The following is a 53,851-nucleotide window of genomic DNA, read 5'->3' on the forward strand; positions in this document are numbered from 1 at the left end:
GTTGCCAACAACCTGGTGCTGGCCGTGTACCGCCAGATCACCAACCCGGAAAGCCGCCAGTACATCCTGCGCCAGGCGTTCGAAGAGGCGATCCACACCCACGCCTACCAGTACTGCATCGAATCGCTGGCCATGGATGAAGGCGAGATCTTCAACATGTACCACGAGATCCCGTCGGTCGCCAAAAAGGCAGCCTGGGGCCTGAAATACACCCGTTCGATCTCCGATCCGAAGTTCGAAACCGGCACCCCGGACACCGACAAAGAACTGCTGCGCAACTTGATCGCCTACTACTGCGTGCTGGAAGGCATCTTCTTCTACTGCGGCTTCACCCAGATCCTCTCCATGGGCCGCCGCAACAAAATGACCGGCGTCGCCGAGCAGTTCCAATACATCCTGCGCGACGAATCCATGCACCTGAACTTCGGCATCGACGTGATCAACCAGATCAAAATCGAAAACCCACACCTGTGGGATGCCGAAATGAAGGAAGAAGCGACCCAGATGATCCTGCAGGGTACGCAACTGGAAATCGAATACGCCCGCGACACCATGCCTCGCGGCGTACTGGGCATGAACGCCGCGATGATGGAGGACTACCTGAAGTTCATCGCTAACCGTCGTCTGTCGCAGATTGGTTTGAAGGAAGAGTACCCAGGGACGACTAACCCGTTCCCTTGGATGAGCGAGATTATGGACTTGAAGAAAGAGAAGAATTTCTTTGAGACTCGCGTGATCGAATACCAAACTGGTGGTGCGTTGAGCTGGGACTAATGGTCTCGATCGCCACGATTTGACGATTGCTGCTTGAGTCGCCAAGTCGAGAAAGCAAAAAGCCCCGATCTGATCGGGGCTTTTTTGTGGGCGATCACTAATCCTTTTTTACGCCTACGTCACAGCGCTCAATCTCCTACAACACTTACAGCCGCGTCCCATTGAAGCCTGCTACAAGCACTACTAAGCTCTATCGCAGGTGCCTAAGAAACACCCAACGTAGAAGCTTGGTCAGTGACACAGACGTGTAATTCGTCAGTGCAACTGCTCTGCTCGTTGGGATTTCTTAAGTCCGCTCTACGTTGGGTCAGGTCCTCCCAAAATCTAACGTAGAGGTCTAGATATGTCTGATCCGCTCCCGGTAATGGTGTTCTCTCGCCACAACCTTTCTCTCCATGCCCTTCTATTAGAAAACCAGCCTTGGTTCTGCGCCCGTGATATCGGCCGTTTGATGGGTTTCCATCTGAATGATCGGGTGGTCAACAAGCTGGATAACGATCAGCGCCGCGTCTTATGGATTGAGTACTTTCGAGAGCCAGAACAACAGCTGATGCTTAGTGAATCCGGGGTGTACGCGCTGTTGGTCTATCACTACGTTCCGGGTAACCGGTTGTTGCGTGAGTGGTTGACCAACGAGGTCGTGCCAACCTTGCGCGATGCTGCGGATTCAGGAGATTCGAATCGGCCAATGTTGAGCTTGTTGGATTGGCCGGAGATGTCATTGAGTTTGCTGCATTGGCAGGATGAGGGCTGGATTCGGCTTCGGGATATGCCTTACCTGTTAAATGATCAGCCGCGACGACGAACGATCGAAGCTAATCCTTGGTGGCGGCGGGTCGTAAATACGTTGCAGTTATCTGCACATTCACTTAGGGCAAATCATCGAAAACCCAGCGACCGTTGAGAAGCCCTTTCAATTGCTCAACACTCAGTAATTGCTGAGGCTTTCTATGAACAATTGCGTGGCAATTTGCACAGAGAGGAACAAGGTCAGTCACTGGATCGACAACCTGTTCCTCTCCAAATTCGGAAATGGGCTTCACGTGATGTACATGAATAAAGCCCTTCGCGTGCTCCCCATAGGCTTTCTCAAAGTCGAAATCACATGCTTTGCATAGAAGGCCATGAATAGCGATAGCCTGACGTCTAAGCTTGGGACAACGCTCGTATCTCACACCGTAATAAGTGGATTTTTTACCTTCAGTACCAACGATTACGGTTTCAAAATCCTCTGTACCGTCAACCTGGCTGAAGTCATCTGCCTGCGATGGCGTCAGCACAGCATTGGATGAGATCCGGTCGAACACGGTTTTATCAATGGGCCGAACACCGTTACGCCAGTAATTGTTCTTTAGATTTGAGGGAATTTGCTCAAGGTACTCCCCCTCGAGCTTTATTGGGATTGCCGCCTCAAACTGACGAAAATCCTCAATGGAGGCAAACAGGTCTCCTCGCTTACTGTTCTTGTCTGCATACACCCTCCCTATCCGAGCCAAACCAAAATAATGAGGTGCAGAGCTCAAACGTAATGCTGCAAAAGCCTTATTTTTCAGTTTCCCCTTGTAGTAGAGAACTTCTGTTCCCGGGACAAGGATTTCCTTGTACCGCTTCGGGAAGTGGTAGAGAACCCCAGTTTGATCGGCCCATTTTGACAAATCATTCTCGGCAATTACGGCTGGCATCAACTCATCCTCTTATCAGATGCTAGAGATTACCAAATCTAGAGAAAAGTCCTACACGACTTACGGAAGGCTCTCACAACTGAATCAAGCCAAGTTTTCAGCCTTTCGGTGAGACATGTGTTCCACCTCTCGCTCTTAAATTGCTTTGACGGAGCCTAGAAAATGACCGCAACACTGCACCAAAAAAGAATTAGTAGGTGCACCACCACGCCCCTCCCGCTATTAATACCCCTCCCCCACTCAAGGATCCGAGCCCTGTCATGAAATTCGATCTCGCCTACTGCCTCAGCCTCGACGACAAGTTGTCGATCTATGACGTTCGCGATCTCAATTTTGATGAGACGGTGGCGTTCGATTCTGCGAAGGAGCACTTCCAGTGCCCCAACGATGCCTGTCGTTTGGCGTTTGATGCCTCCAACGAGCTGGGCACGTTCAACGCCAAGAACGTGAATTACGTGCGCACGCCGCACTTCAAGAACTTGCCCGGTACGCAGCATGTAGCGGGTTGTCCGTATGTGAGTTTGAAGGCGTCAGGGTCGGGGATTGAGGCGGCGGATGGTGAGGTGGATGACGCGCGGGAGGAGCATTTTCCGTCGGAGTTGTTGCTGACGCGACGTGAGTATGTGCGCAAACCTGCTGCGCCGGCGGGGGCGGCGGATGTGTTGCGCGATGATCCGGTGCGGGTGGCGCAGGTGAGTTCCAGAGAGTCGCAGGGGCGTGAGACGGCGCCGGACAAGACCAGTGTGTTTGCGCATCCGGTGGAGTGTTTTGTGTCGAACTTCGCCGACAAGGAGTTGCTCAAGCGCATGCCGTTGAAGATCGGCGAGCACACGGCGCCTTATGGCTCGTTCTTCAAGAAGATTGAGTATCTGACGGACAACAAGGGGCTGATTTACTGGGGCAAGATCAAGGAGATCAAGGATTACACCCAGAGTTTTCGTATCGATTTCGAGCAGAAGGTCTGGTTCAAGCAGGCGGATGAGGCGAAGAAGAAGCCGTATTCGGTGAACGTGTACTTGAGCAAGAAGTTGATCGACAACTACCGCAAGCGCAAGGCGTTTCTGGAAGAGATCAAGCACGCGATCGACAGCGACAAGGAGTTGTTCTGTTTCTTCTATGGGGTGACGCCGGAGTTGAAGCAGGTGCCGAGCAAGAAGACCCCCGAACAGACGTTCGGGGTGTTCAGTGCCAACATCGAGAACCTGGATCACTTTATTGTGCGGGAGGCGCCGGGGTTGGCGTGATGGTTAGCCTTTGGGCAATTGCAGTTTGGCTGCGCCACGGTGCTGGTTGACCAGCGAGTACGGCAGCACTGACCAATCAGGATTGTCGCAGTTACGTTGGTAACGGGCGAAGTAAGCGCCCAGGTAAATTCCCTTCGATGTGAAGTGCCAGTTGGAATAGCCCCAGACACTTTCATCGGTGTAATCGCAGTTGCCATCGTCTTCGGCGGGCTTCTTCATCTCTTCGGGATAGAGCGTGGTGAACTGTTTGACCAGCCACGGCGCCATGACTTTCATCTGATCGTATTCGGTGGCCTCGCTATTCGGTTCACCAATCCACACTACATCTTTTAGTTTCAACAATTCGCCGGTGTGGACGTCGAGGTTGATCGGCGAACTGCCGAAGTCCGGGTGAGCGCCGCCGCAGCTGTAACCGGTGGAGATGTCCAGGCTGACCACGTCGGGCGAGAGAAACTCAGGGGCAGCACCTTGATCGAATTCGGCGTATTCCCCGCCACCCATCATGCAGCGGTGATAGTCGATGACTTCAGTCCAGAGCCTTCCGAGCAAGTGGTTGTTGATCCGCTGCTGCTCTTCCTTCGTATAGCCAGACTCGACACTGAACAGCGAAATCTTCGACTCAGGCTCCGTCCACCATTGCAGGTCGTAGCCCATGAAGTTTTCTTTCCTCTCCGGTTTGAGCTTGAGTCCCTGTAAGCGCAAATACTCGTAGGGATCGCTCTTCGGCAACGTGGCAATAAAGGGCAACGTCGTTGCAGTTGGCGCGGGAAGTTTGGCTTCGGTCAGTTGTACCGGCAGCTTCTTGCCCTTGGGGTTTTGCCATTCGCCCTGCCAGCCATTGGCGGTGGATTTCAACTTCAGGGTGGGCAGCGGTTTGTCGTCGCCATAGCGGTTGTTGCCTTCAACAAGGTTCAATGTGCTGTCTTGCAGCGAGCCACTGAGCTCCAGGTCGCGGTGATACTTCTCATAGAAGTAGCGGCCGGTAACTTCGTCCTGCTGCGTGGTGTTGAGCTCCACCACAATCGGCATCTTGCCCAACGTACCGGTGAACACGCGTCGGCCATCTTCGGCATGGGCGGTGGAAATCAGTGTGAACAGCGCCGCAGCGTATGGCGCCAGGCGCAGCAGTCCCTTGAGCATGGATCGATCCCTGATTTAGTCTGAGGTTGCGCCGTAATGTTCAGATCGACGCGAGTAAATTTAGCGGCGAATCATGACGAGGTCTGTCACAGAAATCGAGTGCGCCCGCAGGTTTCAACTCTCTAGTGTCGCTTCGAAAGCACGAATCTCTTGTTGCGCCTTCCTGCGCCGTTTCAGAGCGCCGTGAATATCTGTTTCATCCGCTGCGCAGTATTGACGTAACCAGTGAGCGATCATTTCTTCATCCGGCCAGAAATATTCCTTTTGGCCTTTGCTTCTGGGCCTGTCGTTCACCTGTGCATCGAAGCCAATAGCAGCCCGTTCGCCCTGCGGCAAACATCCCCACTCCGCTGCGCAATCTTGAAAAAACCAGGCAATTTCATCGATGTGCTTTTGCGCACTGCGATGGCTGCGTCGATAAAACCTGTACTCCAGACAGGCCTCTTCCATTCGCTGCGGCATGATGCCGGCATCGACCCAGTTCATGAGATCGTGGTTGATCGCATCGCGCATTAACCCTTCACGCCAACGATCCGCAAACCAGGCAATAAAGCCTTCTGTGCCAGCCTTCTTGGCATCGGCGAAGATCATGCAATAACGAGTTTCCACATGAATGACGAACAGTACATGCTTACGCTGCACGGTGATGGCGTGCACCAGCCACTGCTCGACGAAAGGGGCACACTCATCGTCCTCAATAACCGACGACGGCAGTTTTGGGTCTACCGGCGTGAGTTTTTTGCCCTTATGCACACGGCTAAAGAACTTACTGGCGGCCTCGGTACAATTGAAGATCAACATCTGTTTTCTCTACTAATACGGGTCAATGACGCTCATTCGTCATATTTGCTTTCTTCGGCCCACTCAATCTCATAAGGCTGGCGAACGGCATCTGAGATTCTCTCTCGCATATCTTCACTGAGCGCTGACAATTCCTCGTCGGTGAGCAAGTCGTGCGCGATCATCAACATCAAAGGCAGCACTACGTTTGAGCGATTCATCCGCCCATCGAAAACCGCCGCCATATCCTTGTCTCGACTTCGCATCATGCGATAAAGCGTCAGGTAGCGAGCATGCGCTGACAGCGTACTGTTTTGAGTGATGATCTGGGTCTCGGCCAGTACGCCTTGGCAAAATCGATCCAGCGCTAACTTGCGCAGTTCTTTGAATGTCTTCCAGTCACTTTCCAAGATCGCCATATTGTCTCCGCGAAGCAATTTTGAGTTGAGCCGGGAAGGCCTCATCTTATAGACATGCCCAGCAAAACAAGAATCAGCAATCCAATATAGACCCAGGCATGCACCCGATCCGGTATCCGCCCGATCCACGGCGTGGCCAAGCGAATCCCGACCAACGACCCCAGCGTCAGCACCGCAAACGCCAGCAAATCCACATACCCGACAAACCACGCGCCCAGGTCCGTCTCGCTGAAACCGGCCAGCGCCATGTAGGTCAGTGTTCCGGCCACGGCCACCGGCACGCTCAGCGGGTTCGCCATGGACGTTGATTGGGACATGCTCAACCCGCAGCGACGCAACAGCGGCACGGTCATGACGCTTCCTCCTACGCCGAGGAACGTGGCGATGGCGCCGATGCCTACACCGCCGGCGGATGTTTCCTTGCGATCCAGCCGGCGTGGGATGACGCCGTCGCTGCGGGAGAGGAAGCCGCGTCTGAGCAGGCAGTCGATGATGGTCACGCCGAGGTAGGCGATGAAGGCGTAGCGAATGACTTCGCCTCTGACCCACACCGCAGCGATCGCGCCGATGATTGCGCCCAAGGCGATGAAGCCGCCGAGGGGCCACAGGTAATGGCGGATCAGGTTGCCGGCGCGGCGGTGTTTATGGGTGGCGATCAGGGCGTTGACGATCATCACGCAGGTCGAGGTGGCGACGGCGATGTGCATGGCCGATTGGCCGATGGGGTCGTCGGCGCCGTGGCTGGCGCTGAGCATGCGGTAGAGCAGCGGCACGACGACGAAGCCGCCGCCGAAACCGAAGAGCACGGCGGTGGTGCCGGTCAGGCAGCCGAAGAGGGTCAGCAGGAGGTAGAACATGGCGCGTCTTCCGGTAATGGGGAGCGCTCGACCATAGAGCGACGCGGATTGGCCTGCTTCAGCAAATCAGCCAATAATGTTTGCGTTTACGCCAATTACCCGGAAACGCCCGATGCGTAATGTTTCGATCAACCTGCTGGATGACACGCCGCGCCCGGTGGTGGCGATCGGTACGGATTATTCCCACGGCCATCTGTTGCCGTTTCATACACACCGGCGGGCGCAATTGTTGTACGGCGCGACCGGGGTGATGCAGGTCCGCACCCATGACGGCAACTGGGTGGTGCCGCCACAACGGGCGGTGTGGATTCCGCCGGGAGTGGCGCATGAGGTGCTGATGCTTGGGGTGAGCACGCGCAGTCTGTACATCGAGCCGGGGGCGGTGGACTTGGGCCAGCGCTGCCAGGTGATCAGCGTTTCGCCGTTGATGCGGCACTTGTTGATGGAAGCGGTGGAAGTGCCGCTGACTTATGACCTCGAAGGACGCGACGGCGTATTGGTTGACTTGCTGCTGCATGAACTGGCGCGCAGTGCGCCCCTGCCCTTGCACATTCCGCTGCCGACTGACGGAAAGCTCTTGGCTTTGTGTCAGAACTTTCTGGATCAACCCAACGCCCACCAGTCGCCACAACACTGGGCCGGGCAGTTGCACATAAGCTTGCGCACCTTCAACAGATTGTTTCGGCAGCAGACCGGGTTGAGCTTCAGCCAGTGGCGGCAACAGGCCTGCGTGGTGCTGGCGCTGGCGCGGTTGGCCGCCGGTGAGGCGGTGACGCGGATCGCCCTGGATTTCGGTTATGAGAGCCCGGCGGCGTTCTCGACGATGTTCCGGCGCATCCTCGGACAGGCACCGTCCGTCTGGTTGGAGGCGGCGAACTAGGGCAAATCAAAAAATGCGTTTGATCCCGGCCGAAAACAACTGTACAAAAACACAGTACATTTTCAATCAGCACTCTTGAGCCCGGAGCACACCATGGCCTCTCTTGCGATGAACCACATCCTCGAACGCATTGCCCTTTTCCAGTTCACCCCGACGCACTGCGTCCAGGCCCGAGCGATGCTGGGCTGGAGCGTGGAACAGCTGTCGCGCGAAGCGGAGGTTGCGGTGGACGACATTCAGCGGTTTGAAGCGCAGCAGGACGTGGCGGATGCGGCGCGGCTGGCGTTGGCTTACCGGTTTGAGGCACAAGGGTTGGTGTTCTTTCCCGGGTTTGCGCCGGGTCGCAAATTGAATCCCCAGGCCATGCAGCAGAACGTTGTAGAGCGTGGGGATTTTGCTTAGGTGCAATGATTACTTGAACGCAGGGTGCCGCAGCTCGGCAGAGGCTTGTTCATAGCTGTAGGCCATGGCGAACAGTTGCGGCTCGCTCCATGGTTCGCCGAAAAAGAACACAGACGTGGGTATGCCGTTAGCGCCCATGCCCGATGGCAGGGTTATCGCCGGGTAACCCGCCACTGCGGCAGAAAATTGCGAGTAACCATCCGCTTCGGCAACCATGGCGTCGAGGTTGTGTTCCCGCAGTTGCTCGTCGATGGCGTCCTTGAAGTTTTTACTGATGGCCAAGATCAAAGCGCTGGCCTGTTCGTGAGTCATGTCCAGCGCATGCATCGCTTCGAGCGTGGCCTGCCCATAGCCCTCCTTGCCGGGATTGAGCTGATTGAAGTCGATCAGGTCCTGCAGCGACTGGATCGGCAGGCCGGAACGGCTGACGAGATATTCAGGCAATTCGTATTTCATCGCACCCATCAGACCGGGTACGAAATTATCGATATCAGGTAAACGAACGGTCACTGGCACGAGCGTCGCACCTTGTTTCTCGAGTGTGGCCATTGCCTTTTGAAACTCCACTCCAGGAGTCAGGACCACGCCGCCCGTCCCCTCGTAAGCGGCGGGATAACCGATACGCTTGCCTTGCAGGGCATCGTTTGCCAGTAACGCCGTGTAGTCGATTCCTGTCGGGGCGGCCGATGTCGCGGAGTCCGCAGCATCCATGCCTTGCAACACGTTGAACATCATTGCCGCATCGCGGACAGTACGTGTCAAAGTGCCTGGGGTGTCTTGCAGACGGGTGATCGGCACTACCCCGCTTCGACTGAACAGACCCAAGGTGGGCTTGACGCCAACCACACCATTGGCCGATGCCGGGCAAGTGATCGAACCGTTGGTTTCCGTGCCCAAGGAGATCGGCGCGAAACCGGCAGACACGGCAGCGGCCGACCCCGAACTGGAACCGCAGATTTCCTCGCTCAATGCGTGTGGATTTTTCCCTTGCCCACCACGTCCGCTCCAACCATGGGGCAACCCCATCTCCCGCACATAAGCCCATTCGCTCATGTTGGCTTTACCCAGAATAATCGCGCCGGCATCCCGCAGTTGTTTAACCACAAAGGCATCGTTGGCTGCCGGCTGACCGACCATGGCCAAGGAGCCGGCACTGGTTTGCAGGCTGTCGGCGGTATCAAAATTGTCTTTGAGCAGTACCGGAATACCATGCAACGGACCACGCGACTGTCCCTCGTTACGCTCGTTATCCAGCGCGGTAGCCATTTCGATGGCTTGTGAATTCAGTTCGATGATGGCGTGGATAGCAGGGCCTTGCTTGTCCAGCTCGGCAATTCGCTGGTGGAAGTGTTCAACCAGTTCAACAGCAGTGAGCTTATTGTCGGCCATCATTTTGCTGAGTTCACTGACGCTGGCGTAATGAAGATCGGCTGCCGAATGGGCGGTGGCAGCGGCACCTGTCGCTGCCAGTGCGACCAATATGGATTTCGTCAGCGTATTCACGCGACGTTTAAAGAAGTTTTTCATGTACATCGTCCTTGTTTAGGCTCATCACGAGTGACTCATTCACTCGCGACCAAGCCTACCGAGGACATAGGAAAGAGCTGTCAGCTAGCTGGACTACCGACAGTAGGAAAAGTCATCCTGACTTGTAGCCGCTACCAGCAATTGGGGCGTTTTCCGACACATCTTGCTCCATATTCAGCCACCACGTGTGCCCCCGCTGCGGCTGCATCAGGTTAAACGCCTCGCCCATTCGTGGCGTGGTGATCGAAACACTGCGTTCCCACGCCAGCGCCAGAATCCGGTCAAACGGTTCATGCCAGGCGTGCATCGCCAGGTCGAAGGTGCCGTTGTGGATCGGAAACAGCCAGCGGCCCTTGAGGTCGATGTGCGCTTGCAGGGTTTCTTCGGGTTGCATGTGCACGTGTGGCCATTCGACGTTGTAGGCACCGGTTTCCATCAGGGTCAGGTCGAACGGGCCGTATTGTTCGCCGATGCGTTTAAAGCCGTCGAAGTAGCCGCTGTCACCGCTGAAGAAGATTCGCGTATCGCCATCGATCATCACCCACGAAGCCCACAACGTGCTGTTGCCGTCGAACAGGCCACGCCCGGAGAAGTGCTGCGACGGGGTGGCGACGAAGCGGATGCCGGCGATTTCGGTGCCCTGCCACCAGTCGTACTGGCGGACTTTGCTGGCGTCGATGCCCCACTTGATCAGGGTGTCGCCGACGCCCAGCGGGGTCAGGAAGTAGTTGGTCTTGGCCGCGAGTTTCAGCACTGCCTGGTAATCGAGGTGGTCGTAGTGGTTGTGCGACAGGATCACCGCTTCGATCGGCGGCAATTGGTCGATGCTGATCGGCGGCTGGTGAAAGCGTTTCGGGCCGGCCCATTGCACCGGCGAGGCGCGCTCGGCGAAGACCGGGTCGGTGATCCAGAATTTGTCGCGCATTTTCAGCAGCAGGGTCGAGTGGCCGAGGCGATAGACGCTGTGGTTGGGCGCCGCCAGCAGGTCTTCACGGGTCAGCGCTTGCACCGGGATCGCGGCGGCCGGGCGGGTATTGCGCGGCTTGTGGAAGATCATGTTCCACATGATCCGCAGCATCTTGCGCAGGCCTTCGCGTTGCACCGGCGCATGGTTGCGAAATAGCCCTTGATCCTGGCGAGAGGCTTCAGGCGTGGAAGTTTGATCCGCAGAAAAATCTGGATTGGCCATGACTGAGAGACTCCAGAAAAACCGCGCAATTCACGGTTTTTCACGGTGGGACGATAAATGGCCAAGGCACGCACGCATCAGCCGAACTTTCTGGTTTTTAGGTTGCGCGGATTAACGCAACATTACACTGGGTGGTGTAGTTTCTAGGTTGCATGAAACTGGATGACAAGTAAACTGCCAAGTGTAATTCCACCCCTTTTCTGCCGAAGCGTACTTATGACAGCAACAAAGCGCCTCACCGACCGCAAACGCGAAGCCATTATTCAGGCGGCGATTGCCGAATTCCGCGCCAACGGATTCGAGATCACCAGCATGGACAAGATCGCAGCTACCGCCGGGGTGTCGAAGCGCACGGTGTACAACCACTTCCCCAGCAAGGAAGAGCTGTTCGCCGAAATTCTCAACCAACTCTGGGCACGCATCAGCGCCGAACAGACCGTGGTCTACCGCGCCGATCAGCCGCTGCGCGAGCAACTGCTGCCCCTGTTGCTGGCTAAACTGCAGCTGATGGCCGATGACAACTTTCTCGGACTGGCCCGGGTGGCAATTGCTGCCACCATCCATTCCCCGGAACGCGCGCAAGACATGGTGGCGCGCATGGGAGAGCGCGAAGAAGGCCTGACGGTGTGGATTCGCGCCGCTCAGGCGGATGGTCGACTGAAAACCGTGGAGGCGGAATTCGCCGCGCAACAGATGCAGGGTCTGTTGAAATCGTTCGGGTTCTGGCCGCAGATTTCCATGGGCCTGCCACCACTGGATGCGGACACGCAGAAAGCTGTGGCCGAGTCGGCACTGGAGATGTTCCTGGCGCGATACCAGCTCTAGACCGCTCCTCTCCTGTGCCCACCACGATTAAATGGCTCGAAAGGACACTGATTATCCCCGGTGGAATAAATGACAATGTCCGACAATTGACCGACGAACGGTCAACCTGAATAAACACTTCAAAGTATTTCAGGATGAATCTGGCGCAGGACATCATGGAAAACCAACGCGGCAAGGGCCTGTCATTCGCCAGACGCATTTATCTGCCAAGGACCATCGGTCTGGGCGTCGGCTTTTTCAGCGTCGCGGCCGCGCTGTATCCGTTGCACATGCCGACCTGGCTCTGGGCGCTGCTGGTGTTCAACGGTTTTATCTGGCCGCATCTGGCCTATCAGGTTTCGACCCGCTCGACCTTCCCCTACCACGCCGAACGCCGCAACCTGTTGTACGACTCGTTGTGCGGCGGTTTCTGGACCGCGTGTTTTCAGTTCAACCCGCTGACCACCGTGACCATTCTGTCGATGATGACCATGAACAATGTCGCCGCCGGTGGACGACGTCTGTTCCTGCTGGGTGCTCTGGCCCAAATCGCCGGCGTGTTGCTGGGCTGGTTACTGTTCGGCTTCAAGTTCAGCCTGACGATGACGCAGATCCAAGTCTGGGCCTGTCTGCCGATGCTGACCTTGTACCCCTTGGCCCTGGGCATGGTCTGTTACCAACTGGCGATCAAACTTGCACGACACAAACGTGCGCTCAGGGACCTGAGCCGCACCGACAGCCTCACCGGGTTGCTCAATCACGGCGCCTGGAAGGATCTGCTGCACACGCATTTCATGCTGTGCCGGCAACACCACACCCAGGACATTCTGGCGCTGATCGATATCGATCACTTCAAGACCATCAACGATAACTACGGGCACATCGTTGGCGACGCCGTGTTGCGTGAGCTGAGCCAGGCACTCAACGGGCTGCTGGCCGAAGGTGAACGGGCCGGACGTTATGGCGGCGACGAGTTTTGCCTGATCCTGCCCGACCAGCCACTCAATAAAGCCGAGGCGCAAATGGAACGATTGCGTCAGGCGCTGGACCAATATCGGCACCCGGATGTGCCAGCGCTGCGCGTCAGCCTGAGTATCGGTCTGGCCCGGTTTCAGCCGTCGTATAGCGACGCGGTTGCCTGGCTGGATGACGCCGATAAAGCGCTGTATACCGCTAAACACACGGGGCGCAACACCATCAGTGTGGCGCTGAGCAGTCCGGGCTAAGAAGACGCCCCCCTCTCAGTCTTGAAAAAACTGCAAACATGTTGATTCGCAATTTCTTGTACAACTTAAATCAGTTTGTATAAGATCTGCTCGTCAGCCTGGATGCTGGCACTTTGCAGTCAATGACCAATGCCGACCCGGCATTGCTCTGCCAGCGCGGAAACAGGGACACAAACCTCGTCTTTCCCTACTTCCAGGTACTGCCCCTATGTTTTTCAAACGCCACCAGTCCGAACTCAACGACCTTCAACACACCATCACCGAACAGAACGGCCTGCTTGAAGCGATCAATCGCTCCATGGCGGTGATCGAGTTCGACCTTGAAGGCGTAGTGTTAAAGGCCAATGACAACTTCCTCAAAACCATGGGTTACCGCGCCGAACAGGTGATCGGCCAGCCGCATCGCTTGTTCTGCACCCCGGAGTTTGGCCGCAGCGCGCAATACACCGAACTGTGGTCGCGCCTGAAAAACGGCCAGTTCCAGTCCGGCACCTTCGAGCGGATCAACAGCCAGGGCCAGCCGGTCTGGCTGGAAGCCAATTACAACCCGATCAAGGATGCGTCGGGACGCGTGGTCAAAGTGGTCAAGTTCGCCATGGACGTGACGACCAAGGTCCAGCAGGAAAGCGAGGCCAACGCCAAGCTGCAGGCGATCGACCGGGCAATGGCGGTGATCGAATTCGACCTCAACGGCGGCATTCTCACCGCCAACCAGAATTTTCTGACGCGCATGGGTTACACGCTCGCTGAACTCAAGGGTAAACATCACCGTTTGTTCTGCCGCGCTGAACTGGTCAACAGCAGCGCCTATGAGGATTTCTGGCGCCGGTTGAATCAGGGTGAACTGTTCCAGGGCCAGTTCGAACGTGTCGACAAGCGCGGCCAGAGTGTGTGGCTGGAGGCCAACTACAACCCGGTGTATGACGCCGCCGGGCGTTTGTGCAAAGTAGTGAAATTTGCCACGGACGTCACCGCCCGTGTCGAGCAGCACGAGCACGATGCACGCAGCGCCAGCGCCGCTTATCACATCTCGGTGGAAACCCGGAAAGTCGCCGAGCAAGGCACTCAGGTGATCCAGCAGGCGGCCAGTGAGATGCGCGAAATCGCTGACGATATCGCGCAGTCATCAACGCTGATCGCGCAACTTGGCGAGCGTTCGGAGCAGATCACAGCGATCGTCAACACCATCCGTGCGATTGCCGACCAGACCAATCTGCTGGCGCTCAACGCGGCGATTGAAGCGGCGCGCGCCGGGGATCAGGGGCGCGGGTTTGCGGTGGTGGCGGACGAAGTGCGGCAACTGGCGGCGCGTACCAGCGGCTCAACGGCAGAGATTTCCAACATGATCGGTTTGATCCAGAGCGAAACCCGGCAGGCGATCAAGAGCATGGAAGGCACCCGCGGGCGGGCGGCGCAAGGCGTTGAACTGGCGGATCAGGCCGGCAGCGTGATTCTGCAGATCCGCGATGGCGCCAGTGAAGCGGTGCAGGCGGTGAGCATGTTTGCCAATGAACGGGCGCCGGGCTGAGAGACCGCGTCGCGGCTTTCGCTGGCAAGCCCGCTCCCACAAGGATCGAGTCGATCATCTAACCTGTGATCAACCCAGAACCTGTGGGAGCGGGCTTGCCCGCGAAGGGGCCGTCAGCCTCAGCACAAGGCTATAGTGACCCAAAGCCCCTGAAGCCTGCCGAGCCCATCATGACCACAGAAAAACCCGAAACGCCCTCCACCGCCCCCGTCGACCACCTGCGCTTCCACCGCCCCCACGCCCACCTCAACACCACCTTCGGCAACGACACGTTCGCCTTGCGCGCTGAGGCCTTCGCGCGGTTCTTCGGCACGCCGACCTTTCTTGGCGCACAAACCCTGATCGTGCTGTTGTGGGTGTGCCTCAATGCGACAGGCATCACCACTTTCGACGTGTACCCGTTCATCTTGTTGAACCTCGCGTTCAGCCTGCAATCGGCCTACGCCGCGCCGCTGATCCTGCTGGCACAAACCCGCCAGGCCGCACGGGACAAGGCGCAATCGGACGCCGACGCGCAACACCGTGAAGCGCTGGCCGTGGCCAACACCGAGCGTCAGGCGCAAGCGGCGCACACCACCGCGCAATTGCTGGAGCTGCTGGAGCAGAACACCCAGCTCACCGAAATGACCAAGAGCCTGACTGAACGCATCGAAGGCCTGACCCGCGAACTGCATGCGCACATCTGCCAGAACCCGCAACGCTGATCACGGCAACCGCAGCGCCCGCCCAAGCTCATCGAACAGCGTGACCACCGAGCGCAACGCCCGGCAGTCCGGGCGGGTCAGCAGCCACAGCGCGGTGTCGTAGCCGTGCAACGGTTCGCTGAGGGCGTGCAAATCTTCAGTGATCAGAAAGTCCGGCAACGCTGCCACACCGAGTCCGCCGCGCACCAGTTCGGTCACCGACAGCATGCTGTTGCAGCGATAACTCGGGGTCACGCCGGGCAACTGTTGACGCCGCCAGGTGACGGTCGGGTGATCCGGCAGAAACTCGTCCGGAGCGATCCAGGTCAGCGCCGCCAAATCCGATGCATCGACGTTTTGCAGATAACGCGCGCTGGCGCAGACCCGGTAGGAAATCTTCGCCAGTTGCCGTCCGACCAGATGCTCCGGCGGTGTACGCGTCAGGCGCAGGGCGATGTCGGCGTCGCGGCGGCTGAGGTTGGCGAAATCGTTGGAGGTGCTCAGTTCGATTGTCAGCGCCGGATAGTTCGGCATGAACTGCACCAGCGCCGGCAACAGCAGACCTTGCAGCACCGAATCGGTACAGGTCAGGCGCACTGTGCCGCTGACTACTTCCCCGCCCTGTTCGACACCGATCCGCGCCGCTTCCAGTGCCTGCTCGGCGCGTTCGGCCTGCTCGGCCAGGGTCTGCGCGAGGGTGGTGGGCAGGTAACCGGCGCGGCTCTTTTCGAACAATTGCTGGCCCAGCGCTGACTCCAGACGCCGTACCGCGCGAAACACCGTCGACACGTCTACTCTGAGCAGCTGCGAAGCCCGAGCCAGAGAGCCGCCGCGCACCAACGCGAGGATCAGCGCCAGATCCGGGTAGTCGAGCCGATAGTGCATCGCTGCATTGATCACTTGGGAAAACGCCAATATTGAGTGCGTGAACGCCAATCTATAGTGAGCCCCGGTGATCGACAACTGCACACTCTCACGGTGGTGAGGGGATTCATCCCCGATGGACTGCGCAGCAGGCCTTGTTTGAAGGCCACTTCGCGCCCCGTCGGGGATAAATCCCCTCACCACAGAGGTTCACTCACTCAGATCAAGGAAATCCCATGGACGCCATTTCCATCGCCCTGATCGGCGACTACGACCCGCAAGTCACCGCCCACCAGGCGATTCCCCTCGCACTCGGGATTATCGCCGAGCAGTCCGGGCGCAATGTGCAATTTCAGTGGCTGCCCACCGAGCAGATTCTCGCCGACACTGCGCTGGATCACTTCGACGGTTTCTGGTGCGTGCCGGCCAGCCCCTACAACAGTGAGGCCGGGGCACTCAGGGCCATCCGTTTTGCCCGCGAACAACAGCGCCCGTTCCTCGGCACCTGTGGTGGTTTTCAGCATGCCGTGCTGGAGTTTTCCCGCAACGTGCTGGGCTGGGCCGATGCCGAGCATGGCGAAACATCACCGGATTCACCGCGAGCCGTGCTCGCGCCACTGACCTGTTCACTGGTGGAGGCGGTGGACAGCATTCATCTGGTCGCAGGCTCGTTGATCGCCAAAGCGTACGAAACGTCCGAGATTCATGAAGGCTATCGCTGCCGATTCGGGGTGAATCCGCAGTTCGAACAAGAATTGCTGACTCATCAGCTACGCGCCGTGGGGCACGATTCGGCGGGCGACTTGCGCGCCATCGAGTTGACCGACCATGTGTTTTTTGTCGCCACGCTGTTCCAGCCAGAACGTGCGGCGCTCAAAGGCCAGGTTCCGCCGCTGGTGCGAGCATTTGTCGAAGCGTGTGCGGAGCAACGTCCATGAAGCCGAACGAGCCTTGCTTTGCGGTGATTTTCACTTCGACCCGCACCGAGGGCGACAACGGTTATGCCGCAGCCTCCGAGCGCATGATGGAGCTGGTCAGCCAGCAACCGGGGTTTCTCGGCATTGATTCGATTCGTGGAGAAGACGGGGTCGGGATCACCATTTCGTACTGGCAGAGCGAGGCGGCGATTCTGGCCTGGCGCGAGCATCCCGAACACCGGGTGATTCAAGCGCGCGGGCGGGCGCAGTGGTATTCGAAGTTTCAGACGCGGGTGTGTCGGGTGGAGCGGGAGTATCGGTTTGGGCAGTGAGCTTGATGGCGTTCCCACTGGCCTCATCGCTGGCAAGCCAGCTCCCACAGGTACAGCGTGATCTTCAGAACAACGCAAAACCTGTGGGAGCGTGGCTTGCCCGCGAAGAGGCCAGTAGCGTCAATACAAAAACTTCAGCCCTTCACCAGACTGCGCACCGCCACAATCTCCGGCACCTCAACCTTGCTCATGTACACCCGCAACGGCTCGGTGATGTTGATCCGCTCATCGATGTTCTGATCCAGCAGCAACTGAATCAACTCGCGTTTAAGCGTCATGGTCTGCGACGTCGCTGGCGCCCAGACAAATTCGCTGGTGGGAATAATGCCGTCATCGGCCACGTCCATGCCGAACGAATCTTCGCTGAATCGCACGATGTACTGGCCGGTCTTGCGGTTGAGGCCGACAAAACCCTTGAGGTCATCGGCGGCCTGACAGATGAGTTGGGAAGTGATGCGCATGGTAAACCTCACGAAAAATCATCGATGGTTTACACGCAGGGCAACAGAATCGGCGCGCCCTCTGCCGGGGCGTCTGCCACGGGCAAGCGTACTGCAAACCGTGCCACAAAAGTGCAGGAAAAATCGCTTTTAATACGTTTATGTCGGTCTGGCGATAGCACGCAATCGATTCAGTTGTTAAAAGGTACGTCTTTGAAAATGCCCTGCGAAAGGAACTCGAACATGCCCGCCACTTTCACCAGAAGCGCCCTCATGCTGAGCCTGCTGCTCGGTCTCGGCCAGGCCCACGCAGCCCAGACGGACATCGACGCGCTGGCCGCCGCCCACGGCATCCCGCACCCGGCCGTGATCGCTCACCGTGGCGCGTCCTTCGATGCACCGGAGTCCACCGCCGCCTCCTACAAACTGGCCCGCGACCTCGGCGCCGACTACCTGGAAATGGATTTGCAGCGCAGCAAGGACGGCGTGCTGTTTGCCCTGCACGACAACAACCTGCAACGTACCACCGACGTCGCGACAAAATTCCCGGAGCGCAAGGACAGCCCGGCCACCGCCTTCACCATGGCCGAACTGAAAACCCTCGACGCCGGCAGTTGGTACAACAAGGCTTATCCGGATCGCGCGCGTCCATCCTACGCCGGGCTGAAAATCCTCACCCTCGACGAAATCATCGACATCGCCCAGGCCAATCCGAAACACAAGCCGGGCCTGTACATCGAAACCAAGGAACCGCAGCTGTTTCCGGGCATCGAGCATGACCTCAAAGCGAAGCTGCAGGATCGCGGCTGGCTGAGCCCGGCGGGTTCGAAACTGGCCAAAAGCGAGCTGGGCGTCGGCCAGGGCAAAGGCAAGGTGATCCTGCAGACCTTCGAGAAAAACAGCCTCGAACTGCTGCAGAAGGAAATGCCGCAAGTGCCGAAGATCCTGTTGCTGTGGGTCGGCGAAGGCAGCATCGAGCCGAAATCGAAGGTGACCTTTGCCGAATCCGGCGAGAAGGACAAAAACGTGTTCTACGGCAAGCAGGAGCCGAAGTCCGACGCCGAGTTCAAACAGTGGGTTGATTTCGCCAACGCTCACGGCGCCATCGGCACCGGCCCTTCGGCGAAGCTGACCAAGGGTGGCGACCAGAGCTATTCGGATCTGGTGCAACCGTGGATGAACCAGTACACCCACGATCAGGGCATGCTGGTGCACGTGTACACCGTCGATGAGCCGGTGGACTTCGAGAAAGTCATGGCGGCTGGCGTTGATGGCATCTTCACCAACCGCGCCAGCGAGCTGTTGAAGTTCTACAAGCGTCCGGCCAGTGCCAGTGTTGATCAGGTGTTGAAGAACAACGGGTTCTGATCAGCAAAACCGAGGCGCCTTCATCGCGGGCAAGCCACGCTCCCACAGGTTTTGTGTCAGGCATGGTTTGCCCGTTTTGTATTCGGGGGTTTTAAGGGTGAATTAAGTTGCGGTGGTTAACCTGAGCCCACTTCAACGAACAACCCAAGGAATGACCCGATGAAAACTTTGACTGCCCTGTTTACCGCTGCTGCCCTGACCCTCACCGCTGGCCTGGCCCAGGCCGATGTACGCGTCGACCAGATCCCGCAACTGGTGAAGGAAGGCAAGATCAAGTCGCTGGAGTCGATGAACGCCGAGGCACTGAAACTGCACCCCGGCGCAACCATCACCGACACCGACCTGGACAACCACTTCAACGGTTACGAGTACGAAGTCGAACTGAAAACCGCCGATGGCAAAGAGTTCGACGTCGATTTCGACGCCACCACCGGCAAAGTCCTGAGCAACAAGCAAGACACCTGATACACCGCCAAAGCAAAGCCGCACGATCAGCGATCGTGCGGCTTTTTTGCGTCCGTTGGCCGGCGAATCACGCGGATGCAGCCTGAAGGGATGCCAAAACCGCCATCAGACCGCTAGTATGGCGACCATCAGATAACGATTGCAGCCGAGAGCGATGGGCATGGGGCAGACAGCGGCAGCAGACATCGCGACAATCGGACGGATCAGCGCGGTTCCGGCGATCCTTCAGGTGATCCGCGAACTGACCGGCCTGCGCTTTGCCGCCGTGGCGCGGGTCACCGAGGATTCGTGGACCACCTGCGCGGTGCTCGATCAACTGGAGTTCGGTCTGCAGGTTGGCGACGAACTGGATCTGGTGACCACCCTGTGCCACGAAATCCGCCAGTCGCATGTCTCGGTGGTGATCGACAAGGCCAGCGAAGACCCGCTCTATTGCGAGCATCACACGCCGCGGATGTATCACTTCGAAAGCTACATTTCGGTGCCGGTGTTCCGTACCGATGGGCGTTTTTTCGGCACCATCTGCGCCCTCGATCCAGTCCCGGCGCAACTGAAGTCCAGCAGCATCCAGAGCACCATGGAATCGTTCGCACGGATGCTCGCGTTGCAGATCGAAGCCGAGGAAAACGCGCAGCTCACCGAAACCGCGCTGTTGCAGGAACGCGAAACCGCCGAGTTGCGCGAGCAGTTCATCGCCGTGCTCGGCCACGATTTGCGCAACCCGTTGTTCGCCATCAGCGCCGGCACCGAAATGCTCCTGCGCAAGCATCCGGATCCAGCCATCGAGGTGCGGCTGCGCAATATCCTTGGCAGTGCGCAACGGGCGACACGGCTGGTGGACGACGTACTCGATTTCGCTCGCGGGCGCCTGGGCAATGGTATTCCGGTCGCGATCCAGCCCTGCGCCGACTTGACCGACGCGGTGCAACAGGTGGTGACGGAGATCCGCAATGTGCATCCGCAGCGCACCATCCACGCTTGCATCGGCGACTTGCAGGGCGTGGCCTGCGACCGTGGCCGGATTGCCCAGTTGCTGTCGAACCTGCTGGCCAATGCCGTGACTCATGGCGACCCGGAGGGGGATATCGAAGTCATCGCCCAGGTCGAACACGGTGCGTTGATGCTGGCGGTGAAAAACCAGGGGCATATTGGCGAGGCGATCCTGCCGCACCTGTTCCAGCCCTATTCCCGCCCGATCGGCAGCACGCCCCAGGCCGGGCTCGGTCTGGGGCTGTACATCGCCAGCCAGATCGCCAAGTCCCACGGCGGACGTTTGCACGTCGAGTCCACTGCCGAGAGCGGCACGCTGTTCACCTTCAGCCTGCCCACAATCTGAGACACACCACAAATCTCCTGTGGGAGCGAGCCTGCTCGCGATAGCGGTATGTCTGACATATTCATGGTGACTGACACATCGCTATCGCGAGCAGGCTCACTCCTACAGGGGGATTGTGGGGATGTTTAGGCCGAAGTGCTGACCAACGACCCCGAGCTGCTCGACCCGGACTCCTGCAACGCCTGCAACAACGCCGCCGTCGCGGTCTGCAACGAAGCCGAAGTGCTGGAGATTTGCGACTCGGCGGAGGCCACGTCAGCCGCTTTGGCATCAGCGTCTTCCTGCTTGGCCTGAGCCGCTTGCAATGCCTGCTGTTGTTCCTGCAATTGCTTTTGCAACTCGGCGATCTGCTTGCGCAGTTCTTTCACCGAATCCGATTCATCGCTGCTGCTGGAACTGCTGTCACCCGCCGGCGCTGCGCCACCGCCGGCCGCCACTTTGCTGGTGTCGGCGCTGACGCCCGCACTGCTGGTTGCAGTGGTCGAGGTATCGTCACTGGCGTCGCTGATTTTGGTTTTGCTGGTGGTGGTGCTGACGGTCTGGTTGATCGAAACAGAGGTGATGCTGACCATGGGATGGCTCCAATGCCGGTTTTAGATAACCGGCCATCGGCGGCACTCGCACGGATTTGAGATCGACTGTGTACCGACTCGGTAACCGAACCGGTACACGTCGGCGGACGTCAGGCGCTCAGGCGCGCGGTGACTTCGTTGAGTTGCCCGGACAGGCCATGCAGGTTCTGGCTGGCGCTTTCGGTGCGCTGCACGCTGTTGAGGTTGGTACTGGCGATCGAGGTGATCTCGGTCAGGTTGCGCGAGATGTCTTCGGCCACCGAGGTCTGCTCTTCGGCGGCGGTGGCGATCTGGCGGTTCATGTCGCGGATCGCTTCCACCGCGTGGGTGATGCGCTCCAGCATCGCACCGGCCTGGGTCACTTGCTCGACGCTTTCATCGCTGCGCGCCTGACCGCTTTCGATCGCTTGCGCGGCGTCCACGGCACCGGTCTGCACGTTCTGAATGATCTGGTTGATCTCGATGATCGACTCGGCCGTACGCTGCGCAAGGTTGCGCACCTCGTCGGCGACCACCGCGAAACCGCGCCCGGCTTCACCAGCCCGCGCCGCTTCAATCGCCGCGTTGAGCGCCAGCAGGTTGGTCTGTTCGGCGATGCCGCGGATCACTTCCAGCACTTTGCCGATGCGGCCGCTGTCGCTTTCCAGACGACGAATCACTTCAGCGGTGTTGGCAATTTCGCCACGCATCTTGGTGATGGTGTGGATGGTGCCCTGCATGACCTTTTCACCCTGCTGGGCAGACTGGTCGGCATCGTCGGCAGCCCGCGCCGCATCCGCCGCATGCCGGGCGACTTCCTGGGCGGTGGCGGACATTTCGTTCATTGCCGTGGCCACCTGATCGGTGCGGTTGAACTGCTCGTTGGTGCCGCCGGCCATGGTCGTGGCGATCGCATTCAGCTCGCCGCTGGCGCTGTCCAGATCACTGGCGCTGCGTTGCAGATGAGTGAAGGTTTCGGCGAGGAAATCACGCAGGGTATTGGCCGCGGCGGCAAGGTTGCCCAACTCGTCCTGACGGTCGTTGGCGACGCGCTCGGCGAGGCGCCCACGGCTCAACTGGGTGACGTAGTCGATCAGCTTGCGGATCGGATCGATCAGGTTGCGGTTGACCAGCCACAGGCTCAGCAAACCGATCAGCAGACCGGAACCGAGCATCACCACAATCCCCAGCAGCACGGTGCTGTCAGCACTGGCGCTGATCTGCGCCGACTGTTCGGTGCCCTGCTTGCGCAGCTCGGCGACCAGTTCGCTCATCTGATCGCTGGTGGCACGGTCCACGCCTTTGACGGCGTTGTCGCCAGCGGTTGGATCACCACCGGCCGCCACGTAGGCATCGCGCCCTTTCTGGTATGCGGCGCCGAGTTGACGATGTTCGTCACGCAGGCGTTCGATGCGGCTTTTCAGCGCGGGTTCAAGGCCTTTCTGCCCGGCCAGTTCACCGAGGATGTTCTGCACATCGCGCTGACGGTCTTCGAACTGGCTCCAGTATTTGCCCAGGTCCGCCGGTTGCTTGCCGCGCAGCAAGACGTTTTTCCACTCCTGCACCTGCACCTTGAATTGCAGGTTGGCCTCGTCGATCAGTTGTGAGGTGTGCAACGGGCCGGCGATCAACTGGCTGTAGTTCTGCACGCCGTTGGACAGGTAGTGAAAGCAGGCCAGTGCGATCAACAGCATCGCCAGCAGGCTGCCGCTCAGCAGGGCGAGAATTTGCGCTCTCAGGGATTTTTGCAGCATCGCAAGATACTCAAGGACAGGGATGAGGCACGCCCGGTAAGGCGTGAAATTTTGCCGGACATCCGTGTCGGCGCGCCTTGGCTCATGGCCAAGCGCGCGCAACGTAACCTAAGCGTGATCGGCGTACCAGAGCGCTTCTTGAAGAAAATCCGACCGCCGGTAAGCCGCTGATTTGACGTCATTTTGCTGTCACACAAACGTCATGTGACATTGCGATGATCCGGCTCAGGTGAATCTGAAAACTCCGCGCCAGACGCCCTCCTCGCAGCGAGCCTCCATGAACCACAGCCTCGACCTCAGTCATCGCGATCCTGATTTGTTCGGTCTGCTTTACGGCTTCCGTTTTCGTCCCGGTGAACGTGGCCGCGAAGTCGATTCGGCGACTGCCCTGCGTTGTCTGCAAGATGACAGCGACACTGATGAGTTCCTCTGGCTGCACCTGAACCTGGCGCACGCCGCGTGCGAGCGCTGGATGAAAAGTCATCTGCAATTGCCTGAAGAGTTTTTCGAGGCGCTGCACGAAGGTTCGCGCTCGACGCGCATCGAGCACGTTGACTCGGCCTTGCTGGCGGTGGTCAACGACGTGGTGTTCAACCTCAGCAGCATGGTTTCCTCGGACGTGTCGACGCTGTGGGTCTGCGTGCGCAGCAAACTGATCGTCAGCGCACGCCTGCAACCGCTGCACTCGGTGGACAAATTGCGTTCGTCGGTGAAAGCCGGCGAATGCTTTCGCTCACCGTCGGAGCTGCTGGTGCACCTGCTGCGTGATCAGGGTGAGGTGCTGACGCAGATCGTGCGCAAGACCAGCATGAGCGTCGATCAGGTCGAGGACGAATTGCTCTCCTCGCGCCTGTCGACCAACCGCGCCGAACTCGGCGCCAACCGCCGGGTGCTGGTACGCCTGCAACGGCTGTTGGCGCTGGAGCCGGGCTCCTTGCTGCGCCTGCTCAACCGGCCGCCGCCGTGGCTGCAGAAGGAGGATGTCAAGGAGCTGCGCAAATCCACCGAGGAGTTCGCACTGATCATCAACGACCTCACTGCCTTGGGCGAGCGGATCAAACTGCTCCAGGAAGAGATCGCCGCCAACCTCAACGAACAGAGCAACCGCACACTGTTCACCCTGACCGTGGTGACGGTGCTGGCGCTGCCGATCAACATCATTGCCGGTTTTTTCGGCATGAACGTGGGGGGAGTGCCGCTGGCGACGGATCCCGAGGGCTTCTGGATATTGGTGGCGCTGGTGGCGACGTTTACCGTGATTGCCGGGCGCTGGGCGTTTCGCAAGCGTGGGGATTACTAGGGCAACACCGTCCCCTGTGGCGAGGGAGCTTGCTCCCGCTCGGCTGCGCAGCAGTCGCAAACCAGGCGAAATGGTTTCTCTGATACAGCGCGGTGAATGGTTTCAGGGGAGCTTCGCTCCCCAGCGGGAGCAGGCTCCCTCGCCACAGGGGAACTCATCTTTAGACCAGCGGTGAGCTAATCCGCCAAACACTGACCTGCCGCAGTCTCTCTGTAATATTTAGCAACGATCATGACCGACACTCCTTCCCTCGCTCAGGATTGTCCGCTCATGGCTACTCCCTCCCTGACCGCCCGCCAGACGTCCGCCCCCAGCGGCAGGCCAGCCCTCGACAAGAAAACCGGCCCGTTCACCTACGTGATCTTTTTCGCGGTGCTCGCGATGGGCATGCTGTTCACCGCTTACAGCCTGATGCACGACATGCATGAACTGGGCACCACCGTCACCACCTGGACCCCGTTCCTGCTGCTCGGCGTGGCACTGTTGATTGCGCTGGGCTTCGAGTTCGTCAACGGTTTCCACGACACCGCCAACGCGGTGGCGACGGTGATCTACACCCACTCGCTGCCGCCAAATGTGGCGGTGGTCTGGTCGGGGTTCTTCAACTTCCTTGGAGTGCTGCTGTCCAGCGGCGCGGTGGCGTTCGGCATCATCGCCCTGCTGCCGGTGGAGCTGATTCTGCAGGTCGGTTCGTCCGCCGGTTTCGCGATGATCTTCGCCCTGCTGATCGCGGCGATCCTGTGGAACCTCGGCACCTGGTGGCTGGGCCTGCCGGCCTCCTCTTCCCACACGCTGATCGGCTCGATCATCGGCGTCGGCGTGGCCAACGCCTTAATGCACGGGCGCGACGGCACCAGCGGTGTGGACTGGGCGCAGGCGACCAAGATCGGTTATGCGCTGTTGCTGTCACCGCTGGTGGGCTTCGGCTGCGCGGCGCTGTTGCTGCTGGCCATGCGCGCCTTCATCAAGAATCGCGCGCTGTACAAGGCGCCGGAAGGCAACAACCCGCCGCCGTGGTGGATTCGCGGTTTGCTGATCGCCACCTGCACCGGTGTGTCCTTCGCCCACGGCTCCAACGACGGCCAGAAAGGCATGGGTCTGATCATGCTGATTCTGGTCGGCACCCTGCCGATGGCTTACGCGTTGAACCGCACCATGCCGGCCGATCAGGCGCTGCAGTTCGCCGCTGTCGCCGAGGTCACCCAGCAAGCGCTGGTGAAAAATGCCCCGCTGCCGGCCCCGGCGGATCCGCGCCCGGTGCTGTCGGATTACGTGCGCAGCAAGCAAGCCACGCCACAACTGATCCCCGCCCTCGCCGCCCTCACCGGGCACATTGGCGAAGAGGTCAAAGGCTATGGTTCGCTGTCGAAAGTCCCCGCCGAAGCCATGGGCAACGTGCGCAACGACATGTACCTGGCCAGCGAAAGCATTCGCCTGATGGACAAGAACAAGGTCGGCAACTTCGACGCCGACACCACTGACAAACTGCAACTGTTCAAACAGCAGATCGACAACGCCACACGCTTTATTCCGTTGTGGGTGAAGATCGCCGTGGCCATCGCTCTGGGCCTCGGCACCATGGTTGGCTGGAAACGGATTGTGGTGACGGTCGGCGAGAAGATCGGCAAGACCCACCTGACCTACGCCCAGGGCGCCTCGGCGGAAACCGTGGCGATGCTGACCATCGGCGCGGCGGACATGTTCGGCTTGCCGGTGTCGACCACCCATGTGCTGTCATCGGGCGTGGCCGGGACCATGGTCGCCAATGGCGGTGGTTTGCAGATGAAGACCATCCGCAATCTGCTGATGGCGTGGGTGCTGACCTTGCCGGCGGCAATCCTGCTGTCGGGCAGCCTGTACTGGCTGTTCACCCAAATCTTCTGATCCCCACAACCCCCTGTAGGAGCTGCCGAAGGCTGCGATCTCTTGATTTTGCTTTAAAAAAACAAGATCAAAAGATCGCAGCGTGCCGCAGCTCCTACAGGGGGAGTCGGTCAGAGCGTCGAGCGGATGACCTCCCCCAACCACTCCATGAACACCCGCACCCGCAATGGCAAATGCCGCTGCCGCGCATACAGGATGGCAATGCCCATCGCCGGCGCCGTGAACTGCGGCAGCACAGTCACCAGTTCTCCGTTATCCAGATGCGGCTGCATGCCGGTGCGCGGTACCTGAATCAGACCGAAGCCGCCCAGGCAGGCCGATTCGTAAGCGTCGGTGCTGTTGACCGTGACACTGCCAGCCATCGGCAGACGCCGCACCTGACCGTCCTGTTCATACACAAACCCTTCCGAGCGTGAACCGAGCACGCCGACGTAGTGCACCAGTCGGTGCTGCGCCAGATCCTCCAGGGTCTGCGGCACGCCATAGCGTTCAAGGTACGCCGGGCTGGCGCAGTTGATCATCGGGAAGTCGCCCAGATGCCGCGCCACCACCGACTGATCCGGCTGCGCGCCGATGCGCACCACGCAATCGAAACCCTCACTGAGCAGGTCGACCCGGCGGTCGGTGCTGCTGATTTCCAGTTCCAGATTCGGGTGGCGCGCCATGAACTCCGGCAGCAGCGGCATGATCAAGCGCCGCGCGAGGATGTTCGGCATGTCGACGCGAATCCGTCCGCTCAGCGAGGCCGAATCCTGACGGAACAGTCCCTCGATCTCGTCCATGTGCGACAGCAGATCCTTGCTGCGTTCGTACAGCACCAGACCGTCCTGCGTCGCCTGTACCTTGCGCGTGGTGCGTTGCAGCAGGCGCGTGCCGAGCAGGGTTTCCAGCGCCTGCACATGCTCGGACACCGTCGAGCGCGGCAGCCCGAGGCTCTCGCCGGCGAGGGTGAAACTCGACAGTTCGCTGACCCGGACGAAGGTGCGCAGCAATTCCAGTTTGTTCATCAGGACACCCGTTGATTGTTCGGCAGAATCGATCAGTGATTCCGCTTTCAGTCTGTTTATCACCCCATGGCGGATAAATAAACTTTGCCCATCACCACTCACTGCAATCGAGGATTTCACATGAGCCGCAAAATCGCATTGATCACCGGCGCCAGCCGTGGCCTGGGCAAAAACGCCGCGCTGCACCTCGCCGCTGAAGGCGTGGACATCATCGGTACCTACAACAGCCGCGCCGATGAAGCCCAGGCGCTGGTAGCTGAACTGGAACAACGCGGCGCCAAAGCCGTGATGCTGCAACTGGATGTGGGCCGCAGCGACAGCTTTGCCGATTTCGCCACACGGGTTGAGCACGCGCTGCAGCAACTGCAGCGTCCGCGCTTCGACTTCCTGATCAACAACGCCGGGATCGGTGTGCACGCGCTGTTCGCCGAGACCACCCCGGAGCAGTTCGACCTGCTGATGAACATCCAGCTCAAAGGGCCGTTCTTCCTGACCCAGCAACTGCTGCCGCTGATCAATGACGGCGGGCGCATCATCAACATCTCCAGCGGCCTGACCCGCTTCAGCCTGCCGGGTTACGCCGCCTACGCGGCGATGAAAGGCGCGATGGAAGTGCTGACCCGCTATCAGGCCAAAGAGTTGGGCGCGCGGCAGATCGGCGTGAACATTCTGGCACCGGGCGCCATCGAGACCGATTTTGGCGGCGGTGCAGTGCGCGACAACGCCGCGTTGAACGCGATGGTCGCCAGCAACACCGCACTGGGCCGTGCCGGGCAGCCGGATGACATTGGTGGTGCGTTGTCGATGCTGCTGGCGCCGGGTGCGCAGTGGATCAACGGGCAGCGGGTTGAAGCATCCGGCGGCATGTTCCTCTAACCCAAACATTGTGGCGAGGGAGCTTGCTCCCGCTGGGGTGCGAAGCGCCCCCCAAAGCCGACCAATGCGGTCTGACAGACAGACCGCGTTTATCGGGTTTACGACTGCTGCGCAGCCGAGCGGGAGCAAGCTCCCTCGCCACAGGTTGTGTTCCAGACTTAAGCAGCACGGGCCATCAATAACCGCTCGCGCACCACGTCATAGCCCCAGTGATACACATAGGTGTACGGCAGAAAAAACAGCAGTACGCCGATGTCGAGCAAGAACGCCTGCCACAGGCTGACCGACAGCGACCAGGCAATCAGCGGCACACCCATCACGATCAACCCGCCCTCGAACAGCAGCGCATGGACCACCCGCGTCCAGGCGTTGTGCGCGATGTTCAGGCGCTTGAGCATGCGGTCGAAGAAGCCGTTGAACACCACGTTCCACGCCAGCGCCAGCAGGGCGATCAGCACGGTCACGGCGCCCATGTCGAGCAGTGGTTTGTCCATGATCCACGCCAGCAACGGTGTGCAGATAAGGATCGCCAGACACTCGAAACCGATGGCCTGGAGGATACGTTCAGTGATGGATTTGCTGGCAGTCATAGCCTGACTCCTTGAGTGAAGTGGTTGCCATGATCCATCCTCACCCCGATACTTCATAACCAATAACCATCGATCAAGGCGATAGTTCATGGCTTCGCAGGAAGTGCTGCTGGCGTTTGTTCAGGCTGCCACCCAAGGTTCGTTTTCGGCGGCGGCGCGCAAACTGGGGCGCAGTCAGTCGACTATCAGTGCGGCGGTGGCCAGCCTGGAGATCGATCTGGACCTGCTGCTGTTCGACCGCAGCAGCCGCAAACCGACCCTGACTCCGGCCGGCCATGTGATGCTGCAACGGGCCGAGGCGATTCTGGCGGCCACCAGTCGCATGGAGATGAGCGCCCGGCAACTGGCCCAAGGCGTCGAGCCGAAGCTGACCGTGGCAATTTCCGACACCTACCAGTCAGCGCGTTTTGAAGCAGCACTGGTCGATTTCGAGCAGCGTTATCCGGACCTGGAGCTGGAATGCCTGATCGCCGAATGCGACGACCTGATCGAACTGGTGCAGCGTGGCCGCGCCCATATGGCGTTTGCGGAGATGCGCGACAGCTATCCGCCGGACCTGGTGACCTCGACGGTCGCCGAGCGCACCGATATCGCGCTGTTCGTCAAACGTGACCACGTGCTGACCGGCCTCGAACAGGTCGATCAGCAGGTGCTGGAGCAGCATCGGGAGTTGCGTCTGGCAACCATCGTCAATCCCTACGACAGCCGCGGCAAAGGCCGGGTGTGGTCGGCGCCGAGTTACCTGATGTTGATGGAAATGGCGGAGATGGGTTTTGGCTGGGCGGCGTTGCCGCGCTGGCTGGTGGGGCGCTTTGGCAACGACACACTGGTGGAGTTGACCGTACGTGGCTGGCCTCGGCCGGTGTATGTCGATGCATTGTGGTCGCAGATTTATCCGCCGGGGCCGGCGGGGAGTTGGCTACTGAGCAAGATGCTGGAATAGAGCAAAAGATCGCAGCCTTCGGCAGCTCCTACAGAAGCATTCATTTCATTGCAGGAGCTGCCGCAGGCTGCGATCTTTTGATCTTCAGGCCACTGCAATTTCCACCGGCCGGTTCTCCTGAAAGTACCCCTGCAACCCACGCATCGCCGGCAACTCCAGCGCCTGCGCCGCATAACACAACCCGACCCGGCGCGTCGGTGCCGGCAAGTGCAACGCCCGCGCCACCACCCGCACATGTCCGCTGACTAGCGACTGCGGCAACATCGCCACGCCGACACCCGCCGCAACCATGTGCAACGCCTGCTGCAACGACCCCGCATGCCCGGCCAGCGCTTGCGGCGAGCGTCCGTACAACGCCATCAAGCGCTGATGCGACGGATGCTGCGGGCAGGTAATCCAGTCTTCGACCGGCGCCCACCCCGTCTGCGCCGCCGCCATTGGATGATCCAGCGGCAGCGCCATCACGTAAGGTTCTTCCCACAGCGGCAGGAACAGTTCGTCCTCGCAGCACATCTCCTCCACCGCCAGCCGTCCGTCACCGTGACAGCCCTCCTCCAGCGTCAGCAGCAGATTGGGCAAGGCCTGATGGGCCATGCGCACGAAGGCTTCGATGTGGCTGGCGGCGATATCGCCTTCGACGCCCAGCGTCAGCGCCACGCGGTTTTCGCCGCCGCGAAACATCCGGCTCAGGGCTTCGGACTCGGCGACCATGCGCCGCGCCTGCGGGTACAACAGCCGAGCCTCAGCACTGACCTCGACCCCTCGGGGTTGTCGCACGAACAGCGTCGCGCCGAGTTCGTCTTCAAGCTGCCTGATGGTCACCGACAGCGTTGGCTGACTGATGAACAAACGTTGCGCCGCGGCGGTGATGTTGCGTTCTTCGAACACCGCGAGAAAGGCTTTGAGGTGGCGGATATCCATAGTTGATTCCGATGACAGACAGAGGAATAAGGCATTTTTCAGCCGTTAACGGGCTAAATATACTGCGCCCGGCATTCAGTCATTTGATTTTCTTATTTCAGGAGTTCGACCATGGGCAAGCCATTGATCATCATCACCGGGGCCAGTTCGGGCATTGGCGAAGCGGCGGCCAGACGCTTGAGCGCTGCCGGTCATCCGCTGTTGCTGCTGGCGCGCCGGATTGAACGCCTGCAGGCACTGGAGCTGCCGAACAGCCTCAGCCGTCAGGTCGACATCACTGATCGCGCCGCCCTGCTCGCGGCAGTCGCCGAAGCCGAAGCGCAATTCGGCCCGGCCGATGCGCTGATCAACAACGCCGGCGTGATGCTGCTGGGCGCGATGAGCGAGCAGGATCCGGCGCAGTGGGAGCAGATGCTCGACGTCAACGTCAAAGGCCTGCTCAATGGCGTGCATGCCGTGGTCGCCGGTATGGTCGAGCGCAAGCACGGCACGATCATCAACGTCAGCTCGGTGGCCGGGCGCAAGACGTTCCCGAATCACGTGGCTTACGTCGGCACCAAGTTTGCGGTGCATGGTCTGTCGGAAAACCTGCGCGAAGAACTGGCGCCGCACAACGTGCGCGTCACCACCATTGCCCCGGGCGCGGTGGAAACCGAGTTGCTCAGCCACACCACCGATGAGGCGATCAAGACCGGCTACCAGGCGTGGAAGCAGGAGATGGGCGGCACGGTGTTGAGCGCCGAGGACGTGGCGGCGGCGATTGCCTATGCCTATGAGCAGCCGCAGGGCGTGTGCATTCGCGAGATCGTTCTGGCAGCGACTCGGCAGCAGGCCTGATGGTTTGCTGGTGGCTGGGCTGGCCTCTTCGCGGGCAAGCCCGCTCCCACAGGGTTCTGCGGTGGTCACAGGTTTTGTGTACACCACGGACACTGTGGGAGCGGGCTTGCCCGCGAAGGGGTCGGCACTGCCACCGAAGATTTCAGATCAATCCAATTGCGCCAGCCGCGCCTCGATAAACCGCCGCTCCGGCTCCTGCCGGGTCAGTTCCAGTGCTCGCAGGTACGCCGCCCGCGCCTGCTCCACCCGACCCAACTGCCGACAAAACTCCGCCCGTGCCGAATGCGCGAGGTGGTAATCCTGCAATTCGCCACGATCGAGAATCCCCTCGATCAGCGTCAACCCTGCCAACGCCCCATCGCGCTTGGCCACCGCCACTGCGCGGTTCAATTCAATCACCGGCGACGGCACTGCACGCAACAGCACGTCGTACAGGCCAACGATCTGCTGCCAGTCCGTATCCGCCGCTGAAGGCGCCTCGGCATGCACCGCAGCGATCGCCGCTTGCAGACAATAAGGCCCGAAGCGCCGCGTGCTCAGCGCGCGTTCGATCAGCGCGCAACCCTCGGCGATCAACCCGGCATCCCAGCGCGAGCGGTCCTGATCATCGAGCAGAATCAACTCCCCTTGTGCCGAGGTCCGCGCCGGTCGCCGCGACTCATGCAGCAGCATCAACGCCAGCAGGCCCATGACCTCCGGCTCCGGCAGCAATTCCATGAGCAAACGCCCGAGCCTGATCGCCTCGCGGGTCAGGTCTTCACGGATCAATTCAGTGCCCATCGATGCCGAATAGCCTTCGTTGAACACCAGATAAATCACCCGCAACACACTGTCGAGGCGCTCCGGCAACTCGTTCAGGCTCGGTACTTGATAAGGGATTTTCGCATCGCGAATCTTGGCCTTGGCCCGCACGATGCGCTGGGCAATCGCCGCCGGCGCCGAAAGAAACGCCCGGGCGATTTCCTCGGTGGTCAGATCGCAGACTTCCCGCAGGGTCAGCGGCACCTGCGCATCCGCCGCCAGCGCCGGGTGACAGCAGGTGAAGATCAGCCGCAGGCGGTCGTCTTCCACTTCTTCGCCACTCCAGTCGGCCTGCTCGAGTTCCTCAAGCTGTGCCAGCAACAGCGGCTGCGAGGCCTTGAAGCGGGCGCGGCGGCGCAACACATCGATGGCCTTGAAGCGCCCGGTGGACACCAGCCAGGTGCGCGGGTTGTCAGGCACGCCGTCGCGCTGCCAGCGCTCGACCGCGATGAAGAACGCCTCGTGCAAGGCTTCTTCGGCGAGGTCGAAATCGCCGAGCAGGCGAATCAGCGTCGCCAGGATCCGCCGCGAGTCTTCGCGATAGACCTGCTCGACCCGCGCCCGGACCTCAGACATTCAACTGCCGTACCGGACGCACTTCGACGCTGCCGACCCGGGCCGCCGGAATGTTACCGGCGACCTGAATCGCTTCGTTGAGATCCTTGGCATCGATCAGGTAAAACCCGGCCAGTTGCTCCTTGGTTTCAGCGAACGGGCCATCGGTGATCGACAGCTTGCCGTTGCGCATGCGCACGGTGGTCGCGGTCTGCACCGACTCCAGCGCTTCGGCCGCGACCATCCGCCCGCTGCCCTGAATCGACTCGGCGTAGGCCCAGCACTCGGCGTCTTCCGGGCTGTCGGGCGAGGTGTGCAGCAAGCGTTCGTCGCTGTAGACCAGGCATAGATACTTCATGGTTTTCTCCTGATTCGAACGGATCAACTATGGCTGAAGATCAGGGTTGTACATCGAACAGCGTGGCGCCGCTCATCGGATCGAACGGTGCCGACCAGTGCTCGTGAGCGATTTTCCAAGTCCCGCCGACCTGCCGATAGCACGCGGTGGCGCGCATCCAGCAGCTCTGGGTTTCGCCCTTGTCGTTGGTGCCGCCGCAATGCGTGACCCAATGGGCGAAGGCGAGGTTATCGGCGGTCTCGATGGCGATCTCGTGAAACTCGAAAACGTGCGGGCCGGAACACATTTCCATGCAGGCTTCCCAATGTGCACGGTAAGCCGCTTTGCCCTTGAATTGCAGGGCCTTGATCGCATCGAAGGAGACGATGTCGTCGGTGTACAACGTCATGACCTTGTCGACGTTCTTGGTCATCACCGCGTCGCGGTAGGTGTTGATCAGGGCCTGGATTTCAGTCTGTGCGCTCATGGTGTTCTCCGTGGTTTTTGTTGTGAAGACACCCTTAGTCGTTCGGCCATCGAGCCAATCGACAGTCGAAACAAAAAATTTCCGCCGAACACAAAATCGCTAGAATCCGAGGCTCATCTTTGTAGGAAAAAGGAAATTCCCGTGTCAGCCCAACTCGTGCCGTACGACAGCCTGAACGCCTTGCAGCGTCAGCAGGTCGAGGCGATTGAGATCCATCCCGAGCAGATCAAATTCTCCGGCGACATTCACGGTGCGCTGCACACGCTGCTGTCCAGACCCAGCCCCGGCGTGAAGGGCTTCGCACTGCTGGCCGATCAGGTGCCGGTGGCTTTTCTGCTGCTCAAGCGCCCACCGGTATTACCGACCTGGGCCGATGAACACAGCGCCACCCTGCACGCCTTGCAGGTCGATCACCGGGCGCAGGGCAAGGGTTACGGCAAGGCCTGCCTGCAAGCGTTGCCCGAGGTGGCGCGTGAAGCATGGCCGGAAATCAAAGGGCTGGAACTGTCGGTGGACGCTGATAACGACGCGGCGATCGCGCTGTACGCCAGATACGGTTTCGTCGACAGCGGCGAAGCGTACAAGGGCCGGATCGGTTACGAGCGGCGCATGGGACTGTTTTTCTGAAATCATCGAGGGAGAGAAGATGATCGATTCAATCGAAGCACTGGAAGCTATTTACGGCCTGCCCCACGAGCGCGCGGTGCGCAAGCAGATCGGTTTTCTCAACGAGGATTATCAGGCGATGGTACGGGTCTCGCCGCTGGTGATCGTCAGCTCGGTGGGCGCCGACGGCCTGGATAATTCACCCCGTGGCGATGCGCCGGGGTTCGTGCGGATCATCGACCGCAACACCCTGGCCCTGCCGGATCGCCCGGGCAACAACCGCATCGATACCCTGCGCAATGTGCTGCACGATCCTCGGGTGTCGCTGCTGTTCATCATTCCGGGTATAGGCGAGACCTTGCGGGTCAATGGCACCGCGACCATCAGCGCCGATCCTGAGCTGCTGGAAAGCTTTGCGGTGAACGGCAAACCGGCGAAAACGGTGTTGCTGGTGACGGTGCAGGCGGCGTTTTTCCACTGCTCGAAAGCCTTTGTGCGCTCTGACGCCTGGAACCCGGAAACCCACCTGCCGCGCTCGGCCCTGCCCTCTGCCGGCGCGTTTCACAAGCGCCTGAACGACGGGCAGTTCGATGCCGAGACCTACGATCGTGAAGCACCAAAACGGGTAATCGACACCCTCTACTAAACGGGGAATTGCAAACACCGCTAGAACCTGTGGGAGCTGGCTTGCCAGCGATGGCGTCGGCACATCAAACATTGCTGTCGACTGACCCACCGCTATCGCTGGCAAGCCAGCTCCCACAGGTTATGTGTGATGTCTTACAAAGTGAGGATCATCTCGTGCCACGCCATACCGCCGTGATCCGACTCCGACGGTTTGATGTAGGCAAAGCCAAACCCGGCATACAGTGGAATATGCTGTTCCTTGCACATCAGATGAATCGTCGCTTTATCCAGCCCGCGCATGCGCTCGATGAACTCGGCCATCAAGCGTTTGGCCAGGCCCTGGCCCTGGTAGTCCGGGTGCACCACCACCGACATGATCACCACGTTCGGCCCTTGCGGGTCGTGGCCGATCAGTTCCTTGAACGCCTCGTCCGACATCTGCACCTCAAACGCCGCGCCCGAGTTGATGAAGCCGGCGACCACACCGCCCACCTCGGCGACGATGAAGCCGTCCGGCCAGGTGGCGATGCGCGTGGCGATCTTCTCGCGGGTGGCGGCTTCATCGCCTTCGTAGGCCACGGTTTCGATGGCGTAGCAGCGGTCCAGGTCGGCGGCGGTGACGTTGCGGATGACGGTGTTCATGGCAGCTCGGAAATCAGCAGAAGAAAGTGCCGAAAGCATAAAGGAATAAGGCATGCATATCGATCTGCGCGGGCGGCGTAAAGCTTGCGTATAAGCGCTTTTCTTCGGGTTCGGGGCGGGCTATTTCTCAGGGGTGTCTCTGATCACCCTTGGGGGGGAAACCGCTTATGAGCAGCGTTGAAATCGGCCTGTTGATGGTGTTGGGCATCAGTACGTTCGGCTTTATCACCTTGGGCATCGACCTGTTGCGGGCGCGACGGGTGTCCAAGGGCAAGCGCGGTTGAACGGCATGAGGCGGATCAGTGATCCGCCTCATGTTTTGTTGACTCAGGCCTTGGTATCGACCGGCACGCAGATTTCCAGTTTGCCGGTGTGCAGTCGCGGATTGAAATCGGCGCTGTAGCGTTCCAGCTCCGGGGCATTCAGTTCCACGTAGTGGGAGGTCGGCAGCCAGGTCTTGTAGATGTATTGCAGGGTCTGCGGCAGTTGATCGAGCGGTCCCTTGTGCTCGAACACGGCGTATTGCCGGGGCAGCACTTCGACCCACTGGTAGACCTTCTGGTCCAGGTCATCGAGCTTGCTGATTTCCACCCCGGCGATGTAATCGAAGCCACCCTGGCCGTCGAAATTGCTGCAGACGCCGTAGGTCACTTCGTTCTTCTGTCCCTGAATCTTTCCCAGATGCGGCAAGAACTTTTCCCACAGTGCGGGGATGTCCTTGGCAGTGTCCTGGGTAAATCGACCACGAAAACCTGCAATCAGCAGGAAGTGTCCATGTTCGAAGCGAGGTTCAGCCACTTCGACGCGTTTTTGCTCATCCATGACTCGACTCCTGGAACAAAAAGAGGGGTTCGGCTGCTGAGTATAGAAGCCAAACCCGATTCGCAATGTTACAAGGCGTGCAACTGGTCGGCGGCCCCGGAGCCAACGAACTCGTTATAACCGGATACGATCACGTAAACCGCGAAATAGCAGAAGATCGCCGCCGATGCCATGTAGGAGTAGCGCAGCAGCTTGTCACCCAGCAACTTGCCGCCGTGGCTCGCGGCAAAGCACAGACCGGCCGACCACAGCAGCCCGGCGCAGAGGAAACCGCCGAGGAACAGCGCCGAACTCAGCGGGCCGCTGCCACCGGAGCGCGCGATCAGCGTACCGCCGACTGCGGCGAACCACAGAATCGCGCTGGGTGAGGACATGGCGAGGAAGATCCCACGAAAGAACTCTTTGCGATGGGAGTTCTGCCCCACCTCCGCCGTCGCCGCCAACTGCGCCTCGTGGTGAATCGCCGAGTAGATCATCTTCGCCGCAAAGTAGATCAGCAGCGCCGACCCGCCGATCCACAGCACCCAGCGCACGCTTTCGTATTGCAGCAGCACGGTCATTCCGGCCAGCGCCAGCACCGCGTAGATCAGGTCACCGACGCAGGTACCGAGGCCCAGCGCGAAGCCCTGAAAGTAACCGCGCTGCATCGCCAGGGTGATCATCGCGATGTTGGCCACGCCGATGTCCAGGCACAACGAAAGGCTCAGCAAGAAGCCACTGGTGAATTCCATCTACCGATTTCCTTGGGAAAAATTTGTTTGCACGCAGGCTGGACAGTTTGCCACCACAGCCCTTATCTTCCGCCACAGGTCACCGCAGTGACCAGCGTCGCTCGGACGGTTCCGGGCGCTTACGTTATCCGAGGCAACAATGGCTGAACAAGGTTCGCCGCGCCGCTTTGCGCGCATTGATCGACTCCCCCCTTACGTTTTCAACATCACCGCCGAGCTGAAGATGGCCGCGCGGCGCCGTGGTGAAGACATCATCGACCTGAGCATGGGCAACCCCGACGGGGCCACGCCGCCGCACATTGTCGAAAAACTCGTCCAGGTCGCCCAGCGCGAAGACACCCACGGTTACTCCACGTCCAAGGGCATTCCGCGTCTGCGCCGGGCGATTTCCAACTGGTACAAGGAACGCTACGCGGTCGACATCGACCCGGAAAGCGAAGCCATCGTCACCATCGGTTCCAAGGAAGGCCTGGCGCATTTGATGCTGGCGACCCTGGATCAGGGCGACACGGTACTGGTGCCGAACCCGAGCTACCCGATTCACATCTACGGCGCGGTGATTGCCGGTGCGCAGGTGCGTTCGGTGCCGCTGGTGCCCGGTGTGGACTTCTTCGATGAACTGGAGCGGGCGATTCGCGGTTCGATCCCGAAGCCGAAAATGATGATCCTCGGCTTCCCCTCCAACCCTACCGCGCAATGCGTGGAGCTGGATTTCTTCGAACGGGTGATCGCCCTCGCCAAGCAGTACGACGTGCTGGTGGTGCACGATCTGGCTTACGCCGACATCGTCTACGACGGCTGGAAAGCCCCGTCGATCATGCAGGTGCCAGGCGCGAAGGACATTGCGGTGGAATTTTTCACCCTGTCCAAGAGCTACAACATGGCGGGCTGGCGCATCGGTTTCATGGTCGGCAACCCGGAACTGGTCAACGCCCTGGCGCGGATCAAGAGCTACCACGACTACGGCACCTTCACTCCGCTGCAAGTGGCGGCGATTGCCGCGCTGGAAGGCGATCAGCAATGCGTGCGCGACATCGCCGAGCAGTATCGTCAGCGTCGCAACGTGCTGGTCAAAGGTCTGCATGAGCTGGGCTGGATGGTCGAGAATCCGAAAGCGTCGATGTACGTCTGGGCGAAGATTCCCGAGGCTTACGCGCATCTGGGTTCGCTGGAGTTCGCCAAGAAGCTGCTGGCCGAGGCCAAGGTTTGCGTCTCGCCGGGGGTGGGTTTTGGTGAGTATGGCGATGACCATGTGCGCTTCGCGCTGATCGAAAACCAGGACCGGATTCGGCAGGCCGTGCGTGGGATTCGCGGGATGTTCCGGGCGGATGGCCTGACCCCGAAAACCGCCTGACACATCCCCCCTGTAGGAGCTGCCGCAGGCTGCGATCTTTTGATTTTAAAGATCAAGATCAAAAGATCGCAGCCTGCGGCAGCTCCTACAGGGGTCATCACCCACAAAAAAACCGCATCGCTGCGGTTTTTTTGTGCCTGCAAAACGCCGTTTAAACGAACAGCGACAACAGCAGGATAAAGCCCAACGCAACCACCGACAGGATGGTTTCCATCGCGGTCCAGGTCTTGAAGGTTTCGGCGACGGTCATGTTGAAGTACTGCTTCACCAGCCAGAAGCCGGCGTCGTTCACATGAGACAGGATCAACGAACCGGCACCAGTGGCCAGCACCAGCAGCTCACGGTTGACGCCCGGAATCATCCCCACCACCGGCACCACGATGCCCGCGCCCGTGATAGTCGCCACAGTGGCCGAACCGGTAGCAATACGAATCACCGCCGCCACCAGCCACGCCAGCAGGATCGGCGAAATCTGCGCGCTGACCGCCATGTGGCCGATCACGTCGCCCACGCCGCTGGTCACCAGCATCTGTTTGAAGCCACCACCGGCACCGATGATCAGGATGATCGCGGCGGTCGGCGCCAGGCTTGCGTCCAGCCACTTGAGCATCTGTTGCGAGCCGATGCCCTGCTTGTGACCGAAGGTGTACAGCGACAGCAGCAAGGCCAGCAGCAGTGCCGAGATCGGGTGACCGATCATGTCCATCCAGGTGCGGAAGAAGTGACCGTCCGGCAGCGCCACGTCAGCGAAGGTTTTCAGCAGCATCAGGAACACCGGCAGCAGCACGGTGATCAGGGTGATGCCGAAGCTCGGCAGGTTTTGCGAATCGGTTTCACGGGCCAGTTGATCGACCAGTTCCTGATTCGGATGACCGGGGATGTGCTTGGCGATGAACGTACCGAAGATCGGGCCGGCAATGATGGCCGTCGGCAGCGCAACGATCAGACCGTAGAGAATGGTCTTGCCGATGTCGGCACCGAACACGCCGATCGCCAGCAGCGGACCCGGGTGCGGCGGCACCAGACCGTGTACCGCGGACAGGCCGGCGAGCAGTGGGATACCGATCTTGATAATCGACACACCAGTGCGCCGGGCAACGATGAACACCAGCGGAATCAGCAGCACGAAGCCGATTTCGAAGAACAGCGGAATACCGACGAGGAACGCGGCGAACATCATCGCCCACTGCACTTTGTCCTTGCCGAAGGCGCGGATCAGGGTCTGCGCGATCTGATCGGCACCACCGGATTCGGCCATCATTTTGCCGAGCATGGTGCCCAGCGCGAGGATGATGCCGACGAAACCGAGCACGCCACCGAAGCCGTCCTGGAACGCCTTGATGATGGTGCCGATCGGCATGCCGGACGTCAGGCCGAGGAACGCGGCCGCGATGGTCAGCGAGATAAAGGGGTGAATCTTGAATTTGGTGATCAGGATAATCAGGCCGATTACCGTGACCACTGCATCGAGCAGCAGGTAGGCGTCGTGGGACATGCCAAACATTGGGGGTGTCTCCTGGCTTGTTGTTGTTATTAAAGCGGGTTAAACAGAATTCGTGAGGACAGCGCTAGCTCTTTCAACACACTCATACCGCCTGTTTCAGACCATGGGCCTGCCACCAGACGTGCGCCTGGGCCGCCAGTTCTTCAACGCTGTGGATCGAAGCATTCAGTGCCAGGGTCAACGGCTCGCCGACCGGCGATTCGAGGGTGGCGAACTGGCTTTCGATCAGCGTCGCCGGCATGAAGTGGCCCGGGCGATGCGATACGCGGTCGGCGGCGACTTCAGGGGTCAGCTCAAGAAACACGAAGCCCAGGCCCGGCAAGGCACTGCGCAGCACTTCGCGATAACTGTGTTTGAGGGCCGAGCAGGTCAGCACCGGGCGCTGGCCAGCGGCGTCGACCCGACGCAGTTCATCGCACAGGCTGTCGAGCCAGCCGGCACGGTCGTCGTCGTTCAGGGGGATCCCCGCGCTCATCTTTTCGATGTTGGCGGCCGGATGAAAAGTATCGCCTTCAATGGCAGTGGCGCCGCTCAATTGGCACAAGGCCTGGCTGACGCACGTCTTGCCGCAACCGGCAACGCCCATGATGACCAGGGCGGTGATGGGATGACTCATATAACACCTCAGCGCGCAGACAGCGCTACCTTTGCTAGCTATGACTCTAGTGCACAGGCAGAAGTTGCCGACGCCTTCTTGTCGTTTTTTTGGGTTGCAGCAGGTTTTCGCCCAACGCCAAAAAGCGAGGATCAGGCAGGACCTCGCTTACGCATTTGCAGCTGCATCAGGACAGCGCTACCTTAGTGCCTTGATTTTTGTTTGGCAAGCCGCCCGATGACCACCCCTAAAAACGATAAAAACACTCGCACCACCGGCCGTCCCACCCTTAATGAAGTTGCCCGTCTGGCCGGCGTCAGTCCGATTACCGCCTCCCGCGCCCTGCGTGGGGTCAGCACCGTGGCCACCGAACTGGTGGAAAAAGTGCAGAAAGCCGCGCTCGAACTCAACTACGTGGTCAACCCAGCCGCCCGCGCCCTGGCCTCGGCGCAGAGCCATTCAGTGGTGGTGCTGGTGCCGTCGCTGTCCAACCTGTTGTTCATCGATACGCTGGAAGCCATTCATCGGGTGCTCACGCCCAAGGGCTTCGAAGTGCTGATCGGCAACTTCCACTATTCGCGCGATGAAGAAGAAAACCTGCTGCGCAACTACATGGCCTATCAGCCACGTGGCTTTCTGCTGACCGGGTTTGATCGCACCGAAAGTTCGCGGCGGATGATCGAGGCCAGCAACATTCCCTGCGTGTACATGATGGAACTGGACAGCGCTGCCGGAGTGAATTGCGTGGGTTTCTCGCAGCTCAGCGCCGGCGAAACCGCCGCCGAGCATTTGCTCTCGCGCGGTCGCAAGCGCCTGGCCTACATCGGCGCGCAACTCGATCAGCGCACCTTGTTGCGTGGTGAAGGTTTCCGCAAAGCCTTGCAGAAGGCCGGGCGTTACGACCCGGATCTGGAAGTACTGACCCCGCGCGCCTCGTCCGTGGGCCTGGGCGGTGAACTGTTTCTGCAATTGCTGGCGGCGCATCCGGACGTCGATGCGATCTTCTTTGGCAACGATGACCTGGCGCAGGGTGCCCTGCTCGAAGCGTTGCGCAACGGGATCAAGATCCCCGAGCAAGTGGCAATCCTTGGCTTCAACGACTTGCCGATGTCCGAACACATGGTCCCGCGCCTGAGCAGCATCAACACCCCGCGCGAAGCGATCGGCCGGCGTGCGGCGGAGCAAATGTTGACGTTGATGGCGGGCAACAGCGTGACGCGGCCGGTGGAAGATATGGGTTTTGAACTGAAGATTCGCGAGAGTACCTGACCTGTTCCCCCGCAATATGGCGGCCTTTTATATAAAGCCATTAAAGGCCGCCTCTTGTTTGAAACTTCCACAACTTGCCTTTATACAACTTACACGCTGCAATCAATTGCGACTTTCGTTAACGCAGCTTGCTCTATAGATTCCTTGCACGCACTTCCAGATTTCGAAGTCGCGTTTGAACTCATTCAAGGAAGAATCATGTACACCACAATAAAACACCTGATCGCATTGGTTGGCAGCAGCTTGCTGCTCGCCGGATTCTCCACAACCGCACTGGCCGAACCCGCAGGCCTGTGGCGCGCACCAGCCCCCATCGTCAAAGCCGGTAGCAACTACAGCGTGATTCTCGATCGCGGCGAACTGAAGAAAGCCATTGCCGGCAGCAACAATAACTATCTGTTTACCGACACCGGTGCCGGTGTACAGTCATTGGTATTGATCGGCACTTCGACACAACTCATCGAGTTCCTGATCAAACACAAAGACCGTCAGATCGAGAATCGCATCAGTCAACTTCCCGACATTTATATGGGCATCGCGCCCTTTACGCCACAAAGCCGTTTCTCCGGCTTGTTCCCCTTGGGCGATGCTGTGACAGATATCGTCATGCAACTGACCAACTTCATTCCCGGTGGTGGCGCATGGCGCGACATCGCGAGCATTCCCGGCACTCTTACCGGTCTTCAGGCTGGCATCGACAAACTCAGTGAGGTACAGAAAGCGTCCGGCAAGTTGCTCTACGTAAAGTTCAGCTACTTGCCCGAAGAGCGCATGGCCAAGCTGGGACGCAATGCGGTCAGCTTCAATCAAGTGCTCAATACGCTGCAGGATAATTACCTGCTGAAAAAGCCTTGATCCGCGCTATTGGTGCTGACTCAGCAGTTGTACAAATGCTGCCGCGCCCTTTTGCAGCGGCTGGCTCTTGAGCCAGACGGCATGCACAGGTAATACCAGGCCGTTCTCGATATTACGGAAACTCAAACGCTTGAGTCTCCCCGTATCGAGCAACGGCTGCACCACCGACAACGGGAAATTGCCCCAGCCCAACCCCGCCTCGACCATCTCCAGCGCCGTCTCCAGCGTGTCGGTGCGCCAGTGCGATTCGGCCACCAGTGGCCGGGTTTCGCTGATCGGCAAGTCGCGGCTGGCGACGAAGATCTGCCGCACATGCACCAGGTCTTCGAGAAACAGATCCTGCCCCTGCAACAACGGACTGTCCGCCGCAAGTGTGGCGATCATCCGTTCGCTGCCGACAAACTGAAAACGCTCCAGCACGTTCATGCTCAACCCGGCGAACGCCAGACACACGCTGACGCGGCCGCTGTGCAGCATCGCCAGCACGTCGTCCTGCGGCGCGGTCAGCACTTCGATGTCGAGCAGCGGATGACGCTCGGCAATCACCTTGATCGCGGCGAGCAAACGCCGACGCTCGATGTCGGCGACCACGCCAATCGACAGCTTGCTCTCCAGCCCCAGGGACAACTCCACCGCATGCACCTGCAATTGCTTGAGCTGCTCGGCGATCAGCCGCGCGTGGGGCACCAGTGACAGCGCCATGGCCGTCGGCTGCGGTTCGCGGTGGCTGCGGTCGAACAAGGCATAGCCAAGCTCCGCTTCCAAATTGCCGATGCCCATGCTGACCGCCGAAGGCACCCGCCCCAAAGCGCGGGCAGCTGCGGAGAACGAGCCACGATCAATCACCGCAAGGAACAGTTCGATGCTGTCACTATTGAAATTCACTTCACCTACCTGTCACCAAAACTGAAAGCTACTGACTTTTTCTGTCACGCCTATTGAAGCTATCTTTTGCCGCCTTCGCCAGTCCCTCTGGCCATCGAGTTCAAGACAGAGGCAAAATTTCCATGCAAGGCGTCAAACGCAAACTGGTCTATGTGTCGCTCTACGAAGTGATCGGCATGACTTTCTCCGCCCTCGGTCTGGCGCTGTTGTCCGGCACCTCGCCCGGCAGCACCGGCCCATTGGCGGTGATCATCACCACTATCGCGGTGACCTGGAATTTCATCTACACCTCGCTGTTCGAGCACTGGGAAAGCCGTCAGAAGTCGCGCACCCGCACGGTCAAACGGCGCGTCGCCCACGCGGTGGGTTTTCAACTGACGCTGATCGTGTTCCTGATTCCGCTGATTGCCTGGTGGATGAACATCAGTCTGGTGCAGGCGTTCCTGCTGGATCTGGCGCTGATCATCTTCATCCCGTGCTACACGTTTGCCTTCAACTGGCTGTTCGATCGCATCTTCGGCTTGCCGGCTTCGGCGTTGCCCGATTCCGCCGCTGCGGCATAAATCGTTAATTGGTAAGTAGTTATTGCAAGAAATCGGCGGTATTCCGGGGCAAACCGCCGATATTCACAATCCATCAACTCTGATAGCAGGCTAAGCTTTTCCATCAATAAAAAATGGATCCGCCGATGACTGCTCACGCCCCCGCCGCCGCGCAACGCGACGGCATCGATCCGATACGCGCCGCCGAGATTTCCGCCCGCATCGACCGCCTCCCCGCCGTCGCCACCATCTGGCGGCTGGTGGCGCTGTTGTCGATTGGCGGTTTCTTCGAACTCTACGATTTGTTCCAGACCGCCTACATCAGCCCAGGGCTGATCCGTGACGGGATCTTCGCCACCGGCAATCAGGGCGTGTTCGGCTTTTCCGATCAGGCGGCGTTCGCTTCGGCGACCTTTCTGGGTCTGTTCCTCGGCGCCAGCCTGCTCAGCCCATTGGCCGATCGTTTCGGCCGCCGCGCGATCTTCACCTTCGCGCTGGTCTGGTACACGGTCGCCACGGTGTTGATGGGGATTCAAAGCTCGGCGCTGGGGATTATTTGCATGCGTTTTCTGGTGGGGATCGGGCTGGGCATCGAGCTGGTAACCATCGACGCCTACCTATCGGAACTGGTGCCCAAACGCATGCGCAGTTCGGCGTTTGCCTTCGCCTTTTTCGTGCAGTTTCTGTCGGTGCCGGCGGTGGCGCTGATGTCGTGGTGGCTGGTGCCGCAGGCGCCGTTCGGTGTGTCCGGCTGGCGTTGGGTGGTGCTGGCGAGCGCGGTGTTTGCGCTGTTCATCTGGTGGCTGCGCAAGCGCCTGCCAGAGTCGCCGCGCTGGCTGGCGCAGCACGGGCGTTTCGATGAGGCGAACAGGATTCTCGACGACATCGAAGCCCGCTGCGAGAAGGATCACCGTCAACCGCTGGACGCCCCGGAAGCGGTGCCTGTGGATGTCGAGGGCAAGGGCCGCTTCGCCGATATCTGGCAGCCACCGTATCGCCGTCGGGCGCTGATGCTGATCGTCTTCCACGTGTTCCAGGCGATCGGTTTCTTCGGCTTCGGCAATTGGTTGCCGGCGCTTCTATCGGGCCAAGGCGTGAGCGTCACTCACAGCCTGATGTACGCGTTCATCATCACCCTCGCCTACCCGCTCGGGCCGTTGCTGTTCGTCAAGTTCGCCAACCGTTTCGAGAACAAATGGCAGATCGTCGGCTCGGCCCTCGGCGCCATGACATTCGGCACCTTGTTCGCGCTGCAGACCAGCGCCTTCGGCCTGATCTTTTGCGGGGTGATGATCACCTTCTGCAACGCCTGGCTGAGCTTCAGTTATCACTCGTACCAGAGCGAACTGTTCCCGACCAACATCCGTGCGCGGGCGGTGGGTTTCTGCTATTCGTTCAGCCGTTTGTCGACGGTGTTCAGCAGCTTGTTGATCGGGCTGTTCCTCGATAACTTCGGCACGCCCGGGGTGTTGGCGTTCATTGTCAGCAGCATGTTGATCGTGATGCTGACCATCGGCTGGTTCGGCCCGCGCACACGCAACCTGGCACTGGAAAACATTGCCCATCGCTGACCGTCACGCGGTCATCCTCTGCCGCCTGACGGCAAGGGATGACCGCTTTGCTCGGCGCACAAGTCGCATAACCGGTTGAAATCATGTGGTTCTTCGCAAAGGCACGGTAATTGCTGCGTCAGGCCCGTCAGCAATTATCCAAAGGTCTCCATCATGATGTTGGTCAGTGCCAAACAGCAGCAACTCGTTCACTTGCCCAAGCGGCCAGTGGATGACGCGACCACGACCGCCGCTGCCGGTCTGCAAAGCGGCCTGCACGGCGCCATGCTGCAATCGCTGCAGAACCAGGCTCAGTCGCAAGCCACCGATGCAACCTCAAAGGTCGAGGATTCGGCCACGCAGATCGCCACCCAGCAAGTGGCCGCCGCAGCGCGCATCAGCGATAACGTCGACGAGGCCTTCGCCAAGACCCGCGTGGGTCTGCAAACCACCGATGCCACGGCTGCCGGCAGCACCACCGGCACCTCGGCCACCGACGCGTTCAAGGACTACATGAGCAAGTCGCCGGAACAACGTCTGCGCGACAGTATCCTTCAGAGCATGGGCATCACCGAAGACGACATCAAAGCCATGCCGCCGGAGAAACAACTGGCCATCGGCAAAGAGATTGCCGAGCGCTTGCAGGACAAGATGAAACTGGCGCAGGCGGACAAAGAGAACGTCAATGACGTCAAGGACAGCGACAAGCTGGCGGACAAGTTTCTCGCGGCGCTTTGACTGCAAACCCATGTAGGAGCTGCGGCACGCTGCGATCTTTTGATCTTAAAAAACAAATCAAAAGATCGCAGCGTGCCGCAGCTCCTACAGGGGTTTGGCGTAACTACTAGTTCAGTTGCAACGTCGCATTGAACTGCCCGATCGCATCCACCACATGCCGTGATCCCTGCTGAATCTCCAGAATCACCTCCCCTGCCTCGTTCGCCAGTTCCACACCCAGCCCGGTGCGGCTCAGGCTCGACTGCATGCTCGACACCGCGCTCAGCGACAGGTCATGGTTTTTGCGCACCACTTCGACAATCTCAAGCGTCGCCTGACTGGTACGCGCCGCGAGACTGCGCACCTCGTCCGCGACCACGGCAAAGCCGCGTCCGTGCTCACCGGCCCGGGCCGCTTCGATGGCGGCGTTGAGCGCCAGCAGGTTGGTCTGATCGGCGATGCCGCGGATGGTCTGGACGATGGTGCCGATGATGTCCGATTGCTTGCTGACCGCATCGATGCTCAGCGCCGCTTCGTTGAGGTCGCGGGAAATGTCCTGAATGATCTGCACCGTTTGCTGCACGACCTGTGAGCCTTTTTGCGCGCAGGCGTCGTTTTGGACCGAGGTGCTGTGGGCCGATTCCGCGGCGTTTTGCAGCGTCGTCATCTGGCTGGTGATGTCGCTGGCGAACTTGACCACCTTGTACAACCGGCCCTTGGTGTCGAACAGCGGGTTGTACGAGGCTTCGAGATAAACCATCTGCCCGGACTTGTTCTTGCGTTCGAAACGGTGCGAGTGATATTCGCCGCGATTGAGCGACGCCCAGAACGCCTTGTACTGCGCCGATTCGGATTCGGAACGGTGACAGAACATGCTGTGGTGGTGACCGACGATTTCGTTGAGCGAGTACTGCATGGTTTTCAGAAAGTTGTCGTTGGCGGTAATCACGTTGCCTTCGGGCGTGAACTCGATCACCGCCATCGAACGGCTGATTGCCGCGAGCATGCTTTCTTCTTCGTGCTCTTTGTTGACCCGAGCGGTGATGTCCGCCGCCACTTTGATCACACTTTTGACTTGTTTGTCCGGACCATAAACCGGCATGTAACTGGCTTCGAGCCAAATCTCCTTGCCGGACTTGTTCAAGCGCAGAAACGTGCCGCTGATCGGCTCACCACGGGCCAGGTCGCGCCACAATCTGGCGTATTCCTCGCTGCGGTAGAACGCTTCCTCGCAAAACACCCGGTGATGTTTGCCGCGCACTTCCTCGGCGCTGTAGCCCATGGCCTTGCAGAAGTTTTCGTTGGCATCCAGAACAATGCCTTCGGGGGTGAATTCGATCATCGCCATCGAACGGCTGATCGCCTCCAGCTTGGCGTTGGCTTCGGTCAAGGCGCAGCTGAAACGCTCGATCTGCTGCAGGTCAGCCTTGTGATGTAGGTTGAACATGGTTGTATCACCTTCCGCGCGGTCTTTTGATTTGATGAAAGTTCAGGTCTTTCAGAATCCACCACTACGTTCCACAGAACAGGCACACGCATTCCTCCACAGGAGGAAGTTGTCAGGTGATAAATGACGTTTAATCAAAGAGTCCATGCAGCGACGCTCTAATCAAGACATCCTTCTCTTGATAGCCCGCGAGCGGGCCAGCCCTAACGTGCAGAAGAACTTCCATGTAAAACAGGCTCCTTGTTGGTTCAGTGTCCGGTGCCTTTGAATGCGCACTCTGGCAGCGTTGAAATCACGGCTGACTGATGACGGTCGACATAGTTAGTTACAGCTCAGCATAGCCAGCGCGAAGCCTTGCGCAAGGCCACTAGTCGGCCAGTATCTGGCACTTTTTGCACAAGAAACGGTTCAGCGAGTGGCAGCGACCGCCGTATCCGCCAGCAGATCCAGCAAGGCCTGCACCGCCGCCGACGGCGTCTGCCCCGCAGGCAGCACCAGCGAAAACACCCGTTCGATACGTGGCTGCAGGGCAATCACCCGCAAGCCCTGACGCTCGGCCGGCAAGGTCATTTCCGGCACCAGGGTCACGCCGAGGTTTTCCCGCACCAGAGTGAAGGCGCTGCTCCATTCGCGCACCTCGACCCGCACATCCTGCAACTGCAATCCGGCTTCGGCGGCGAGGCTGCGGGCGTTGGTCGAGCAACCGCCGGTGGCCAGCACAAAGGGCAGCGCCGTCAGTTCATGCAGACTGACACCCTGCTCACTGCCTCGCAGCGCCAGCGGATGTCCTGCCGGCACGACCGCCACCCATTCATCACGACCCAATGGCCCGGCATTGCGCTCAGGCGCCGGGTTGAGCACCACGCCGACATCCACCAGACCGGCCGCGAGCAGGGTTTCCACCTCGTCGTCGCTGACCTCCAGCGCCACCACTTCGATGCCCGGATACAGACGATTGAATTGCCGCAGCAGCGGCGGCAGAAAACTCGCCAGCACCATCGGAAAACTCGCCAGACGAATCGTCCCGCGCAGCATCGGGCGTACGTTGTCGACGGTCTGGCGAATGGTCTGCAGCGCACTGAGCATCAGCCGCGCCTGCTCGATCACCGGCAGGCCGATGGCGGTGGGCAATGTCTGTCGGCTTTCGCGGCTGAACAGTTGCACGCCGAGGGTTTCTTCCATCAGCGCCAGGGCCTGGCTCGCCCCGGACTGGGTCATGCCGACCCGCTCGGCCGCGCGGGTGATGTTGCCGTGATCGGCCACGGCGACCACCAGCCGCCAATGCATCAGGTTCATCATGCCAGTAGCTGTCCTTATGGCTGCTTTCTGAAAGATTAATTTTACCGAGGGGGCGGCGCACTATGACACTGGCGCCAAATCCTCACCAGAGAGCTGCCGATGAAGCTGTATTTCGCCCCGCAAGCCTGTTCGCTGGCGCCGCACATTGTGCTGCGCGAACTGAAGCTGCCCTTCGTGCTGATCCGCGTCGACAACCGCAGCAAGCGCACCGCCAGCGGTGAAGACTTCTTGGCGATCAATCTCAAGGGCTATGTCGCGGCCCTGCAACTGGACAACGGCGCGGTGCTGACCGAAGGTCCGGTGATCCTGCAATATCTGGCGGACCTGCAACCACAGTCAGGGCTGGCGCCGGCACCCGGCAGTTTCGAACGCCTGCGTCTGCAGGAGTGGCTGAATTTCATTTCCAGCGAGATCCACGGCGGCCTCGGCGCGCTGTTCGATGAGCGGCTGCCGGCCGAGGTGATCAAGGAGAAGTTGTTCAGGCGTTTTACGGTGTTGGTCGCAGTGCTGGAGCAGCAGGAGTATCTGTTGCCGAACGGCTTCAGCGTGGCAGACGCATTGTTGTTTGTGGTGTTGCGTTGGGCCGGGTTGTTTGACATTGATTTGGCGCAGTGGCCGGCGCTGGCGCGGTTTCAGGCGCGGATTGAGCAGCGGCCGACCGTGGTGGCGGCGTTGGCGGCGGAAGCGGCGTAAGTCGGAAAAACCAATCGCCAGCAGGCTGGCTCCCACATTGGATCTGTGGCGTGCACAAATCCCCTGTAGGAGCCAGCCTGCTGGCGATAGCTATCGGACATTCAACGCAAAATCCCTAGAGACTCCCGCTCACCCTGCTCGCCACCTCCCCTGGCACCCACGCCTGCCACACCTGCGGCTGATCACGCAAAAACGCTTCGGCAACCTGCCGCGGTGGCTGGCGTTTTTCGCTCATTCCGGCCAGCGTCTGGTTCAGCAGATCAATCGGCAAATCGACTTTCTCGAAGAACGTCACCAACTCCGGATACTGCGCCTTGAACGGCGCCGACACGCCTATCGCCAGGCTCGCCGGCATCGAGCGGGTGCCCTTGGGATTCGGGTTGTTGGCATCGGCCAGGGTCTTCCAGGCTTCGGCATCGAACGGCGGCTCTTCGAGCTTCACCAGTTTGAAGCGCCCGAGCAGCGGCGTCGGCGACCAGTAGTAGAACAGCACCGGTTTGCCGCGTTTGATCGACGACGCCACCTCGGCATCCAGCGCCGCGCCGGAGCCGGTGCGGAAGTTGACGTAGCTGTCGGTCAGCGCATACGCCTTGAGCTTCTGGCTGTTGACGATCTCCGAGGTCCAGCCGGTCGGGCTGTTGAGGAAACGCCCACGGCTCGGGTCTTCCGGGTCGCGGAATACGTCCTTGTAGCGCGGCAGGTCGGCGACCGATTTCAGCTCCGGGGCCAATGGTTTGATACCGCGCTCGGGGTCACCCTTGATCACGTATTCCGGCACCCACCAGCCCTCGGTCGCGCCTTTGACCGTGTCGCCGAGGCCGAACACCTTGCCTTCATTGGCCGCCTTGACCCACGCCGGACTGCGCCCGGCCCATTCCTCGCCGATCACCTGAATATCGTTTTTCGCCAGCGCCGCTTCCAGGCTGACGGTGCTGCCCGGCAGCGTATCGGTCGGGTAGCCATAACCTTTCTCGACGATCAGGTGCAGCACTTCGGTGATGAAGCTGCCGCTTTCCCAGGTGATGTCACCGAAGTGGATCGGCGCGTTTTTTTCCGCCGCCGAAACAACGCCGACGCTCAGGCTCAGCGCCAGCAACGAACGGCCGAGTAGGGTTTTGATCGATCTCATGCGGACCTCTTGTCTGTCAGGATTTGGTTGGCGCTGTGGCGATCGCACAGGGCCTGGGAACGGCTCATATAAACGCTGACCGAACGCTGGGAGATGCCCAGTTCGGCGGCGATTTGCGGGTAGGTCAGGCCATCGATCCGCGCCAGCAGGAAGGTCGAACGGACCTTGCCGGGCAGGCGTTGCAGGCTGTGGTCGAGGCGTTTGAGGGTCTGACTCAGTTGTGCGAGGTCTTCAGGCGAAGTGGCAGCATCGATGTCGACCTGCTGCGCATGCCGGCGCTCCAGATCCGCCCGGCGCCAGCGCTGATAGAGCAGGCGTTGGGCAATCGTGGTGAGCATGGCGCGGGGTTCACGGATCGCCGTGACACTGGGCGCCTGGAGCAATTGCGCGAAGGTTTCGGCAGCGATGTCTTCCGCGCTTTCGGCGTCGTGCAATTGCCGGCGCAGGTAAGTGCACAGCCAGCGGTAGTGGGCGCGGAACAGTGCGTCGAGATGATTGCGGTGAACGGTGTCGGCGCCGGACATAGGGGCTCCTGGGTAAGGGGTCGCTGAATGTCCGGTGATCCGGTGGCGCGATCGTAGCAAGGCGCCTTATGCATTAATAATATTTATATTTCATTTTTATATTCTTTTTAGAGATATAAAAGCAAAAGATCGCAGCCTTCGGCAGCTCCTACATTGGAATGCAACCTGTAGGAGCTGCCGAAGGCTGCGATCTTTCAACGCAAGCGGCCATAACCCAACTCTTCAGCCTCACGCCGGTAGTCGAGCAGAATCTGATAGTCGCTATCACTGGCGGGCAACACTTCAGGCAAACCAAGGATCTGCGCCACATCCGGCAACTCACCCAACGCCTGATTCATAACCCGGCGCAGCTGTTCGATCTGCTCATCAGTGGCAGTCGCAACCGTGATAAACGGCAACGTCGGGCTGAACGCACTGCGCGCCACCACCCGCAAACCGCTGACTTCTTGCGGCGCATGCTGAGCGAGATAGGCATAAGTCACGCTGTCGATCGCTGCCAGATCGGCGCGCGCTTCACGCAGCCAGCGCAGACTTTCGCGGTGTGCGCCACTGATGCCGACCATGGCGAAGAACTGCCCGCGGTGCAATGGCGCCAGACGCTGGCGCAACAGGTTCATGCCGCTGTTGGAGTCTTCACTGTTGATCACTCCGCGACTGCCGCGAAAGTCCGCCAGGGTTTTGCGCGCATCGTCAGCACGGCTGAGAATCAGGCTGCAATGATTGCCGGCGCTGGCGTCGGGCAGTTCGTAGCGCGGACGCCCGACGATGCGTACCTGATCGCGCAGCAAGGTCATCAGCGGATAGCCGCAGGTTTGGGTCAGCAGCAGATCCGGGGATAACCAGAGTTCAGGGAGCGACAGGCTTGCGGCGTTGAGGCGGGAATGGCCGAGGTGTTCGAGGATGCGGGCGATCCAGCGTTCGTTGGCCGCGCGAATGGGCTCGGGGGCGGTGTACATCAGCAGTTCGAGGTGGTGTTGGGTCATACGTTATTTCCCTGCAAATACTTACCCCTGTGGGAGCGGCGGTGCGACGATTCGACTTGCTCGCGAAAGCGGTGTGTCAGACACCAGACATGTCACTGTTCTACCGCCTTCGCGAGCAAGCTCGCTCCCACAGGGGTTTTGTGGTGTTTTTGAGGTTAGTGGTAAGGATGCTGCGGACTGTCAATCGGCCTGAAGCCGTGCTGCCGCCACAACTGCCCATAACCCTGCACCACAAATCCGCCACTGCGCGCCACCCATTGCTCGCGGCGCATCCGGTAGGCCGCCGGCAAGTCGTACCACGCCAGCCCCGGCAGGTCGTGATGCACAAGATGAAAATTCAGATTCAGAAACAGCCAGCGCCACGGCCAGCCGGCTTCGTTGAGCACGGTGCGCTGCTCCGGTTGAGCGTGCGGGCGGTGTTCATAGTAGGAGCGAATCATCGCGATCGACAGCGCCGGCACGCTGATCAGCAGCAGGTAATGCCACACCGGCAATACGCTGTAGCGGGCGATGAACCACAGCATCAACACGGTGAGCGCACCGTGGGTCAGCCACATCGACCAGGCCTGACGCTCACGGTTTTTCAGGCGTTGCAGTTCTTCCGCGGCCAACGCGATCAATCCCAGCGGCGCACCAATGATGAAACGCCCGAACACGGTTTTGTTCAGCCAGTGCAAGCCTCGCTCGAACAGTGAACTGCCCTGCCAGCGCGCCGCTGTCAGATAACGGCTCTCCGGATCGACGCCGGGCACGGTCAGGTCTTCATCGCGGTGATGCAACAGATGGCTGTCTCGGTACAAGGTGTACGGGTACCACACCGCGAAGGGAGCGTAGCCAAGGAGTTTGTTGAACAGCACCGAGCGGGTCGGATGCCCATGCAGCAATTCATGCTGCACCGACAGCCACAGCACCAACAGCGGAATCAGCAGCAATGTGCTCAAGCCGCGACCGAGCCAGTGGCTGTTGAGGATGATTGCGAACCAGCCGCCATATACGCCGATCAGCAGCAGCCACGTCGGCCACTCGGTGCGGGCGGTGAAGCGCTGGCGCAGGGTTTCGATCTGCTGGCGATGGTCGGCGTCGAAGTAATTCGGCATGGCGTGGCTCGGAACGGGAATCTTCCCCTTCTGTGCAACGAGGCCGGGCAATCTTGCAGATTATTTTTGCACTGAAACGGGAGCCCGAGATCCGGGCTCCCGGAGAACGTGATCAATGACCGAAAATATCGACTTTCTTGGCTTTCTTCTCCGCACGCTTTTCAATGGCGGTCTTGGCCGGTTTCTTCTTCGCGGCTTTCTTTGAATCCATACCTTTGGACATGATGCGTACTCCACTCACAGGGATGTAGGCTCAGGTATACACCTATCCTGCGTTGCC

56 protein-coding genes and 4 pseudogenes are annotated in these 53,851 nt (G+C 59.7%); 29 read left to right on the top strand and 31 right to left on the bottom strand.

Annotation, left to right across the window (positions count from 1 at the left end; translation table 11 throughout):
• Both ACIP8I_RS19260 and ACIP8I_RS19265 read left to right on the top strand, forming a co-directional pair.
• A partial coding sequence (locus ACIP8I_RS19260) for a ribonucleotide-diphosphate reductase subunit beta (RefSeq protein ID WP_400763069.1) occupies positions 1-774 on the top strand: 774 nt, incomplete at its 5' end.
• A gap of 343 nt (positions 775-1,117) precedes the next feature.
• Positions 1,118-1,678 carry a Bro-N domain-containing protein gene (locus tag ACIP8I_RS19265; RefSeq protein ID WP_400763070.1) on the top strand — a complete coding sequence of 187 codons (561 nt, stop codon included), beginning with the start codon at positions 1,118-1,120 and terminating at the stop codon, positions 1,676-1,678.
• Here the strand turns inward: ACIP8I_RS19265 and ACIP8I_RS19270 are convergent.
• Positions 1,644-2,456 carry an HNH endonuclease gene (locus ACIP8I_RS19270; RefSeq protein ID WP_400763072.1) on the bottom strand — a complete coding sequence of 271 codons (813 nt, stop codon included), beginning with the start codon at positions 2,454-2,456 and terminating at the stop codon, positions 1,644-1,646. The genes ACIP8I_RS19265 and ACIP8I_RS19270 overlap by 35 nt on opposite strands.
• Positions 2,457-2,716: 260 nt before the next feature.
• On the opposite strand from ACIP8I_RS19270, the gene ACIP8I_RS19275 reads away from it, so the two are divergent.
• The gene (locus ACIP8I_RS19275; RefSeq protein WP_400763074.1) at positions 2,717-3,700 is read left to right on the top strand and encodes a hypothetical protein; all 984 of its coding nucleotides are present in this window, start codon (positions 2,717-2,719) and stop codon (positions 3,698-3,700) included.
• Positions 3,701-3,703: 3 nt separating this feature from the next.
• Here ACIP8I_RS19275 and ACIP8I_RS19280 read toward each other — a convergent pair whose 3' ends face one another.
• The 4 genes from ACIP8I_RS19280 to ACIP8I_RS19295 all read right to left on the bottom strand — a co-directional run bounded on the left by ACIP8I_RS19280 (position 3,704) and on the right by ACIP8I_RS19295 (position 6,896).
• Positions 3,704-4,840, bottom strand: a complete 1,137-nt coding sequence (locus ACIP8I_RS19280) for a hypothetical protein (RefSeq protein ID WP_400763076.1) — start codon at positions 4,838-4,840, stop codon at positions 3,704-3,706.
• A gap of 114 nt (positions 4,841-4,954) precedes the next feature.
• Positions 4,955-5,641 (bottom strand): DUF6933 domain-containing protein, encoded by a 687-nt coding sequence (locus tag ACIP8I_RS19285; protein ID WP_400763078.1) that lies wholly within the window; start codon positions 5,639-5,641, stop codon positions 4,955-4,957.
• 32 nt (positions 5,642-5,673) lie between these two features.
• Positions 5,674-6,039 (bottom strand): hypothetical protein, encoded by a 366-nt coding sequence (locus tag ACIP8I_RS19290; protein ID WP_367085443.1) that lies wholly within the window; start codon positions 6,037-6,039, stop codon positions 5,674-5,676.
• 41 nt (positions 6,040-6,080) lie between these two features.
• Positions 6,081-6,896, bottom strand: coding sequence for a sulfite exporter TauE/SafE family protein (locus ACIP8I_RS19295; protein ID WP_400763080.1), 816 nt, complete (start codon positions 6,894-6,896; stop codon positions 6,081-6,083).
• A gap of 112 nt (positions 6,897-7,008) precedes the next feature.
• Here ACIP8I_RS19295 and ACIP8I_RS19300 point away from each other — a divergent pair, with 112 nt between their 5' ends.
• Both ACIP8I_RS19300 and ACIP8I_RS19305 read left to right on the top strand, forming a co-directional pair.
• Positions 7,009-7,776 carry a helix-turn-helix transcriptional regulator gene (locus ACIP8I_RS19300; protein ID WP_367085445.1) on the top strand — a complete coding sequence of 256 codons (768 nt, stop codon included), beginning with the start codon at positions 7,009-7,011 and terminating at the stop codon, positions 7,774-7,776.
• Between the two features lie 93 nt (positions 7,777-7,869).
• Positions 7,870-8,178, top strand: coding sequence for an XRE family transcriptional regulator (locus ACIP8I_RS19305; RefSeq protein WP_367085446.1), 309 nt, complete (start codon positions 7,870-7,872; stop codon positions 8,176-8,178).
• A gap of 9 nt (positions 8,179-8,187) precedes the next feature.
• Here ACIP8I_RS19305 and ACIP8I_RS19310 read toward each other — a convergent pair whose 3' ends face one another.
• Together ACIP8I_RS19310 and ACIP8I_RS19315 are read right to left on the bottom strand one after the other, a co-directional pair.
• Positions 8,188-9,705, bottom strand: coding sequence for an amidase family protein (locus ACIP8I_RS19310; RefSeq protein WP_400763082.1), 1,518 nt, complete (start codon positions 9,703-9,705; stop codon positions 8,188-8,190).
• A 112-nt stretch (positions 9,706-9,817) separates the two neighbouring features.
• A complete protein-coding gene (locus tag ACIP8I_RS19315) occupies positions 9,818-10,894 on the bottom strand; it encodes an MBL fold metallo-hydrolase (protein ID WP_400763084.1) in 1,077 nt (358 codons plus the stop codon).
• Positions 10,895-11,110: 216 nt separating this feature from the next.
• On the opposite strand from ACIP8I_RS19315, the gene ACIP8I_RS19320 reads away from it, so the two are divergent.
• The 5 genes and pseudogenes from ACIP8I_RS19320 to ACIP8I_RS19340 all read left to right on the top strand — a co-directional run bounded on the left by ACIP8I_RS19320 (position 11,111) and on the right by ACIP8I_RS19340 (position 15,156).
• A complete protein-coding gene (locus ACIP8I_RS19320) occupies positions 11,111-11,719 on the top strand; it encodes a TetR/AcrR family transcriptional regulator (RefSeq protein WP_400763086.1) in 609 nt (202 codons plus the stop codon).
• Between the two features lie 155 nt (positions 11,720-11,874).
• Positions 11,875-12,924, top strand: coding sequence for a diguanylate cyclase (locus ACIP8I_RS19325; RefSeq protein WP_400763152.1), 1,050 nt, complete (start codon positions 11,875-11,877; stop codon positions 12,922-12,924).
• Positions 12,925-13,222: 298 nt separating this feature from the next.
• A pseudogene (locus ACIP8I_RS19330) lies at positions 13,223-13,906 on the top strand (PAS domain-containing protein); the annotation flags it as partial.
• A gap of 108 nt (positions 13,907-14,014) precedes the next feature.
• Positions 14,015-14,452, top strand: a pseudogene (locus ACIP8I_RS19335) (methyl-accepting chemotaxis protein); the annotation flags it as partial.
• A gap of 170 nt (positions 14,453-14,622) precedes the next feature.
• Positions 14,623-15,156: a DUF1003 domain-containing protein gene (locus ACIP8I_RS19340; RefSeq protein WP_400763088.1), complete on the top strand. Its 534-nt coding sequence runs from the start codon at positions 14,623-14,625 to the stop codon at positions 15,154-15,156.
• Here ACIP8I_RS19340 and ACIP8I_RS19345 read toward each other — a convergent pair whose 3' ends face one another.
• Complete coding sequence (locus ACIP8I_RS19345) at positions 15,157-16,098, bottom strand: LysR family transcriptional regulator (RefSeq protein WP_400763154.1); 942 nt, start codon at positions 16,096-16,098, stop codon at positions 15,157-15,159.
• A 137-nt stretch (positions 16,099-16,235) separates the two neighbouring features.
• On the opposite strand from ACIP8I_RS19345, the gene ACIP8I_RS19350 reads away from it, so the two are divergent.
• Positions 16,236-16,937: a CTP synthase gene (locus ACIP8I_RS19350; protein WP_400763090.1), complete on the top strand. Its 702-nt coding sequence runs from the start codon at positions 16,236-16,238 to the stop codon at positions 16,935-16,937.
• The gene (locus ACIP8I_RS19355; protein ID WP_027612609.1) at positions 16,934-17,248 is read left to right on the top strand and encodes an antibiotic biosynthesis monooxygenase; all 315 of its coding nucleotides are present in this window, start codon (positions 16,934-16,936) and stop codon (positions 17,246-17,248) included. Before ACIP8I_RS19350 ends, ACIP8I_RS19355 begins: the two co-directional genes overlap by 4 nt.
• A 134-nt stretch (positions 17,249-17,382) precedes the next feature.
• Here ACIP8I_RS19355 and ACIP8I_RS19360 read toward each other — a convergent pair whose 3' ends face one another.
• The gene (locus tag ACIP8I_RS19360; RefSeq protein WP_367085454.1) at positions 17,383-17,709 is read right to left on the bottom strand and encodes a DUF2025 family protein; all 327 of its coding nucleotides are present in this window, start codon (positions 17,707-17,709) and stop codon (positions 17,383-17,385) included.
• A gap of 222 nt (positions 17,710-17,931) precedes the next feature.
• Between ACIP8I_RS19360 and ACIP8I_RS19365 the strand changes: the two genes are divergently transcribed.
• The 3 genes from ACIP8I_RS19365 (at position 17,932) to ACIP8I_RS19375 (ending at position 20,857) form a co-directional block, all read left to right on the top strand.
• The gene (locus ACIP8I_RS19365) at positions 17,932-19,056 is read left to right on the top strand and encodes a glycerophosphodiester phosphodiesterase (protein WP_400763093.1); all 1,125 of its coding nucleotides are present in this window, start codon (positions 17,932-17,934) and stop codon (positions 19,054-19,056) included.
• 159 nt (positions 19,057-19,215) lie between these two features.
• Positions 19,216-19,521 (top strand): PepSY domain-containing protein, encoded by a 306-nt coding sequence (locus ACIP8I_RS19370; RefSeq protein WP_007963131.1) that lies wholly within the window; start codon positions 19,216-19,218, stop codon positions 19,519-19,521.
• A 160-nt stretch (positions 19,522-19,681) separates the two neighbouring features.
• Positions 19,682-20,857 carry an ATP-binding protein gene (locus ACIP8I_RS19375; protein WP_400763095.1) on the top strand — a complete coding sequence of 392 codons (1,176 nt, stop codon included), beginning with the start codon at positions 19,682-19,684 and terminating at the stop codon, positions 20,855-20,857.
• A gap of 125 nt (positions 20,858-20,982) precedes the next feature.
• Here the strand turns inward: ACIP8I_RS19375 and ACIP8I_RS19380 are convergent, their stop codons facing one another.
• The 3 genes and pseudogenes from ACIP8I_RS19380 to ACIP8I_RS19390 form a co-directional block, all read right to left on the bottom strand.
• On the bottom strand, positions 20,983-21,429 hold the full coding sequence (locus ACIP8I_RS19380; RefSeq protein ID WP_400763097.1) for a hypothetical protein: 447 nt from the start codon (positions 21,427-21,429) through the stop codon (positions 20,983-20,985).
• A gap of 110 nt (positions 21,430-21,539) precedes the next feature.
• Positions 21,540-22,307: a methyl-accepting chemotaxis protein gene (locus ACIP8I_RS19385; protein WP_371921119.1), complete on the bottom strand. Its 768-nt coding sequence runs from the start codon at positions 22,305-22,307 to the stop codon at positions 21,540-21,542.
• 165 nt (positions 22,308-22,472) lie between these two features.
• Positions 22,473-23,162, bottom strand: a pseudogene (locus ACIP8I_RS19390) (methyl-accepting chemotaxis protein); the annotation flags it as partial.
• A gap of 277 nt (positions 23,163-23,439) precedes the next feature.
• Here ACIP8I_RS19390 and ACIP8I_RS19395 point away from each other — a divergent pair.
• Positions 23,440-24,462, top strand: a complete 1,023-nt coding sequence (locus ACIP8I_RS19395) for a transporter (RefSeq protein WP_007963136.1) — start codon at positions 23,440-23,442, stop codon at positions 24,460-24,462.
• Between the two features lie 270 nt (positions 24,463-24,732).
• Complete coding sequence (locus ACIP8I_RS19400) at positions 24,733-26,346, top strand: inorganic phosphate transporter (RefSeq protein WP_400763099.1); 1,614 nt, start codon at positions 24,733-24,735, stop codon at positions 26,344-26,346.
• A 110-nt stretch (positions 26,347-26,456) separates the two neighbouring features.
• Here the strand turns inward: ACIP8I_RS19400 and ACIP8I_RS19405 are convergent, their stop codons facing one another.
• Complete coding sequence (locus ACIP8I_RS19405) at positions 26,457-27,353, bottom strand: LysR family transcriptional regulator (protein ID WP_400763101.1); 897 nt, start codon at positions 27,351-27,353, stop codon at positions 26,457-26,459.
• Between the two features lie 120 nt (positions 27,354-27,473).
• On the opposite strand from ACIP8I_RS19405, the gene ACIP8I_RS19410 reads away from it, so the two are divergent.
• On the top strand, positions 27,474-28,229 hold the full coding sequence (locus tag ACIP8I_RS19410) for an SDR family NAD(P)-dependent oxidoreductase (protein ID WP_400763103.1): 756 nt from the start codon (positions 27,474-27,476) through the stop codon (positions 28,227-28,229).
• A gap of 158 nt (positions 28,230-28,387) precedes the next feature.
• On the opposite strand, the gene ACIP8I_RS19415 is transcribed toward ACIP8I_RS19410, so the two are convergent.
• Positions 28,388-28,819: a multidrug/biocide efflux PACE transporter gene (locus tag ACIP8I_RS19415; RefSeq protein ID WP_400763105.1), complete on the bottom strand. Its 432-nt coding sequence runs from the start codon at positions 28,817-28,819 to the stop codon at positions 28,388-28,390.
• Between the two features lie 88 nt (positions 28,820-28,907).
• Between ACIP8I_RS19415 and ACIP8I_RS19420 the strand changes: the two genes are divergently transcribed.
• The gene (locus ACIP8I_RS19420; RefSeq protein WP_400763107.1) at positions 28,908-29,762 is read left to right on the top strand and encodes a LysR family transcriptional regulator; all 855 of its coding nucleotides are present in this window, start codon (positions 28,908-28,910) and stop codon (positions 29,760-29,762) included.
• 84 nt (positions 29,763-29,846) lie between these two features.
• Here ACIP8I_RS19420 and ACIP8I_RS19425 read toward each other — a convergent pair whose 3' ends face one another.
• Positions 29,847-30,683 (bottom strand): LysR family transcriptional regulator, encoded by an 837-nt coding sequence (locus ACIP8I_RS19425; protein ID WP_400763109.1) that lies wholly within the window; start codon positions 30,681-30,683, stop codon positions 29,847-29,849.
• Positions 30,684-30,794: 111 nt separating this feature from the next.
• On the opposite strand from ACIP8I_RS19425, the gene ACIP8I_RS19430 reads away from it, so the two are divergent.
• The gene (locus ACIP8I_RS19430; RefSeq protein ID WP_400763111.1) at positions 30,795-31,520 is read left to right on the top strand and encodes an SDR family oxidoreductase; all 726 of its coding nucleotides are present in this window, start codon (positions 30,795-30,797) and stop codon (positions 31,518-31,520) included.
• A gap of 147 nt (positions 31,521-31,667) precedes the next feature.
• Here the strand turns inward: ACIP8I_RS19430 and ACIP8I_RS19435 are convergent, their stop codons facing one another.
• Genes ACIP8I_RS19435 through ACIP8I_RS19445 form a run of 3 tightly spaced genes read right to left on the bottom strand, consistent with a single transcriptional unit; the run spans position 31,668 to position 33,700 of the window.
• On the bottom strand, positions 31,668-32,897 hold the full coding sequence (locus ACIP8I_RS19435; RefSeq protein WP_400763113.1) for an RNA polymerase sigma factor: 1,230 nt from the start codon (positions 32,895-32,897) through the stop codon (positions 31,668-31,670).
• The gene (locus tag ACIP8I_RS19440; RefSeq protein WP_007969364.1) at positions 32,890-33,234 is read right to left on the bottom strand and encodes a YciI family protein; all 345 of its coding nucleotides are present in this window, start codon (positions 33,232-33,234) and stop codon (positions 32,890-32,892) included. The genes ACIP8I_RS19435 and ACIP8I_RS19440 overlap by 8 nt, the downstream gene beginning before the upstream one ends.
• A 40-nt stretch (positions 33,235-33,274) precedes the next feature.
• The gene (locus tag ACIP8I_RS19445) at positions 33,275-33,700 is read right to left on the bottom strand and encodes a YybH family protein (RefSeq protein WP_400763115.1); all 426 of its coding nucleotides are present in this window, start codon (positions 33,698-33,700) and stop codon (positions 33,275-33,277) included.
• Positions 33,701-33,841: 141 nt separating this feature from the next.
• Between ACIP8I_RS19445 and ACIP8I_RS19450 the strand changes: the two genes are divergently transcribed.
• The gene (locus ACIP8I_RS19450; protein WP_400763117.1) at positions 33,842-34,327 is read left to right on the top strand and encodes a GNAT family N-acetyltransferase; all 486 of its coding nucleotides are present in this window, start codon (positions 33,842-33,844) and stop codon (positions 34,325-34,327) included.
• Positions 34,328-34,346: 19 nt separating this feature from the next.
• Positions 34,347-34,952 carry a pyridoxamine 5'-phosphate oxidase family protein gene (locus ACIP8I_RS19455; RefSeq protein WP_400763119.1) on the top strand — a complete coding sequence of 202 codons (606 nt, stop codon included), beginning with the start codon at positions 34,347-34,349 and terminating at the stop codon, positions 34,950-34,952.
• Positions 34,953-35,086: 134 nt separating this feature from the next.
• Here ACIP8I_RS19455 and ACIP8I_RS19460 read toward each other — a convergent pair whose 3' ends face one another.
• The 3 genes from ACIP8I_RS19460 to ACIP8I_RS19470 all read right to left on the bottom strand — a co-directional run bounded on the left by ACIP8I_RS19460 (position 35,087) and on the right by ACIP8I_RS19470 (position 37,128).
• Positions 35,087-35,575, bottom strand: coding sequence for a GNAT family N-acetyltransferase (locus tag ACIP8I_RS19460; RefSeq protein ID WP_400763121.1), 489 nt, complete (start codon positions 35,573-35,575; stop codon positions 35,087-35,089).
• 327 nt (positions 35,576-35,902) lie between these two features.
• A complete protein-coding gene (locus ACIP8I_RS19465; RefSeq protein ID WP_007969356.1) occupies positions 35,903-36,397 on the bottom strand; it encodes a GyrI-like domain-containing protein in 495 nt (164 codons plus the stop codon).
• A gap of 68 nt (positions 36,398-36,465) precedes the next feature.
• The gene (locus ACIP8I_RS19470; RefSeq protein ID WP_367085470.1) at positions 36,466-37,128 is read right to left on the bottom strand and encodes a LysE family transporter; all 663 of its coding nucleotides are present in this window, start codon (positions 37,126-37,128) and stop codon (positions 36,466-36,468) included.
• A 139-nt stretch (positions 37,129-37,267) separates the two neighbouring features.
• Here ACIP8I_RS19470 and alaC point away from each other — a divergent pair, with 139 nt between their 5' ends.
• A complete protein-coding gene (gene alaC / locus ACIP8I_RS19475) occupies positions 37,268-38,482 on the top strand; it encodes an alanine transaminase (RefSeq protein ID WP_007969354.1) in 1,215 nt (404 codons plus the stop codon).
• Between the two features lie 151 nt (positions 38,483-38,633).
• Here alaC and ACIP8I_RS19480 read toward each other — a convergent pair whose 3' ends face one another.
• Together ACIP8I_RS19480 and ACIP8I_RS19485 are read right to left on the bottom strand one after the other, a co-directional pair.
• Complete coding sequence (locus ACIP8I_RS19480) at positions 38,634-39,986, bottom strand: GntP family permease (protein WP_007969353.1); 1,353 nt, start codon at positions 39,984-39,986, stop codon at positions 38,634-38,636.
• 82 nt (positions 39,987-40,068) lie between these two features.
• Complete coding sequence (locus ACIP8I_RS19485) at positions 40,069-40,602, bottom strand: gluconokinase (protein WP_400763124.1); 534 nt, start codon at positions 40,600-40,602, stop codon at positions 40,069-40,071.
• Between the two features lie 216 nt (positions 40,603-40,818).
• On the opposite strand from ACIP8I_RS19485, the gene ACIP8I_RS19490 reads away from it, so the two are divergent.
• Positions 40,819-41,850: a LacI family DNA-binding transcriptional regulator gene (locus tag ACIP8I_RS19490; protein WP_400763125.1), complete on the top strand. Its 1,032-nt coding sequence runs from the start codon at positions 40,819-40,821 to the stop codon at positions 41,848-41,850.
• A 54-nt stretch (positions 41,851-41,904) separates the two neighbouring features.
• Entirely contained in the window at positions 41,905-42,705 is an 801-nt protein-coding gene (locus tag ACIP8I_RS19495; protein WP_400763127.1) for a hypothetical protein, read from the top strand.
• Between the two features lie 6 nt (positions 42,706-42,711).
• Here ACIP8I_RS19495 and ACIP8I_RS19500 read toward each other — a convergent pair whose 3' ends face one another.
• Positions 42,712-43,590, bottom strand: coding sequence for a LysR family transcriptional regulator (locus ACIP8I_RS19500; RefSeq protein WP_400763129.1), 879 nt, complete (start codon positions 43,588-43,590; stop codon positions 42,712-42,714).
• Positions 43,591-43,712: 122 nt separating this feature from the next.
• Between ACIP8I_RS19500 and ACIP8I_RS19505 the strand changes: the two genes are divergently transcribed.
• From ACIP8I_RS19505 to ACIP8I_RS19515, 3 genes are all read left to right on the top strand, one after another.
• Positions 43,713-44,153: a PACE efflux transporter gene (locus ACIP8I_RS19505; RefSeq protein ID WP_400763131.1), complete on the top strand. Its 441-nt coding sequence runs from the start codon at positions 43,713-43,715 to the stop codon at positions 44,151-44,153.
• A 125-nt stretch (positions 44,154-44,278) separates the two neighbouring features.
• Positions 44,279-45,703: an MFS transporter gene (locus ACIP8I_RS19510; protein WP_400763133.1), complete on the top strand. Its 1,425-nt coding sequence runs from the start codon at positions 44,279-44,281 to the stop codon at positions 45,701-45,703.
• 156 nt (positions 45,704-45,859) lie between these two features.
• Positions 45,860-46,420, top strand: coding sequence for a hypothetical protein (locus ACIP8I_RS19515; RefSeq protein WP_108589285.1), 561 nt, complete (start codon positions 45,860-45,862; stop codon positions 46,418-46,420).
• Positions 46,421-46,526: 106 nt separating this feature from the next.
• Here the strand turns inward: ACIP8I_RS19515 and ACIP8I_RS19520 are convergent, their stop codons facing one another.
• The 3 genes and pseudogenes from ACIP8I_RS19520 to ACIP8I_RS19530 form a co-directional block, all read right to left on the bottom strand.
• Positions 46,527-47,066 (bottom strand): methyl-accepting chemotaxis protein, encoded by a 540-nt coding sequence (locus tag ACIP8I_RS19520; protein ID WP_256214240.1) that lies wholly within the window; start codon positions 47,064-47,066, stop codon positions 46,527-46,529.
• 3 nt (positions 47,067-47,069) lie between these two features.
• A pseudogene (locus ACIP8I_RS19525) lies at positions 47,070-47,846 on the bottom strand (PAS domain-containing protein); the annotation flags it as partial.
• Between the two features lie 408 nt (positions 47,847-48,254).
• Positions 48,255-49,145, bottom strand: coding sequence for a LysR family transcriptional regulator (locus tag ACIP8I_RS19530; protein WP_400763135.1), 891 nt, complete (start codon positions 49,143-49,145; stop codon positions 48,255-48,257).
• A 99-nt stretch (positions 49,146-49,244) separates the two neighbouring features.
• On the opposite strand from ACIP8I_RS19530, the gene gstA reads away from it, so the two are divergent.
• Positions 49,245-49,838 carry a glutathione transferase GstA gene (gene gstA, locus ACIP8I_RS19535; RefSeq protein WP_400763137.1) on the top strand — a complete coding sequence of 198 codons (594 nt, stop codon included), beginning with the start codon at positions 49,245-49,247 and terminating at the stop codon, positions 49,836-49,838.
• A gap of 115 nt (positions 49,839-49,953) precedes the next feature.
• Here gstA and ACIP8I_RS19540 read toward each other — a convergent pair whose 3' ends face one another.
• From ACIP8I_RS19540 to ACIP8I_RS19555, 4 genes are all read right to left on the bottom strand, one after another.
• Positions 49,954-50,967 (bottom strand): ABC transporter substrate-binding protein, encoded by a 1,014-nt coding sequence (locus ACIP8I_RS19540; RefSeq protein ID WP_400763139.1) that lies wholly within the window; start codon positions 50,965-50,967, stop codon positions 49,954-49,956.
• Positions 50,964-51,491, bottom strand: a complete 528-nt coding sequence (locus ACIP8I_RS19545) for a sigma-70 family RNA polymerase sigma factor (RefSeq protein ID WP_400763141.1) — start codon at positions 51,489-51,491, stop codon at positions 50,964-50,966. The genes ACIP8I_RS19540 and ACIP8I_RS19545 overlap by 4 nt, the downstream gene beginning before the upstream one ends.
• 194 nt (positions 51,492-51,685) lie before the next feature.
• On the bottom strand, positions 51,686-52,474 hold the full coding sequence (locus ACIP8I_RS19550; RefSeq protein ID WP_400763143.1) for a phosphate/phosphite/phosphonate ABC transporter substrate-binding protein: 789 nt from the start codon (positions 52,472-52,474) through the stop codon (positions 51,686-51,688).
• A 155-nt stretch (positions 52,475-52,629) separates the two neighbouring features.
• Positions 52,630-53,571, bottom strand: a complete 942-nt coding sequence (locus tag ACIP8I_RS19555) for a fatty acid desaturase (RefSeq protein WP_400763145.1) — start codon at positions 53,569-53,571, stop codon at positions 52,630-52,632.
• Positions 53,572-53,851: the final 280 nt, after the last annotated feature.

This window comes from Pseudomonas sp. NPDC088414, from assembly GCF_044753325.1.
Lineage (GTDB): Bacteria > Pseudomonadota > Gammaproteobacteria > Pseudomonadales > Pseudomonadaceae > Aquipseudomonas.

Excerpts from the sequence above, each read along its gene's own strand:
- ACIP8I_RS19265 (WP_400763070.1), top strand. The coding sequence starts at position 1,118 with ATGTCTGATCCGCTCCCGGTAATGGTGTTCTCTCGCCACAACCTTTCT.
- ACIP8I_RS19270 (WP_400763072.1), bottom strand. The coding sequence starts at position 2,456 with ATGCCAGCCGTAATTGCCGAGAATGATTTGTCAAAATGGGCCGATCAA.
- ACIP8I_RS19275 (WP_400763074.1), top strand. The coding sequence starts at position 2,717 with ATGAAATTCGATCTCGCCTACTGCCTCAGCCTCGACGACAAGTTGTCG.
- ACIP8I_RS19280 (WP_400763076.1), bottom strand. The coding sequence starts at position 4,840 with ATGCTCAAGGGACTGCTGCGCCTGGCGCCATACGCTGCGGCGCTGTTC.
- ACIP8I_RS19285 (WP_400763078.1), bottom strand. The coding sequence starts at position 5,641 with ATGTTGATCTTCAATTGTACCGAGGCCGCCAGTAAGTTCTTTAGCCGT.
- ACIP8I_RS19290 (WP_367085443.1), bottom strand. The coding sequence starts at position 6,039 with ATGGCGATCTTGGAAAGTGACTGGAAGACATTCAAAGAACTGCGCAAG.
- ACIP8I_RS19295 (WP_400763080.1), bottom strand. The coding sequence starts at position 6,896 with ATGTTCTACCTCCTGCTGACCCTCTTCGGCTGCCTGACCGGCACCACC.
- ACIP8I_RS19300 (WP_367085445.1), top strand. The coding sequence starts at position 7,009 with ATGCGTAATGTTTCGATCAACCTGCTGGATGACACGCCGCGCCCGGTG.
- ACIP8I_RS19305 (WP_367085446.1), top strand. The coding sequence starts at position 7,870 with ATGGCCTCTCTTGCGATGAACCACATCCTCGAACGCATTGCCCTTTTC.
- ACIP8I_RS19310 (WP_400763082.1), bottom strand. The coding sequence starts at position 9,705 with ATGAAAAACTTCTTTAAACGTCGCGTGAATACGCTGACGAAATCCATA.
- ACIP8I_RS19315 (WP_400763084.1), bottom strand. The coding sequence starts at position 10,894 with ATGGCCAATCCAGATTTTTCTGCGGATCAAACTTCCACGCCTGAAGCC.
- ACIP8I_RS19320 (WP_400763086.1), top strand. The coding sequence starts at position 11,111 with ATGACAGCAACAAAGCGCCTCACCGACCGCAAACGCGAAGCCATTATT.
- ACIP8I_RS19325 (WP_400763152.1), top strand. The coding sequence starts at position 11,875 with ATGGAAAACCAACGCGGCAAGGGCCTGTCATTCGCCAGACGCATTTAT.
- ACIP8I_RS19340 (WP_400763088.1), top strand. The coding sequence starts at position 14,623 with ATGACCACAGAAAAACCCGAAACGCCCTCCACCGCCCCCGTCGACCAC.
- ACIP8I_RS19350 (WP_400763090.1), top strand. The coding sequence starts at position 16,236 with ATGGACGCCATTTCCATCGCCCTGATCGGCGACTACGACCCGCAAGTC.
- ACIP8I_RS19355 (WP_027612609.1), top strand. The coding sequence starts at position 16,934 with ATGAAGCCGAACGAGCCTTGCTTTGCGGTGATTTTCACTTCGACCCGC.
- ACIP8I_RS19360 (WP_367085454.1), bottom strand. The coding sequence starts at position 17,709 with ATGCGCATCACTTCCCAACTCATCTGTCAGGCCGCCGATGACCTCAAG.
- ACIP8I_RS19365 (WP_400763093.1), top strand. The coding sequence starts at position 17,932 with ATGCCCGCCACTTTCACCAGAAGCGCCCTCATGCTGAGCCTGCTGCTC.
- ACIP8I_RS19370 (WP_007963131.1), top strand. The coding sequence starts at position 19,216 with ATGAAAACTTTGACTGCCCTGTTTACCGCTGCTGCCCTGACCCTCACC.
- ACIP8I_RS19375 (WP_400763095.1), top strand. The coding sequence starts at position 19,682 with ATGGGGCAGACAGCGGCAGCAGACATCGCGACAATCGGACGGATCAGC.
- ACIP8I_RS19380 (WP_400763097.1), bottom strand. The coding sequence starts at position 21,429 with ATGGTCAGCATCACCTCTGTTTCGATCAACCAGACCGTCAGCACCACC.
- ACIP8I_RS19385 (WP_371921119.1), bottom strand. The coding sequence starts at position 22,307 with ATGGCCGGCGGCACCAACGAGCAGTTCAACCGCACCGATCAGGTGGCC.
- ACIP8I_RS19395 (WP_007963136.1), top strand. The coding sequence starts at position 23,440 with ATGAACCACAGCCTCGACCTCAGTCATCGCGATCCTGATTTGTTCGGT.
- ACIP8I_RS19400 (WP_400763099.1), top strand. The coding sequence starts at position 24,733 with ATGGCTACTCCCTCCCTGACCGCCCGCCAGACGTCCGCCCCCAGCGGC.
- ACIP8I_RS19405 (WP_400763101.1), bottom strand. The coding sequence starts at position 27,353 with ATGAACAAACTGGAATTGCTGCGCACCTTCGTCCGGGTCAGCGAACTG.
- ACIP8I_RS19410 (WP_400763103.1), top strand. The coding sequence starts at position 27,474 with ATGAGCCGCAAAATCGCATTGATCACCGGCGCCAGCCGTGGCCTGGGC.
- ACIP8I_RS19415 (WP_400763105.1), bottom strand. The coding sequence starts at position 28,819 with ATGACTGCCAGCAAATCCATCACTGAACGTATCCTCCAGGCCATCGGT.
- ACIP8I_RS19420 (WP_400763107.1), top strand. The coding sequence starts at position 28,908 with ATGGCTTCGCAGGAAGTGCTGCTGGCGTTTGTTCAGGCTGCCACCCAA.
- ACIP8I_RS19425 (WP_400763109.1), bottom strand. The coding sequence starts at position 30,683 with ATGGATATCCGCCACCTCAAAGCCTTTCTCGCGGTGTTCGAAGAACGC.
- ACIP8I_RS19430 (WP_400763111.1), top strand. The coding sequence starts at position 30,795 with ATGGGCAAGCCATTGATCATCATCACCGGGGCCAGTTCGGGCATTGGC.
- ACIP8I_RS19435 (WP_400763113.1), bottom strand. The coding sequence starts at position 32,897 with ATGTCTGAGGTCCGGGCGCGGGTCGAGCAGGTCTATCGCGAAGACTCG.
- ACIP8I_RS19440 (WP_007969364.1), bottom strand. The coding sequence starts at position 33,234 with ATGAAGTATCTATGCCTGGTCTACAGCGACGAACGCTTGCTGCACACC.
- ACIP8I_RS19445 (WP_400763115.1), bottom strand. The coding sequence starts at position 33,700 with ATGAGCGCACAGACTGAAATCCAGGCCCTGATCAACACCTACCGCGAC.
- ACIP8I_RS19455 (WP_400763119.1), top strand. The coding sequence starts at position 34,347 with ATGATCGATTCAATCGAAGCACTGGAAGCTATTTACGGCCTGCCCCAC.
- ACIP8I_RS19460 (WP_400763121.1), bottom strand. The coding sequence starts at position 35,575 with ATGAACACCGTCATCCGCAACGTCACCGCCGCCGACCTGGACCGCTGC.
- ACIP8I_RS19465 (WP_007969356.1), bottom strand. The coding sequence starts at position 36,397 with ATGGATGAGCAAAAACGCGTCGAAGTGGCTGAACCTCGCTTCGAACAT.
- ACIP8I_RS19470 (WP_367085470.1), bottom strand. The coding sequence starts at position 37,128 with ATGGAATTCACCAGTGGCTTCTTGCTGAGCCTTTCGTTGTGCCTGGAC.
- alaC (WP_007969354.1), top strand. The coding sequence starts at position 37,268 with ATGGCTGAACAAGGTTCGCCGCGCCGCTTTGCGCGCATTGATCGACTC.
- ACIP8I_RS19480 (WP_007969353.1), bottom strand. The coding sequence starts at position 39,986 with ATGTTTGGCATGTCCCACGACGCCTACCTGCTGCTCGATGCAGTGGTC.
- ACIP8I_RS19485 (WP_400763124.1), bottom strand. The coding sequence starts at position 40,602 with ATGAGTCATCCCATCACCGCCCTGGTCATCATGGGCGTTGCCGGTTGC.
- ACIP8I_RS19490 (WP_400763125.1), top strand. The coding sequence starts at position 40,819 with ATGACCACCCCTAAAAACGATAAAAACACTCGCACCACCGGCCGTCCC.
- ACIP8I_RS19505 (WP_400763131.1), top strand. The coding sequence starts at position 43,713 with ATGCAAGGCGTCAAACGCAAACTGGTCTATGTGTCGCTCTACGAAGTG.
- ACIP8I_RS19510 (WP_400763133.1), top strand. The coding sequence starts at position 44,279 with ATGACTGCTCACGCCCCCGCCGCCGCGCAACGCGACGGCATCGATCCG.
- ACIP8I_RS19515 (WP_108589285.1), top strand. The coding sequence starts at position 45,860 with ATGTTGGTCAGTGCCAAACAGCAGCAACTCGTTCACTTGCCCAAGCGG.
- ACIP8I_RS19520 (WP_256214240.1), bottom strand. The coding sequence starts at position 47,066 with ATGACGACGCTGCAAAACGCCGCGGAATCGGCCCACAGCACCTCGGTC.
- ACIP8I_RS19530 (WP_400763135.1), bottom strand. The coding sequence starts at position 49,145 with ATGATGAACCTGATGCATTGGCGGCTGGTGGTCGCCGTGGCCGATCAC.
- gstA (WP_400763137.1), top strand. The coding sequence starts at position 49,245 with ATGAAGCTGTATTTCGCCCCGCAAGCCTGTTCGCTGGCGCCGCACATT.
- ACIP8I_RS19540 (WP_400763139.1), bottom strand. The coding sequence starts at position 50,967 with ATGAGATCGATCAAAACCCTACTCGGCCGTTCGTTGCTGGCGCTGAGC.
- ACIP8I_RS19545 (WP_400763141.1), bottom strand. The coding sequence starts at position 51,491 with ATGTCCGGCGCCGACACCGTTCACCGCAATCATCTCGACGCACTGTTC.
- ACIP8I_RS19550 (WP_400763143.1), bottom strand. The coding sequence starts at position 52,474 with ATGACCCAACACCACCTCGAACTGCTGATGTACACCGCCCCCGAGCCC.
- ACIP8I_RS19555 (WP_400763145.1), bottom strand. The coding sequence starts at position 53,571 with ATGCCGAATTACTTCGACGCCGACCATCGCCAGCAGATCGAAACCCTG.